The following is a 53,647-nucleotide window of genomic DNA, read 5'->3' as shown; positions in this document are numbered from 1 at the left end:
GGCCGGGGGCGGCGGCGCGTCCGGAGCCGGGGGCGGCGGCGCGTCCGGCGCCGCGGCGGGCGGCATGTTGGGGTCGATCCCCATCGGTTCCGCGGTGGCGGTGGCCGACGGGATGGTCACGAGGGTGCCCGTGACCGCGGCAAGAACGAGCGTCTTACGGACGTTCTTCAATATCTTTCCTTTCGCGGTGCGCGCGCGCCAAAGCAAGCCCACGGGGTGGGCTGACGATGTGTGGTTGATGTGGACAACCTGCTTCGGGACGTGCCGACCTGTCCTGGCACGACAGCGGTGGGCTCGAGTCGCCCAGCGGGTTGCTACCCGCCGGCCACGGACCGGCTTCGCCGTCCGCGGCCCCGCTCACACGCGGGGTCCGTGATTCTGTTTTCAGTTACTCTTCCGTAACCCGTTGCGGGCTAACAGGGACCGTACGAGACCCGGCGGCATTCGTCATCTTCGGAAAACGGATATCTCGTTTCGGTAACGGCGCGATCACGGCCCAATCCCATCGCGCTTTCGGCAGGTCAGCACCGCAATTCCGGCAAGTACCCAAGAATCGCAAACGCTTTCAAATCGTGAGCCGAATCACGCCCATTTTGTGAACTGGCCCACGTATTTGCGCTCCCGCATTTAGCACGTTGCGGCCATGGCGGACCCGGGTCCGGGGGGCGAAGCGGCGCAGACTACAACAAGTTACGCGATGCGGTCACCCAACACGCCCGGCCCATACACCCGAATCATGTTGTGCCGCTGGCCAACTTGCATCGTTCCAATAACGCACGCACGATCGGTGTCACGCCCGGCCAGGCCGGCACGCCGATCGCGAAAAACGTTTTCCCACAGTGACTTTCGCCGGCGCGCCACTGCGTCATCGCAATCCCGCCGACCCCATCGCAACGGCGAACCGTGCGACTCGCTCGGGCGCACCAATTTGCTGATCACGCATGGTATTTCGGCTGACGCGACGCGCACCGGTGCCACTGGCCCAGGCGTGCGACGGCAATTCGATCCCGAATCATCCGGTCGCTCAACAGATCACGATCGGTGGCCGATAGTGGGCATCCGGTCAGCGCCGCCGGCACCGAAACGCGCTACTTGACGGAAAGGAAACTCGACTTCTGTCGAATTCGCGTGCGGATTCCCGCGGCACGCGGATGGTTCTAGCGGGACTTATCCGGCACGGTTCTGCCCGGCGGGCTCGCCGGACGCGTCAGCCGCGCGCTTGCGCGAGGCCGCGCAGCTCGGCGTCGGTATTGACGTTGGTCAGCGGCCGCGAATCCGACGTCACGACGCGCTGGGCGTCCGACGCGTCCACCAAAGCGCGCATCTTGCGCTCCCCCGCGGCCACCAAGGCGTCGACCCGGTCGGCCAGGTCGGTCCGGTACACCGCCGCCAGATAGTGGTCCTGGCCGTCCCACGGCAGCACCACTTCCGCGCCGGTCTCCCGCGCGCGGCGCGCGAGGTCGTCGATGAGTTCGACGGCCAGGAACGGCATGTCGACGGCGCAGACGAAGGCGAGCCGGGCGCCCGCTTCGGCGGCCGCGCGCAACGCCCGTCCCGTCGCCGGCAGCGGTCCCAGCCCGCGCAGCTCGTCGCGCATGACCCGCGCCGGTAAATCGGGCAGCGGTTGGCCCTGGGCCGCCATGACAAGGACCGGGTCGCAACGCTGTCGGAGGACGCCGACCACATGCTCGACCATCGTGGCCGCACCGGATCCCCCGGCAGAACCGGGGACCGGGAGGCTCGCCTTGTCGCGGCCCATCCGCTGCGACGCGCCGCCGGCGAGCACTACGCCGGCCAGTGAACTCGTTTCGCCCACGTCAGTCGACGGTCCACGTGTCGCGCCCGCGCAGCAGCGCCTGCAGGGCGGCGTCGTCGAACGGCTTGGAGGCCCGGGCGGCCTGCACCTGCGAGCGCGCCGCGTCGTCGTAGGTCGGCCTGCTGACGTCACGGAAGATGCCCAGCACGGTGTGCTCGAGGTTCTGATCGGAGAGCCGGGACAGCGCGAAGGCGTAGGCCGAGTCGTCGGTATGCGCGTCGTGCACCATGATTTCGTCCACGGCCACGTCGGCGGTCTTGGCGAACTCGAGGCCGAAGCCCGACTTCACCACGCAGTACTCACCGTCGGCGCCGAAGGTGATCGGCTCGCCGTGGCGGATGTTGACCACCCGCTCCTCGGCGCCCTCCTTGCGCAGCACGTCGAAGGAGCCGTCGTTGAAAATCGGGCAGTCCTGCAGGATTTCGACCACGGCCGCACCGCGGTGCTCCGCGGCGGCGCGCAACACCTCGGTCAGCCCGTTGCGGTCGGAGTCGAGGGCGCGGCCGACGAACGTCGCCTCGGCGCCCAGCGCCAGTGACACCGGGTTGAACGGGTGGTCCAGGGAACCCATGGGCGTGGACTTGGTGACCTTGCCGACCTCCGACGTCGGCGAGTACTGGCCCTTGGTCAGCCCGTAGATCCGGTTGTTGAACAACAGGATCGTGATGTTGACGTTGCGGCGCAGCGCGTGGATCAGGTGGTTGCCGCCGATCGACAGGGCGTCGCCGTCGCCGGTGACCACCCACACCGAGAGGTCCTCGCGGGCCAGCGCCAGGCCGGTCGCGATCGCGGGCGCGCGGCCGTGGATGGAGTGGAAGCCGTAGGTCTCCAGGTAATACGGGAACCGGCTCGAGCAACCGATGCCACTGATGAACACGATGTTCTCGCGGCGCAACCCGAGCTCGGGCAGGAAGTTACGGATCGTGTTGAGGATGACGTAGTCACCGCACCCGGGACACCACCGGACCTCTTGGTCGCTGGTGAAGTCCTTGCCCTTTTGCGGCTGATCCGTGGTGGGCACGCCGTCGTTCTTCTTCAACCTCGGGGACAGCCCGAGGTCCGTGCCCGCCAGATTTCCCATCAGGTCGGTCATTCGCTAGCTCCCGCTCCAACCGTTGCTGCCGCCATTCTGGCGACCATCGTCTTGTCTTGCTCGATTTCGGCCAGCGTGCCACCCAACGCGGCGCGAATGACGCGGCCGATCTCGTCCGCCAGGAACGCGACACCCTGGACCTTGGCGACCGATTGCACGTCGACCAGGTATTTGCCGCGCAGCAGCAGCGACAGCTGGCCAAGATTCATCTCCGGGCAGACCACCATGGGATAACGCCGCAGCACGTCGCCCAGGTTGGCCGGGAAGGGGTTGAGGTGGCGCAGGTGGGCGTGCGCGACCTTGACGCCCTTGCGCCGCGCCCGCCGGCAGGCCTCGCCGATCGGCCCGTACGAGCTGCCCCAGCCGATGAGCAGCAGCTCGGCGTCGCCGGTCGGGTCGTCGACCTCGAGGTCGGGCACCGAGATGCCGTCAATCTTGGCCTGCCGCAACCGAACCATCAGGTCGTGGTTGACCGGCTCGTAGGAGATGGCGCCCGAACCGTTCGCGGCCTCCAGGCCACCGATGCGGTGCTCCAGGCCCGGGGTGCCCGGAACGGCGAATTGGCGGGCGAGCGTCTCGGGGTCGCGGTTGTACGGCTGGAAGGGCTCGTCCGGCTGGGCGAACGTGTGCGTAATCGGCTGCAGCGCGCCGACGTCCGGAATGCGCCACGGCTCAGAGCCGTTGGCGATCGCGCCGTCGGACAACACGATCACCGGGGTGTGATACGAGACCGCGATGCGCACCGCCTCGAGCGCCGTTTCGAAGCAGTCGGATGGCGAGCGCGGCGCCAGCACCGCCACCGGCGACTCGCCGTTGCGGCCGTACAACGCCTGCAGCAGGTCGGCCTGCTCGGTCTTGGTCGGCAGGCCGGTCGAGGGGCCGCCGCGCTGAACGTCGATGACCAGCAACGGCAATTCGGTCATCACCGCCAGGCCCAACGCTTCGGACTTCAGCGAGATCCCCGGGCCGGACGTGCTCGTGACGCCGAGCGCACCGCCGTACGAGGCGCCGATGGCGGCGCAGATGCCGCCGATCTCGTCCTCGGCCTGGAAGGTGATCACGTTGAAGTTCTTGTGCTTGGACAGCTCGTGCAGGATGTCCGACGCCGGCGTGATCGGGTAGCTACCGAGAACCACCTGGATACCGGCAAGCTGACCCGCCGCGACGATGCCGTAGGCCATCGCGGTGTTGCCGGAGATTTGGCGGTATTCGCCGGAGGGCAACGTGGCCCGGGACACCTCGTAGGTGGTGCCGAACGCCTCGGTCGTCTCGCCGTAGTTCCAGCCGGCCTTGAGGGCCAAGACGTTGGCCTCGGCGATGTCGGGCTTGCGGGCGAACTTCTCCCGGATGAACTTCTCGCTGGTCTCGATCGGGCGGCCGTACATCCACGACAGCAGGCCCAGCGCGAACATGTTCTTGGCGCGCTGGCCGTCCTTCTTCGACGCGCCGATCGCCTCCACGGCGCCCAGGGTCAGCGTGGTCATCGCGACGGAATGCACGACGTAGTCGGACAACTCGTCGGACTCCAGCGGGTTCGTGACGTAGCCCACCTTGGTCAGGTTCCGCTTGGTGAACTCGTCGGAGTTCGCGATCACCATGCCGCCGCGGGGCAGGTCGCCGAGGTTGGCCTTGAGCGCCGCCGGGTTCATCGCGACGAGCACGTCCGGGCGGTCACCGGCGGTGAGGATGTCGTAGTCGGCGATCTGGATCTGGAAGGACGACACGCCGGGCAGCGTCCCTGCGGGGGCCCGGATCTCGGCGGGATAGTTCGGCTGGGTGGCCAGGTCGTTGCCGAAAAGCGCTGCCTCAGACGTGAACCGGTCGCCGGTCAGCTGCATGCCGTCGCCGGAGTCCCCGGCGAAGCGAATGACGACTTGTTCCAGGCGCCGGCGCTCGGACCCGCCGCCGGAAGGGGACCCATTCGAGCCGTTGTGAGAATCAGACCCGGCTCCGCTGCCGTTCGGATCCACGTATCCGCCTTCCATTCGTTATCCGGATAGGCACTTCGCTGGAGTTTTAGGGTACGCGCCGTAGCAGCGGCTCCCGCGCCCTCGCGCTTGTGTGTCACTGGTAGTACCAATTATGGCACTTCTTTAAGGCGAGAATGGGCGTCTCTAAACCCTTACATGCAGCGGTTTTACGCCTAAAGCCGAAGTCAGCGCGGCGAGGGTGGTGCGGTCCGTGCAAAACTGTGGTATTGGTCACTTTCGCGCGGCGGCGCGCAATTCTCTCGGCGCCGTTTCCGGCATCGCGATCAGGTACAGGAAAAAGCCGGCGCCGGCGAGCGCCCCCAGGAAGGCGAAGGCGGCGTCGTAGCCGGCGGCCACCACGATCCAGCCCGCGACGAGATTCGACACCGACGCGCCGATCCCCGTCGCGGCCGTCACCGCGCCGAGGCTGACGTTGAACCGGCCGCTGCCGTGCGTGACGTCCTGGACCACGAGGGGAAACAGCGCCCCGAACACGCCGGCGCCGACGCCGTCCAGCAGCTGCACCCCGACCAGCCAGTAGGGGTTGCCGGACAGGGTGTAGAGGAATCCGCGCGCGGCCAGCACCCCGAAACCGAGCAGGAAGATCGGCTTCCGTCCCCACGAATCGGCCTTGGCCCCGGCCAGGTAGGCCACCGGCACCATCACCACCTGCGCGGCCACGATGCAGCCGGCCATCAGCGCGGTGCCGACGTCCCTGTTGCGCAGCGCCAACAGCTGACCGACCAGCGGCAGCATGGCGGCGTTGGCGAAGTGGAAGGCGACGACGGTCGCCGCGAAGATCATCAGCCTGCGATTGTGCAGCAGCGCCGCCAGCCGGGAGGGCGTCTCGTGCGGCCCGCCCGGCACGTGGTCCATGCCGCGGGCCACGTCGTGGTCGATCGCGTCGCCCGGAATCCCAAGCGTCGCAAGCACACTGGTGGCCGCCATGACCGCAAGCACCCAGAACACCACCACCGGCCCGAAGGAGTAGGCCAGCCCGCCGGTGATGGCGGCGGCCGACGCGTTGCCCGCGTGGTTGAACGACTCGTTGCGCCCGATCCGCCGGGAGAAGAACCGGGGTCCCACGACGCCCAGGGTGATCGCGGCCAGAGCCGGGGCGAAGACCGAGCCGGCGATGCCGGTCAGGGCCTGCAAGACCGAGATCGAATAGAGCCCGGGGAACATCGGCATGGCCAGCGACCCGGCCGTGACGGTCAGCGCGCCGCCGATGATCAGCGCCCGCTTGGCCGTGCTCCGGTCCACCAACGCGCCGGCGGGCGCCTGCGCGACGATCGCCCCGATCCCGCCGACCGCCATGACGAACCCGATCGACGCCTGGTCCCAGTGATGGGCCAACAACAGGTAGATCGACAGGTAGGGCCCGAGCCCGTCGCGGACGTCGGCGAGCAGGAAGTTCAGCAGGTCCAGCGCGTGGGTCAGCCGGCGCGGTACGGGACTGTCGATCTCGGTGGCGGCCGGCATGGGCATCTAATACCCGAATGGCCGGCCGGCCGAGCGGCTGTCAGGCGCTCTTGTCGCGGCGCTCGGAGCGCGAGGGCTTGCGCGGCACGATCGTCGGCAGCACGTTGTCCTGCACGGTCTCCTTGGTCACCACGACCTTGGCGACGTCGTCGCGGCTCGGGATGTCATACATCACCGGCAACAGGACCTCTTCCATGATGGCCCGCAGGCCACGGGCGCCCGTGCCGCGGTGGATGGCCTGATCGGCGATCGCCTCCAGCGCGTCGTCGGTGAACTCGAGCTCGACGCCGTCCATCTCGAATAGCCGGGTGTACTGCTTGACCAGAGCGTTCTTCGGCTCGGACAGGATCTTGACCAACGACTCCCGGTCCAGGTTGGTCACCGACGCGACCACCGGCAGCCGGCCGATGAACTCGGGGATCAACCCGAACTTGATCAGGTCCTCGGGCATGACCTCGGCGAAGTGGTCGGTGGTGTCGATCTCGGCCTTGGAGCGCACCTCGGCGCCGAAGCCCAGGCCGCGCTTGCCGACGCGCTCGTAGATGATCTTCTCCAGGCCGGCGAACGCACCCGCGACGATGAACAGCACGTTGGTGGTGTCGATCTGGATGAACTCTTGGTGCGGGTGCTTGCGGCCGCCCTGCGGGGGCACCGACGCCTGGGTGCCCTCCAGGATCTTCAGCAGGGCCTGCTGCACGCCCTCGCCGGAGACGTCGCGGGTGATCGACGGGTTCTCGCTCTTGCGGGCGATCTTGTCGACCTCGTCGATGTAGATGATGCCGGTCTCGGCGCGCTTGACGTCGTAGTCGGCGGCCTGAATGAGTTTGAGCAGAATGTTTTCGACGTCCTCGCCGACGTATCCGGCTTCGGTCAGCGCGGTGGCGTCGGCGATCGCGAACGGCACGTTGAGCATCTTGGCGAGCGTCTGGGCCAGGTACGTCTTGCCGCAGCCGGTGGGACCGAGCATCAGGATGTTGGACTTGGTCAGCTCGACCGGCTCGTGCCGCGAGTCACGACCCTTCTCGCCGGCCTGGATGCGCTTGTAGTGGTTGTAGACCGCGACGGCCAGCGTCCGCTTGGCCGTGTCCTGCCCGATGACGTAGCCCTCCAAGAACTCCCGGATTTCGACCGGCTTGGGGAGTTCGTCGAGTTTGACGTCGTCGGCGTCGGCGAGTTCCTCTTCGATGATCTCGTTGCACAGATCGATGCATTCATCGCAGATGTACACACCGGGGCCCGCAATGAGTTTCTTGACCTGCTTCTGGCTCTTCCCGCAGAACGAGCACTTCAGCAGGTCACCGCCGTCTCCGATGCGCGCCATGGTGCTGAGGGCCTACTTCCTTTTCGCCGTTCGTCGTGCTCTGCCGCATGTATGCCCCGACGCTACCCGCTAGATCGGGCCCGACGCGACCATTAAGGCCGAATCGCGCCCATGATATTCGGGGGAGTCATGCTGATCCCGTCTGGTTGAAACATATAGCCACACGGCGCCCGTCACTCGCGAAAGACGCGCTTTGCGTGTCTTTGGCGTGTCGCGGTCGTTACCCGACCGAGGCTGGTGCGGCGACCGCCCTACTTCCGCCGGGGGATGCCGGCCTGGGGCGGAGCCCGGGCAGATCCCCACGAAATCACCCTACAGTGGCCGGGTGGAATTGGCTCCGATCAGCGAGTCGGTCCTGATCAACGATGGCGGTCTGGCCACCGAGCTCGAGGCGCGCGGTCACGACCTGTCCGACCCGTTGTGGTCGGCCAGGCTCCTGGCGGACGACCCCCACGAGATCGTCGCCGTCCACGCCGCCTATTTCCGCGCCGGCGCGACGATCGCGGCCGCGCACGCTTTCCGCACCGCTCGCCGCGCGGTGGGTGGCCGCCGGGGCGCGCATCGGCGGCGGCTGCTGCCAGGTGCGCCCGGCCGACATTGCGGAGCTGCGCCGAGCGTGCACTGGCGGCGAAAAATCAGCGAAAAACTGGCCGTGAGTTCACGCTCGGCGAATGTCGCTAAGCGGTCTGCGCGGAAAGCTTCCGGTACTCCAGCACGGTGTCGATGATCCCGTACTCCTTGGCCTCGTCCGCGGTCAGGATCTTGTCCCGGTCGGTGTCCTTGCGGACCGTCGCGGCGTCCTTGCCGGTGTGGCGGGCCAACGTGGTCTCCATCAGCGTGCGCATCCGCTCGATCTCGGCGGCCTGGATCTCCAGATCCGAGAACTGGCCCTGGATCACACCCTGCAACGACGGCTGGTGGATCAGCACCCGGGCGTTGGGCAGCGCCATCCGCTTACCGGGAGTGCCCGCGGCCAGCAGCACCGCCGCCGCGGAGGCGGCCTGACCCAGGCACACTGTCTGGATGTCGGCGCGCACGTACTGCATGGTGTCGTAGATCGCCATCAGCGAGGTGAAACCGCCGCCGGGCGAGTTGATGTACATGGTGATGTCGCGGTCGGGGTCCAGCGACTCCAGCACCAGCAGCTGCGCCATGATGTCGTTCGCCGAAGCGTCGTCGACCTGGACGCCGAGGAAGATGATGCGCTCCTCGAACAGCTTGTTGTAGGGGTTGGACTCCTTGACGCCGAAGCTGGAGTGCTCGATGAACGACGGCAGGATGTAGCGCGCCTGCGGCTGGATGTTGGGGTGCTGGGTGCTCACTGGGCTTCTCCGTTGGTGATGTGGGCGGCGCGGGTGATGATGTGGTCGACGAACCCGTATTCGAGGGCCTCCTGGGCGGTGAACCAGCGGTCGCGGTCGGAATCCGCCTCGATGCGTTCGATCGACTGCCCGGTGAATTCGGCGTTGAGCCGGAACATCTCCTTCTTGATGACGTGGAACTGCTCGGCCTGGATGGCGATGTCGGCCGCGCTTCCGGTCACCCCGCCGAGCGGCTGGTGCATCAGGATGCGCGCGTGCGGCAGCGCGTAGCGCTTGCCCTTGGTGCCGGCCGCCAGCAGGAACTCCCCCATCGAGGCGGCCATGCCCATCGCATAGGTGGCGATGTCGCAGGGCGCCAGCACCATGGTGTCGTAGATCGCCATGCCGGCGCTGATCGATCCGCCTGGCGAGTTGATGTAGAGCGAGATGTCCTTGTCCGCGTCCTCGGCGGCGAGCAGCAGGATCTGCGCGCACAGCCGATTGGCGACCTCGTCGTTGACCTCCGAACCCAGGAAGATGATGCGCTCGGAGAGCAAGCGCTCATAGACCGAGTCCGTGAGGTTGAGACCCTGCGAGGGCGAACGCATGTCAGACACGACTGGGTTACCTGCTTTCTCGAGTTCTTCTATGCACCGACACTAACCAACCGAGCCCACCGTTTCGCGCCCACGCTCCCCCTCAATTGGGCGCTTTCGCTTACAGCGTCACTCGGCTTCGTCGTCGGGGGCCTCGGCGTCGTCGGCGTCGTCGGCGCCTTCCGGTGCGTCGGCCTCGGACCGCTTGCCGAAGAACTCACCGGTGTCGATGGTGTTCCCGGCGGTATCGGTGACCGTCGCCGCGCGCACCACCTCGGCGATCGCCAGACCGCGCCGCACGTCGGCGAACATGGCCGGCAGCTGGTTGTTCTCCTGCAGGTAGCCCAGCAGCTGCTGCGGCTCGATGCCGTATTGGCGAGACGTCATCACCAGCCGCTCGGTCAGGTCGTCCTGGCCGACCTGGACCTCCAGCTGGTCGGCGAGCGCATCCAGCAGCAGCTGCCGCTTGACGTCCGTCTCCGCGGCGGCGCGCGTCTCGGTCTCGAACTCATCGCGCGTCTTGCCCTGCCCGGCGAGCGCCTCGTCGAGCTTGGCGTCGTCGTGGTCGAGGCCGTGCAGCGCGTCGTGCATGGTGCTGTCGTACTGCGCCTGGACGATCGCCTCCGGCAGCGGCACGTCGACCTGTTCGAGGAGGGTGTCCAGGGCGGCGTTACGGATCCGGTCGGCCTGCTGCGCGCGCTTGACCTGGCCGACCTGGTCGCGCAGGTTGGACCGCAGCTCCTCGATGGTGTCGAACTCGCTGGCCAGTTGGGCGAATTCGTCGTCGGGCTCAGGGAGCTCGCGCTGTTTGATCGACCGGACCGTGACGGTCACCTGGGCGTCTTGCCCGGCGTGTTCGCCGGCCGCCAGCTGCGCGGTGAACTCCCTGGACTCGTCGACGGACAGGCCGACCAGCGCGTCGTCGAGGCCCGCGATCAGCCGGCCCGACCCGACCTCGTGGGACAGCCCCTCCGCGGCGGCCCCGGGCACCTCTTCGCCGTCGATGGTGGCCGACAGGTCGATCGAGACGAAGTCTCCGGTGGCCACGGGCCGGTCGACCCCGGTCAGCGTGCCGAACCGCGCGCGCAGCGACTCCAGCTCGGCGTCGACGTCTTCGTCGCTGACCTCGACGGGGTCCACCGAGATCTTCAGCGCGCCCAGATCCGGCAGCTCGATCTTGGGGCGGACGTCGACCTCGGCGGTGAACGCCAGCTCCTGGCCGTACTCCTTCTTCGTCACCTCGATGTCGGGCTGACCGAGGGGCTGCACTTCCGAATCCACGACCGCCTGCCCGTACCGCGCGGGCAACGCCTCGTTGACGACCTGGTCGAGCAGCGCCTCCCGGCCGAACCGCGCCTCCAGCAACTTCGCCGGCGCCTTACCGGGCCGGAACCCGGGCAGCCGCACCTGCTTGGCCAGCTCCCGGTAGGCGCGCTGGAAGTCGGGCTCGAGTTCGGCGAACGGCACCTCCACGTTGATGCGGACCCGGGTGGGGCTCAGCTGCTCGACGGTGCTCTTCACGGGGGTGCTCCTCGGTGGTCGTTCCTGGCGTTCGGTGGGCCGCAGGCGCGCGGCACGGGGTCGTGCTGGTCGGGGTGACAGGATTTGAACCTGCGGCCTTCCGCTCCCAAAGCGGATGCGCTACCAAGCTGCGCTACACCCCGCGCTGACCTCGATGATCCTAAGGCCCCGCGGGGCGGGGTTGACCACAGGCTTCGCGGCGGCCTCGCACGCCCTCACGGAGCGATCACAAGACCGCGTCGATTAGATTTGATCTTCGTCGACAGCTACAGTCACGCTCGACTAACACATGCGGGCGTAGCTCAATGGTAGAGCCCTAGTCTTCCAAACTAGCTACGCGGGTTCGATTCCCGTCGCCCGCTCGGGGTGAGGATCTGCTCCACAGAGAGGCGCCATGAGCGACGTCAAAATCCTCGGCTCATGCGCGTCGGACTTCGCCGGAGTGCGCGACGCGTTCGAGCGAAACTTCACGCTGGGCGACGAGGTCGGCGCGGCCGTCGCGGTGTGGGTGGACGGGACCCTGGTCGCCAATCTCTGGGGCGGCTGGGCCGATGCCGCCCACACCCGGCCCTGGCAACAAAACACCCTGACCACGGTGTTGTCCGGCACCAAGGGCCTGTCGGCCACCTGCGTCCACCACCTCGCCGACCGCGGCGAGCTGGACCTGCAGGCCCCGGTCGCCCGCTACTGGCCCGAGTTCGGACAGGCGGGCAAGCAGGACATCACGCTGGCGATGGTGATGAGTCACCGCTCCGGCGTGATCGGCCCCCGCCGCCGGATGCGCTGGGAAGACGTCGCCGACTGGGACTTCGTCTGCACGCAACTGGCCGCCGCCGAACCCTATTGGGAGCCGGGCACCGCCCAGGGCTACCACATGACCACCTTCGGATTCATCCTCGGCGAGGTGTTCCGCCGCGTCACGGGCCGGACGATCGGCCAGTACCTGCGCACCGAGATCGCCGAGCCGTTCGGCGCCGACGTCCACATCGGGCTGTCGCTGGCCGAACAAGACCGCTGCGCCGAGCGGGTCAACAAGCCGCACGCCCGCGACCTGCTGGCCGACGCGCAAGCCCCCGGCTACCCGACCAGCCTGGCCGAGCACCCCAAGGCCGGGCTGTCGATCTCGATGGGCTTCGCCCCGGACGACGAGCTGGGCTCGCACGACCTGCGGCTGTGGCGCCAGCTCGAGTTCCCCGGCACGAACGGCCAGGTGTCGGCCCTGGGGCTGGCCACCTTCTACAACGCGCTCGCCCAGGAGAAGGTGCTCAGTCGCGAACACATGGACCTGGTGCGGGAGTGCCAGGGCGGCTTGGAGACCGACCTGGTGCTCGGGCCACGGGTCGCCGACCACGGCTGGGGTCTGGGCTACATGCTCAACCAACGGTGCGTCAACGGGCCCAACCCGCGGATCTTCGGCCACGGCGGCCTGGGTGGCTCGTTCGGGTTCGTCGACCTGGAACACCGGATCGGCTACGCGTACGTGGCGAATCGGTTCGACGCCACCAAGGCCAACGCGGACCCGCGCAGCCTCGCCCTCAGCAACGAGGTCTACGCCGCGCTGGGCGTCATCTAGTACGCACCCAAGACGCGCCGCCGGGTGGCGGCGGCGTCTAAACAGCAGGCGCAGGCGTTTCTCGCGACGACTCCCCGGCCGGTGGGGACGGCATCATTTCTGGCAGCTAGGGCACCAGAACACGTTGCGGCCCTCCAGCACCGTCGTGCGGATCGCGTCCCCGCACACCCGGCAGGCCTCCCCCGCGCGCCGGTACACGTACGTCCGGGGCCGGTCGGGGCGGTACGGCGGCGCGCCGTGGTCGTGCTCGGGCCGGACCACGACGATCTGCCCGCGGCGCAGGCCCACCTTCATCAGCGCCACCAGATCCGTCCAGGCCGCATAGAACTCGTCCTCGCCGACGTCGCGGCCCGGCCGGAACGGGTCGATGCCGTGGCGGAACAGCAACTCGCTGCGGTAGACGTTGCCCACGCCGGCCATGACGGTCTGATCCATCAATAAGGCGCCAACGGGCCTGCGGGACTTGGCGATTCGTTTCCAGGCCCAGGACGGATCGGCGTCGTTGCGCAGCGGGTCGGGGCCGAGCTTGGCCAGCACGTCGGAGACCCGGCCCTCGTCGATGACCTCGCAGACCGTGGGGCCGCGCAGGTCAGCGCCGTATTCGGCGCCGACCATCCGCATCCGCACCTGCCCGACCGGCTCCGGAAGGACAGCGCCGGCGCGGGGCCATTCGGTGAAGGCGCCGTAGAGGCCCAGGTGCACGTGCACGATCGGGCCGCCCGCGTAGTGGTGGAACAGGTGCTTGCCCCAGACGCTGGTGCGGCGCAACACACGACCATCCACCACGGCCGAATCGGCGAAACGACCCTGCGGGCTCGACACCGCGACGGGCGCCCGGCCAAAGCGGCGCTGGTGCAGCCGGGCCAGCCGGTGCAGGGTATGCCCTTCGGGCATACCGCGTCAGCCCTGCGCGCCGGGAACCGGCGGCGCCTGGTGAGTGCGTTCGTATTCGGCGAGGATGTCGATACGTCGTTGGTGGCGTTCGGCTTTCGACCATTGCGCGGTCAGGAAGGCATCGACGATGGCCAGCGCCTCCTCGACGGTGTGCATGCGCCCACCGATCCCGATCAACTGGGCGTTGTTGTGTTCGCGGGCCAACGTCGCGGTCTCGACGCTCCACGCCAACGCGCAGCGGGCTCCCGGCACCTTGTTGGCCGCGATCTGCTCGCCGTTGCCCGACCCGCCGAGCACGATGCCCAGGCTGTCGGGGTCGGCCACCGTGCGCGCGGCGGCGGCGATGCAGAACGCCGGGTAGTCGTCCTCGGCGTCGTATGTGTAGGCGCCGCAGTCGACGGGCTCGTGCCCGGACGCTCTGAGGTGCTCGATGATCCGCTGCTTGAGCTCGAATCCGGCGTGGTCAGAGCCGAGGTAGACGCGCATGCCCGCCATCCTTACACGGGATGCCCGCTAATCGAATTCGGGCTTCTCGGTGCGGGTCCGCTTGAGCTCGAAGAAGTGCGGGTAGGACGCGAAGGTCACCGACGCGTCCCATAGCTTGCCGGCCTCCTCGCCGCGCGGAATCTTCGAGAGCACCGGCCCGAAGAACGCCACGCCGTTGACGTGGATGGTCGGCGTGCCGACGTCGTCACCGACCGCGTCCATGCCGGCGTGGTGGCTCTTGCGCAGGGCGTCGTCGTAGGCCTCGCTGTGCGCGGCGTCGGCGAGTTCCGCGGGCAGGCCGGCGTCAGCCAGCGACAGCTTGATGACCTCTTCGAGGTTCTTGTTGTCCTCGTTGTGAATCCGGGTGCCCATGGCGGTGTACAGCGGGTCGAGCACCCCGGCGCCGTGGGCTTGCTCGGCGGCGATCGCCACGCGCACCGGCCCCCACGCGTGCTTCATCATTTCGCGGTATCTGTCGTCCAGTCCTTCGCGGTTCTCGTTGAGGATCGCCAGGCTCATGACGTGGAAGTGCACCTCGATGTCGCGGACCTTCTCCACCTCGAGGATCCAGCGCGACGTGATCCAGCACCACGGGCACAGCGGGTCGAACCAGAAATCGGCTTGGCTTTTCTCGGGAGCCTTCTCGGGCATAGCGCAATCCTCTCGTCGGTCGGCACACCGTTCAGCACAACCGTAGGCGCCCCGCCCCTGTTCCCGCAGTGCCCGAGATCCGAGCGGGGCACGTAAGTTGGACGCGTGGCCCTTCCTAATCTCACCCGGGACCAAGCCGTCGAACGCGCCGCCCTGGTCACCGTCGACAGCTACCAGATCGACCTCGACGTCACCGACGGCAAGGGAGGCCCGGGCGATCGCACGTTCCGCTCCACCACGACGGTGGTGTTCGACGCGCTTCCCGGCGCCGATACCTACATCGACCTCGCCGCCGAGACGGTGCGCGGCGCCACCCTCAACGGCCGCGAACTGGATGTCTCCGGGTACGACGAATCGGCCGGCATCCCGCTGGCCGGCTTGCAGAAGCACAACGTCGTGGTCGTCGATGCGGACTGCCGCTACTCCAACACCGGCGAGGGGCTGCACCGCTTCGTCGACCCGGTCGACGACGAAACCTACCTGTACTCGCAATTCGAAACCGCCGACGCCAAGCGCATGTTCGCCTGCTTCGACCAACCGGACCTCAAGGCGACGTTCGACCTGCGCGTGACGGCGCCGCGGCACTGGAAGGTGATCTCCAACGGCGCCACCGTGTCGAACGAGGACGGGGTGCACACCTTCGCCACCACCCCTCGGATGAGCACCTATCTGGTGGCCCTCATCGCCGGCCCGTACGCCGAGTGGAAGGACTCTTACACCGACGAACACGGGGAGATCCCGCTGGGCATCTTCTGCCGCGGATCCCTGGCACGCCACATGGACGCCGAGCGGCTCTTCACCCAGACCAAACAGGGATTCGGCTTCTACCACAAGAACTTTGGGCTGCCCTACGCGTTCGGGAAATACGACCAACTCTTCGTCCCCGAATTCAACGCGGGCGCAATGGAAAACGCGGGCGCGGTGACCTTCCTGGAGGACTACGTCTTCCGCAGCAAGGTCACCCGGGCCTCCTACGAGCGGCGCGCCGAAACGGTGCTGCACGAGATGGCGCACATGTGGTTCGGGGACCTGGTCACCATGACCTGGTGGGACGACCTGTGGCTCAACGAGTCGTTCGCGACGTTCGCCTCGGTGCTGTGCCAGGCGGAGGCCACCGAATTCACCGAGGCCTGGACCACATTCGCGACGGTCGAGAAGTCGTGGGCGTACCGCCAGGACCAACTGCCCTCGACGCATCCGATCGCCGCGGACATCCCCGACCTGGCCGCCGTCGAGGTGAACTTCGACGGCATCACCTACGCCAAGGGCGCGTCGGTCCTCAAGCAACTCGTCGCCTACGTCGGGCTGGAGCACTTCCTCGCCGGGCTGCGCGACTACTTCCGCACCCACGCGTTCGGCAACGCGACGTTCGACGATCTGGTCGCCGCGCTGGAGCAGGCGTCGGGCCGGGACCTGTCCGACTGGGGGCAGCAGTGGTTGAAGACGACCGGATTGAACACGCTGCGGCCGGATTTCGACGTCGACGTCCCCGGCGCCGACGGCCGGTTCACCCGGTTCGCCGTGACACAGAGTGGCGCCGCTCCGGGAGCCGGCGAGACCCGCGTGCACCGGTTGGCGGTCGGGATCTACGACGATGACGGCGCGGGCAAGTTGGTGCGGGTACGGCGGGAAGAGCTCGACGTCGAGGGCCCTGTCACGGAAGTGCCTGCGCTGGTTGGCGTTCCGCGCGGCAAGCTAGTCCTGGTCAACGACGACGACCTGACCTACTGCTCGGTGCGGCTCGACGGCGAGTCGTTGCGGACGGCCCTGACGCAAATCGCCGACATCGCCGAGCCGCTGCCGCGCTCGCTGGTGTGGTCGGCGGCGTGGGAGATGACGCGCGAGGCCGAACTGCGCGCCCGCGACTTCGTGGCGTTGGTCTCGGGCGGGGTGCAGGCCGAAACCGAGGTCGGGGTGGCGCAGCGGCTGCTGATGCAGGCGCAGACGGCGCTCGCCAGCTACGCCGAGCCGGGCTGGGCGCACCAGCGGGGCTGGCCCCAGTTCGCCGACCGGCTGCTGGAGCTGGCGCGCGCCGCGGAGCCCGGGTCGGACCACCAGCTCGCCTTCGTCAACACCCTGTGCTCGTCGGTGCTGTCGACCCGGCACGTCGTGACGCTGGCCGACTTGCTCGACCGCGACCCGGCCGAGCTGGGCCTGGCCGGCCTCGAAATCGACACCGACCTGCGGTGGCGCATCGTAACCGCGCTCGCCAGCGCCGGGGAGATCGACGCCGACGGGCCCGCGACACCTTTCATCGACGCCGAGGTGCAGCGCGACCCGACCGCCGCCGGCAAGCGGCACGGCGCCCAGGCGGCGACGGCGCGCCCGCAGGCACCGGTCAAGGAGGCGGCGTGGACGACGGTGATCGAGGACGACACGCTGGCCAACATCACCGCGCGGTCCATCATCGCGGGCTTCGCCCCGGCGGGGCAGCATGCACTGCTGAAGCCCTTCACGGACCGCTATTTCGAAGCGATCCCGGGCGTGTGGGCGCGGCGTTCCAGCGAGGTCGCCCAAACGGTGGTGATCGGCCTGTACCCGCACTGGAACATCAGCGAGGCCGGCATCGCGGCGGCCGACAAGTTCCTGTCCGACCCGGAGGTGCCGCCGGCGCTGCGGCGGCTGGTGCTGGAGGGTCAGGCCGGCGTGCAGCGGGCCCTGCGGGCCCGCACCTTCGACGCGGCGGACTGACTAGGCCGACGGTGGCGACCCGCCACGCGCGGCTACGCCGCGCTTGCGATCGCCGCTAAGCGGAACTAGGCCGGGGAGATCCCGGCGCTGAGGACGCGGATCGCGCTGACCAGCCCGTCCACCAGGTCATTGCGCTCGAACGCCGACGACGCGGCGGCGACCCCCAGCGGTGCCGACGACTCGGCGCCGCGCCCGCGGACCTGGGAGCCGTAGACCACCTCGATGACCTTCTGGTCGGGCGACACCGCCAGGAGCACGGCGTTGTCCGGCGTGGGCACCGTGGCCAGGATCTCGCGGGCCCGGGCGGCGGTGTCGCTGCCCAGGTCGCCGAGGTAGATGGCGAACCGTGCCTTCGATGCCCGCGACCCGAACTTCAGCGCGTCGTCGATGGCGACCAGGTCCTTGATCGGGAACGGGAAATGAACCGACAACTCGCCGGGCTCGGTGACCCCGGAGATCCGTCCACTGCTGGTGATCACCCACCCGTCGGGCAGCTCGGCGGGCTCGATCGTCGCTACCTCACCACGTGCCACTGGCGCCACCTCCGACTGAGAATTCGTGTCCGCCGTGCCCGCCATGCTCGTGGCCGACGTCTTCGTCCGTGGCCGCCCACAGGATCGGCGGGTGCGTCCACTTGTCCGGCAACTTGTAGGTCGCCGGGTGCGGTCCCTTGTGGGACCAGATCAGCACCGCCAGCACCACTACCAGCAGCAGCGGGATCCCGATGAGGTACAGGTGAATCTGCAGAAGGCTCACGACGAAAACCGTATCCCACGCGGCGATCCGTCGGCACCCGGACACCGGATGTCGCGCGATCGAAGGCGCTACGCCGCGCCTTCGCCGAGGTAGCGCGCCCAGGCCGGGTCGAGCTCCTTGACCGTCGAGAGCAACCGCCAGTGCTGCCCCGTCGGCGGCAGCGGCGCCCGGCGCAGCACCCAGCCGAGCTCGGTGAGCAGCTTGTCGCCCTTGCGGTGGTTGCAGGTCGAGCAGCAGGCGACGCAGTTTTCCCAGGAATGGTCGCCGCCGCGGCTGCGCGGCACCACGTGGTCGACGGTGTCGGCCTTTGCCCCACAGTAGGCACAGGAAAACCGGTCCCGGTGCATCAGCGCGGCCCGGGTCATCGGTACCCGCGCCCGGTACGGGACACGCACGTAGGTCCGCAGCTGGATGACCGAGGGCACCATGATCGAGCTGGTGGCCGAGTGGATCACCGGCCCGGCCGGGTCGTGGTGGACCACGTCGGCCTTGCCGCAGATGACCATCACGATGGCCCGCCGCATCGGCAGCGCGGTCAGCGGCTCGTAGGTCGAATTCAGCAGCAGCACCCGCCTGCGACTCCACAGGGACGCGCCGTCCTGGCGGGTGGGGGGATGGGTATCGACGCTATGCAGGCATGACGCGGTCGGGGGCCCGGTTAACCCTGCCGCGGCACCGGAACTGCGGTGGCTGCGGCGTCTCTTGCCCTGCGCCATAGATCCTCCGCGGATAGTCCACCATGATTCGCCGCCAATCGCACCCCTATTGCAGGTGAACGGCATGTCGTCCGGGTGAACAGCGTGAGCGCCGTCGGCCCGGCTCGGCCGGACGCGGCCGCGATGGACCACAATGGAGGTGATGGATTCCGAGCCCCAGTCCTTCTATGACGCCGTCGGCGGTGCCGAGACCTTTCATGCGATCGTGTCCCGCTTCTATGCCCAGGTGGCCGAGGACGAGATCCTGCGCCAGCTCTACCCCGAAGACGACCTGGCGGGCGCCGAGGAACGCTTGCGCATGTTCCTCGAGCAGTACTGGGGCGGCCCGCGCACCTACTCCGACCGGCGCGGCCATCCCCGGTTGCGGATGCGGCACGTCCCGTTCCGGATCACCCCGATCGAGCGCGACGCCTGGCTGCGCTGCATGCACACCGCCGTCGCCTCGATCGACTCGGAGACCCTCGACGACGAGCACCGGCGCCAGCTACTCGATTACCTGGAGATGGCCGCCCACTCACTGGTCAATTCGCCCTTCTGATACCCAACCGAACGGAGCAGGATGAGCCCCGGAGCATGGTGGTCGAACGCGGTCTTCTATCAGGTCTATCCCCGGTCGTTCGCCGACAGCGACGGCGACGGCGTGGGCGACATCGATGGGGTGCTGGCCCATCTGGATCACCTCGAGCGACTCGGGGTGGACGCGATCTGGCTCAACCCGGTCACCGTCTCCCCGATGGCCGACCACGGCTACGACGTGGCGGATCCGCGCGACATCGATCCGCTGTTCGGCGGGATGGCGGCCATTGAGCGGCTGATCCCGGCGGCGCACGAGCGGGGCATCAAGATCACCATGGACGTGGTGCCCAACCACACCAGCTCGGCGCACCCGTGGTTTCAGGCCGCGCTGGCCGCCGGGCCGGGCACCGAGGCGCGGGAGCGCTACTACTTCCGCGACGGCCGGGGCCCGGACGGGGAGCTGCCGCCGAACAACTGGACGTCGGTATTCGGCGGGTCCGCCTGGACGCGGGTGGTCGAGCCGGACGGCAATCCGGGCCAGTACTACCTCCATCTGTTCGACACCGAGCAGCCGGACCTGAACTGGGAGCACCCGGACGTTTTCGACGATTTCGAGAAGACGCTGCGGTTCTGGCTGGAGCGCGGGGTGGACGGCTTCCGCATCGACGTGGCACACGGCATGGCCAAGCCGGCCGATTTGCCCGACGCCAAGGACGACGTCAAGGTGCTCAGCCACAGCGACGACGACCCGCGTTTCAACCATCCGAGCGTGCACGAGATCCATCGCGGGATCCGCAGGGTCGTCGACGACTATCCCGACGCGGTGACCATCGGCGAGGTCTGGGTGCTCGACAACCTTCTGTGGGCCGAGTATCTGCGGCCCGACGAACTGCACCTCGGTTTCAACTTCCGGCTGACCAAGATCGACTTCGACGCCGACCAGATCCAGCACGCGATCCAGAATTCGATGGAGGCGATCGCGATCGAAAACGCCATCCCCACTTGGACGCTGTCCAACCACGACGTGGGCCGTGAGGTCACCCGGTACGGGGGCGGCGAGGTCGGGCTGCGTCGGGCGAAGGCGATGGCGATGGTGATGCTCGCCCTGCCCGGTGCGGTGTTCGTCTACAACGGCGAGGAACTGGGGCTGCCGGACGTCGAGCTGCCCGACGAGGTGTTGCAGGACCCGACGTGGGAACGCTCCGGGCACACCGAACGCGGCCGCGACAAGTGCCGGGTCCCCATCCCGTGGTCGGGCGACGCTCCCCCGTTCGGCTTCTCCTCGTCGCCCGAAACGTGGCTGCCGATGCCGCCGGAATGGGCGACGCTGACCGTCGAGCGCCAGACCGCCGACCCCGAATCGACCTTCTCGTTCTTCCGGCACATCATCAAATTGCGCAAGGAGCGCGCGGAATTCGACGGCGACGGGATCGACTGGTTAGACGCGCCGCGCGGCGCCCTGATCTTCCGGCGCCGCGGCGGCGGGGCCGTGTGCGCGGTGAACGCCGGGCGCCGGCCGATCCCGCTGCCGCCGGGAGAGCTCCTCGTGTCCAGCGGCCCACTGGTCGACGGCGAGTTACCGCCGGACACCGCTGCCTGGCTGGCTTGAGCGCCCAAAGGCGCCACGGAGCAGGCGTTTCCGCGTGACGTATCGGGGTGTCGTCCGCCGGCGTCATACCCGGCGGGGGTACTGTTGTCGCCATGGCTCGACATGGAGCCGGCCGGAAGAGGACGGGTTGGTGGATAACACCTTGCGCTGGGTGGTGACGGCGCTGTTCGCCGTCAGCTTCGCCGCCTACGCGTATTTCCTGGTGGCCGAACGCCGCTGCTGGACGAACATGGTGAGCCAGGTGCTGCACCTGGCGATGTCGGCCGTGATGATCTCGATGGCCTGGGGCGTGGGAATGACAATGCCGACGGCCGGGGCCACGCTGGGCTTCCTGCTCGGCGGCGCCTGGTTCGTCGGCATCGCCGGCCGCGCGCCGTGGGCCGGCGACGGCCGGCTGACGAGCTATTACTACGCGGTGATGATGGCGGCGATGGCCTGGATGTACGTGGCGATGACCGACAGCCTGCCGGGCCGGTCCGAGCACCCGGGCGGCGATGCGATGGGCATGCCCGCCCACGGCGCCGCGCCGGCGTCGCCGCACGCGGCACAGCACATGTCCCCCGGCGCGCCGGGCTGGGTCAGCGCCGTGAACTGGACCGCGGCCGTGGGGTTCGCCGCGGTGGCGATCTACTGGGCGTACCGCTGGACCGCACGGCGCTGGACGCACCTGATGCCGCGCGCGGTTCCCCTGACCTACGCCCAAATCGCGGCGCAGACGGGCACCGCCGCCGGCACGGCGTTGATGTTCGCCGCCATCGTGTGAGCCCGGGCGGGGACCGCTCGCCCGGCCTTCCGCCTCGGCGCGTGGCTCGGCGCTCCTCTATACCTAGTACATGGCGACCTACGCGTGGACAGTGATCGGAGCCGGGCCCGCGGGAATCGCCGCGGTGGGAAAACTGCTCGATCGGGGCATACCGCCCGACAAGATCGCCTGGGTCGACCCGGCCTTCGCCGCGGGCGATTTGGGCGGCAAGTGGAGGTCGGTGTCCAGCAACACCATCGCCGGGACTTTCATGAGTTTCCTGAATAGCTCTGCGGCCTTTCGGTTGTCCGACGCCCCGCCATGGCCGCTGGCCGAAGTCGACCCGGAGGAAACCTGCGCACTGGCCCTGGTAGCCGACCCTTTGGTGTGGGTCACCGGCCAACTGCGCGAACGGGTGCCGGTGTTCGAAACGACGGCCACGACCTTGACCCTGCGGCGCCGGCAGTGGTACGTCGAGACGCGAGGCCCGGAACTGACTTCGGACAACGTGATCCTCGCGGTCGGCGCGGCACCCCGCAGGCTCGACTATCCTCTCGATGAGATTCCGGTCGAAGTCGCCCTGGACGCCGAGAAACTCGCCGAGGTGCCGCTCGAGGGCGCGACGGTCGCCGTCTTCGGCTCGTCGCACTCGTCGATGATCGCCTTGCCGCACCTGCTGCGGCACCCGCTCCGCAAAGTGATCAACTTCTACCGCAGCCCACTCAAATATGCTGTCTATCTTGACGATTGGATCCTGTTCGACGACACCGGCCTCAAAGGGCGAGCCGCCGTGTGGGCCCGCGAGAACATCGACGGGGTGTACCCGGATCGTTTGGAGCGCTGCCTGGTTTCCGACCCGCGATTTGACGAGAAGCTGGCCGAATGCGACCGCGTCGTCTACACGGTCGGTTTCGAGCAACGGAAGCTGCCCGAGACGCCGCAGTGGGGCCCGCTGCCGTACAACCGGATGAACGGCATCCTGGCCCCCGGGTTGTTCGGGCTGGGCATCGCGTTCCCGGAGTACGCCGTGGATCCTTACGGCTACGGCCAATACCGCGTTGGCCTGCAGAAGTTCGTGGATTACGTGGACGCGGTCCTTCCGCTCTGGATGGTCTACGGGACCTGAGAGGTATGCGTCAGCGCAACAGCAGCGGCGGGTCGCCGCGACGGCGATACACCGAGCCGAACCGGGCGTCGATGCGCAACCAGGTCGGCAGGATCCGGACCCGGATCATCTCGTCGGCGCCGACGGCGTCCGGTGACTGCGGCAGGAATCCCATCGCGGTCAGGGCGAACACACACCGCATGGGCAACCCGACGCTGGCGTCCGGGGAGCTGACCTGGATGACCTCCTGGTCGAGCAGCGACACCGGCGGGCCGTGAGAACTGCTGTGGTCCTTGGCAAGTCGCGCGCCACGCTGCGCCAGGTCGAGCATCACCCGGGCAGGGATGTCCTCGAGGTGGGTGAAGCCGGAGTCCGGCGGCAGCGCACCCCGCCACGCGGAGTCCATCGCGAAGCCGGGGTCGACGTAGCCGGTGTCGTCCATCGCGGCCAGGCCGTGCCCCAGCGCGTCGGCGCCCACCGACAGATCCTCGGGCCGCACCTCGCCACCGACCACCCGGCTGGCCAGCACGTCGAAACCCGTTGCCACCCAGGCCGTCAGCAGCCCGGGCGATCGAGTGCGCAGCCGAATGACCGCGGTGTCGTCGAGCCGCTGCGCGCGATCGACGAACGCGGCCAGGTCCTTGCGTTGGGCGACCGGGTCCTGTGGCCCCAGCCAGAGTCCGCGATCGGCTATCGCATCCACCGCTGCAAATACTCCCGATGGTGTGGGGAGAGCCGCACCAGCCGCTCCTCCTCGATGTGGACCGCCGCCAGTTGTGACTCGGCGATGACGGCGGGCTTGGATTCCGGATCCGCGGACACCGAGCGCACCTCGTAGCCCAGCGTGAAGTCGACCGCCCGCAGCCGTTTGGTCCACATCGTCACCTGCAGAGGCGAATCGACCAGCCGCAGCTGACCTTTGTAGGTCACCTTGACTTCGGCGATCAGCAACCCGATGGTCAAGATGTCGACCTCGAACGCTTCACGCAGGAACTGGACCCGCGCCTCCTCCAGGATCGTGACCATGGTGGCGTGGTTGACGTGCTGGTACATGTCGATGTCCGACCACCGCACCGGGACGGGCGCCACGAAGCCGACGCTCAACTCGACGACCCTCTTCCGCTGGTGCGGGTCATGCGCCGGATCTGACGCGCGGCCACCGACAACGTCGCAAGGTCCTTCTCCCCGCTCTCCTGGATTTCGATCAGGGTGCGGCGGGCCCGCTCGACCCGCGACGCCGACAGGTGCTCCCACTCGGCGATCTTCTCCTCGCCGCTTTCGTCCGGCTCGCCCACCGCGAGCACGTCGAAGCACAACGACCGCAGCGAGGCGTAGATGTCGTCGCGAATCGCCAACCGCGCCAAGGAATGCCAGCGGTCGTTGCGGGGCAGCTCGGAAACGGCCGTCAGCAAACCGTCGGTGCCCAGCCGGTCCATCAGGGCGAAGTAGGTGTCCGCGACCTCGGCGGCGTCGATGTCGTTGATGTCGCCGATGTCGATGATGTCGAGCAGGCTGAACCGGTACAGACCGGCGGCGATCATGTACGCCAGGTCCTCGGGCGCCCCCTCGGAGGCGAACTCGGCCGCCTCCTTTTCCACGATCGCTTTGTCGTCGCCCCGTAGCCACTCCGACATTCGCGGGGTGAGGTCCTTGACCTTCGCGGCAAACCGGTTGATCTCGGCGCCGACGGCCAGCGGCTGCGGGCGGTAGTTGAGCAGCCAGCGGCTGGCGCGGTCGATCAACCGCCGGGTGTCCAGGGTGAGCCGGTCCGACAGCGCGACCGGCAGATTCGCCGCGCGGATCCGCCGCCAGATGTCCCCCACGCCGAAGATGGCGTCGGTGGCCACGTAGGTCCGCACCGCGTCCACCGGCCCTACGCCGACGTCCTCGACGATCCGGAACGCGTAGCTGATGCCGGCGGTGTCGACCAGGTCGTTGATCAGCATGGTGGTGACGATCTCCCGGCGCAGCTGGTGACTGCGGATCTCCGGGGTGAACCGCTCCCGCAACGGCGTCGGAAAGTATTGGGGCAGGCGGGACGCGAACACGTCCTGCTCGGTCAGCTCGGTGTTCAGCATCTCCTCTTTGAGCCCGAGCTTGACGTGCGCCATCAGGGTGCACAGCTCGGGCGACGTGAGACCGATCCCGGCCTCGCACCGCCGGTCGATCTCCTTCTCCGAGGGCAGCGCTTCCAGTTCGCGGTTGAGCCCGCGCTCGTCGACCAGGTACTGAATCTGCCTGCCGTGCACCGGCAGCAGGCTGGCCGCGTTGGCGCGGCTGGTGCCGATCAGGTCGTTCTGATCCTCGTTGTCGGTGAGTACCAGCTGCGCGACCTCGTCGGTCATCGACTCCAGCAGGCCCTTGCGCTCGTCGGGGTCGACCTTGCCGGCGGTGACCAGCGAGTCGATCAGGATCTTGATGTTGACCTCGTGGTCCGAACAGTCCACGCCGGCGGAGTTGTCCATCGCGTCGGTGTTGATCCGACCGCCCGACAGGTCGAATTCGACCCGGCCCAGGGCGGTGACCCCCAGGTTCCCGCCTTCGCCGATCACCTTGGCGCGCACCTGACTTCCATTGACCCGCACCGGATCGTTGGCGCGGTCACCGACGTCGGCGTCGGACTCCGATTCGGCCTTGATGTAGGTGCCGATGCCGCCGTTGAACAGCAGATCCACCGGCGCCTGCAAGATCGCCTTGATCAGGTTGGGCGGGGTCATCTCGGTGATCTCGCCGTCGATGCCCAGGGCGTCGCGCACCTGCGGGCTGACCGGGATCGACTTGTGCTCGCGGCTGTACACCCCGCCACCCTCGCTGATCAACGACGTGTCGTAGTCCTCCCAGCTGGACCGTGGCAGGTCGAACATCCGCCGGCGTTCCTCCCAGGAGGCCGCCGGGTCGGGGTCGGGATCCAGGAACACGTGCCGGTGGTCGAAGGCGGCGATCAACCTGATGTGCCGGGACAGCAGCATGCCGTTGCCGAACACGTCGCCGCTCATGTCGCCGATGCCGACCACGGTGAAGTCCTCGGCCTGGGTGTCGACGCCCATCTCCCGGAAGTGGCGTTTGACGGCCTCCCATGCGCCCCTGGCGGTGATGCCCATGGCCTTGTGGTCGTAGCCCACCGATCCGCCGGACGCAAACGCGTCGCCCAGCCAGAACCCGTAGGACTTCGCGACGTCGTTGGCGATGTCGGAGAAAGTGGCGGTGCCCTTGTCCGCGGCCACCACTAGGTAGGCGTCGTCGCCGTCCCGCCGGATCACCTCGGGCGGCGGGCTGACCTTCCGCGTTTTGTGGTCGACGTTGTCGGTGACGTCGAGCAGTCCGGAGATGAACAGCTGATAGCAGGCGACGCCCTCGGCGCGGGTGGCCTCACGATCCTCCGCCTGGTCGCCCGTGGCCATCGGTGGGCGCTTGACGACGAAGCCGCCCTTGGCCCCGACCGGCACGATGACGGCGTTCTTCACCGCCTGCGCCTTGACGAGGCCGAGAATCTCGGTGCGGAAATCGTCGCGGCGGTCCGACCAGCGCAGCCCGCCGCGCGCCACCGGACCGAACCGCAGGTGCACGCCCTCGACGCGGGGCGAGTACACGAAGATCTCGTACTTGGGGCGCGGCAGCGGCAGCTCGTCGATGAGCTGGGCGTCGAGCTTGAGCGCCAACATGTTTCGCGCGCGGGCCGAACCCTCCCGGGTCACGAAGTAATTGGTGCGCAGCGTCGCCTGAACCAGCGACGCGAACGCCCGCAGGATGCGGTCGGTGTCCAGGCTCATCAGCGCGTCGATGTCTGCGGCGACGGCGGCCGCCGCGGCCTGGGCGTCGCGGTTCGCCGAGGGACCCGACGGCCGGGGATCGAAGAGCGCCTCGAAGAGGGCGACCAGGGATCGCGCGGTCGACGGGTGCTCGTTGAGCACCGACTCGATGTAGGACTGGCTGTAGGGAAAACCGGCCTGCCGCAGGTATTTCGCGTAGGCGCGCAGCAGCACGACCTGCTGCCAGGTCAGCCGGGCGCGCATGACCAGCTCGTTGAACCGGTCGACCTCGACGCGGCCTTGCCAGATCGCGGTGACCGCGTCGGCGAATCGCTGCGCGGTCGCTTCGCGCTCGGCCGCCGTGGTGGCCGGCGCGATGGTGGGATGCGTCGAAATCTTGAACTGGTAGATCCACACCGGCAGCCCGTCGGGGCGGGTCACCGTGAAGGGCCGTTCCTCGAGTACCACCACGCCCATGCTCTGCAGCATGGGCAGCAGCTGGCTCAGCGACGCGGTGCGCCCGCCCAGGAACCAGGTGAGCTGGGCGGCTCCGTCGTCGCCGAGTTGGGAGAACACCAGCTTGACCGAATCGTCTTGCAGCTCTTCGATGATGGCGATGTGATCGATGGCGTCGGCCGGGCTGACGGCCTGCTTGTAGACCTCGGGGAAGGCGTTCGCGTAGTGCTCGGCTTCGGCGTGGTCGACGGAGCCGTCCGCCGCGGCAGCCATCAGTCGGTCGGTCCAGGTCCGCGCGGCCTCGCTCAGCAACCCCTGGATGCGGATCCGGTTGTCCTCGGAGACGTCGGCCGGCGCGGCGGCATCCTCTTTTTGGGGCAGCCGCACCATGAAATGCATCAGGGCCCAAGGCGATTCGCTGACCCGGGCGGTGAATTCCAGTCGTGTGCCGCCGAACTCGCGGACCAGGATGTCCTCGATCTGCAGCCGGACCTGCGTGGTGTAGCGGTCGCGGGGCAGGTAGACCAGACACGAGACGAAGTATTGAAGCCGGTCGGCACGCAGGAACAACAACGCCCGCCGCTGGGATCCCAGATCCACCACCGCTTTGGCCATCGCCAACAGCTGTTCGGCACCCAACGTGAACAGCTCGGAGCGGGGAACGGTCTGGATGACGTCGAGCAGCAGCTGGCCGGGGTGGATCGGATCGCTGTCGGCCAGGGTGAGCGCGTCGCGCACCCGGGTGGAGATCATCGGGATCTCCAGGACGTCGGCGTTCATGGCGGCGACGGTGAAGAGCCCGACGAAGCGGTGCTCGACGATGCCGTCGTCGCCGTCGAGGTTTTCCCGGACCGCGATCGCGTACGGGTAGGCGCCGTAGCGCAGGTAGCTGCCGACGACCGACTGCGCCAGCACCAGCAGTTTGTCGTCGTCGGTCAACCGCGGCCGGGACCCGGTGCGGTTGCGCAGGACGCCCAGGCCGGGTGAGCCGTCGCCGGAAACCAGGCGCTCGTGGACGCGGCAACGCTGGTAGCCGAGCAGCAGGAAGTTGCCGTTGCCCAGCCAGCGCAACAGGGCCGCGACGTCGTCGCGGTCGGGGGCCGAGAAGTGGCCGTGCGCATTGGTTTCGACCTCCGCGGCCAGGTCGCCGAGCGTGGCGATCAGCGCGTCGGCGTCGCTGGCGACCTGCTGCACGTCGGAGAGGACCTTGGGCAGCAACCGTTCGACTTCGGAGAGGCCCTTGCCGTCGACGGACGGCAGCAGCTGCACGTGTATCCACGCTTCGCCGACGTATTGCGGGGCGCCCGGCGGCTTCGGTTCGACGCTGACCAGGTCACCGTTCGGGTCGCGGTTGACCTGGAACACCGGCGTCATGATGGCCGCGTAGGGCACACCGAGTCGGTGCAGCAGCACCGTGACCGAGTCCATCAGCATGCCGCCGTGGTCGGTGACGACCTGCAGGGCGGGGCCGAATCCGGCGGGGTCGTCCGCGGGGTAGACCGCGACCCGGCTTTGGCCGGCGGGCCGGTGCTGGCCCAGTCGATAGTGCGCGGCGAGCATGGCGGGCGTCAGGATGGCGGCCGGCACGGTCAGGTCGATCGGCTTGGGTTCCGTCACCCCGGGTTCGTCGCCGTGCGGACCGCGATAGCTCTCGATGTAGGCCTTCGCGATCCAGTCCGGAATGTCATGCTGCCGGCTGAAGGCGGTCCACGGTTTGACGGCCTGCTTGGCTCCGGGATCGATCGTCATGCCGATGGCTCCCAACTCGTGAGAATTGCCGCTGTGCTCAACCGTTCACTGTTCTCCCGCAGCGGGGTGCCCCCCGCAGCGGCCCTCGGGGCCACATCGTCGCGGGGCGGCGCAGCTGACACTAGTCGCGCGTGAGCTTCCGGTGGGTCACTCGGTGCGGCCGCGCCGCGTCGGCGCCGAGCCGTTCAACCTTGTTCTCTTCGTAGGCACCGAAGTTGCCCTCGAACCAGAACCACTTGGCCTCGTTGTCCTCGTCGCCCTCCCAGGCCAGGATGTGCGTGCACGTGCGGTCCAGGAACCAACGGTCGTGGGAAATCACCACCGCGCAGCCCGGGAACTTCTCCAGGGCGTTCTCCAGCGAACCCAGCGTCTCGACGTCCAGGTCGTTGGTCGGCTCGTCGAGCAGGATCAGGTTGCCGCCTTCTTTCAGCGTGAGCGCCAGGTTGAGCCGGTTGCGCTCGCCACCGGACAGCACGCCCGCCGGCTTCTGCTGGTCGGGACCCTTGAAGCCGAACGCCGAGACGTAGGCGCGCGACGGGATCTCGTTCTGGCCGACCTCGATGTAGTCGAGGCCATCGGAGACGACTTCCCACACGGTCTTCTTGGGGTCGATACCCGCGCGGGACTGGTCCACGTAGCTGAGCTTGACGGTTTCTCCGACCTTGACCGTGCCGCTGTCCGGCTGTTCGAGCCCGACGATGGTCTTGAACAGCGTCGTCTTGCCGACCCCGTTGGGCCCGATGACCCCGACGATGCCGTTGCGGGGCAGGGTGAAGGACAGGTCCTTGATCAGGGTGCGTCCGTCGTAGCCCTTGTCCAGGTGGTCGACCTCGACGACCACGTTGCCCAGTCGCGGCCCGACGGGGATCTGGATCTCCTCGAAGTCGAGCTTGCGCGTCTTCTCCGCTTCGGCGGCCATCTCCTCGTAGCGCTGCAGCCGGGCCTTGTTCTTCGCTTGCCGCGCTTTGGCCCCCTGCCGCACCCAGGCCAGCTCCTCGGTGAGGCGCTTCTGCAGCTTGGCGTCCTTGCGGCCCTGCACCGACAGGCGCTCGGCCTTCTTCTCCAGATACGTCGAGTAGTTGCCCTCGTAGGGGTACGCGCGGCCGCGGTCGAGCTCGAGGATCCACTGGGCGACGTTGTCCAGGAAGTACCGGTCGTGGGTCACCGCCAACACCGCGCCCGGGTAGGCGGCCAGGTGTTGCTCGAGCCACTGCACGCTCTCGGCGTCCAGATGGTTGGTCGGCTCGTCGAGCAGCAGCAGGTCGGGCTTGGACAGCAGTAACTTGCACAGCGCCACGCGGCGCCGCTCACCACCGGACAGGTTCGTCACCGGCTCGTCGGGCGGTGGGCAGCGCAGGGCGTCCATGGCCTGTTCCAGCTGCGAGTCGAGGTCCCAGGCGTCGGCGTGGTCGAGCTCCTCCTGCAGCCGGCCCATCTCCTCCATCAACTCGTCGGAGTAGTCGGTGGCCATCAATTCGGCGACCTCGTTGAAGCGGTCCAGCTTGACCTTGATCTCGCCGAGCCCCTCCTCGACGTTGCCGCGCACCGTCTTCTCTTCGTTCAGCGGCGGCTCCTGCTGCAGGATGCCGACGGTGGCCCCGGTGGCCAGAAAGGCCTCGCCGTTGTTCGGCTTGTCCAGCCCGGCCATGATCCGCAAGACGCTCGACTTACCGGCGCCGTTGGGGCCAACGACACCGATCTTGGCGCCTGGATAGAAGCTCAACGTGACGTCGTCCAGGATCACCTTGTCGCCGTGCGCCTTGCGGACCTTCTTCATCGTGTAGATGAACTCAGCCATGCCGCGGTTGTGCCTTTCTGGTCTTTGAGAGAGTTCTCGCGGACCATCCTATGCACCGCGCGGGAGGCCGGATCCCGCAGCTAAGCCGACAGCGGCAGCGGCCCCGTGTCGGCGGCCTCGGCGCTGTCGCGGGCGTCTGCGTCCTCACCAGCGGTGTCGGTCGGATCCGTCGCGGGCGCGGCGGCCTCGGTAGCCGGGCCGGTGTAGCCCGGCTTCTCGATGCGCACGATCGCGCGGGACACATCGGGACCGACGGATGTCGCGCGCATCTCCAGCGACGAACGGCGGTTGCCGTCACGGTCCTCGTACTCGCTGGTGTAGACGTGACCCACCACGATCACCGGCGCACCCTTGCGCAGTGCGGCACCCACGCCAGTGACCAACTTGCCCCAGCAATTGACGTTGATGAACAGCGAGTTGCCCGGCTCCCAGCCGCCGTCGGCCGTGCGGCGCCGGGAATTGCTGGCGACGCGAAACTTGATGACCTCCTGGGTGCCGACCTGTCGACGTTCGGGGTTGTTGACGATGTGCCCGACGACGGTAAGCGGGGTTTCGAACATTGGCCTGATCCCTTCTCGGTTTCACTTCTCTCTTGGCGCGGCGACCGCGTCACCGCTCTATCCGGCTTCATTTAGCTCGGCAGCACCGACGGGCTCCGCATTGAAAGGACGTCCCACCTGCTGCCCCTGTGGAGCAAACCGCGACTGTGGATCCGTTCGCCGCTGGTGCGGTCGCGCGTTCCGTGACAAGCGATGACAGCAGGATCGCCAGTGGCGAAGACGCGCAGATCCGCCACTATGGGCGTGTTACATATTTCGATCATCAGGGGCTGGATCTGCGATGATCAAAATATCGATCATGTCGAGTGTGTCGTCCTATGATCGAAATATTGTTCATTTGGCCGCGTGGCCCGTATGATCGAAATATGAATCATCCTGTGCCGCTCGTGTACGACACCGCGGAACTCGGCGAACACCTGCGGCGAGCACGCCGGGCTCGCGGCTTTCAGCAGGGTGAGCTCGCTGACCGCATCGGAGTCACTCGTATGACCATCTCGCGTCTTGAGCGGGGCGAATCTGTCAGCGTCGATATAGCGCTGCGCGCGCTATCGGAGTGCGGGACCGCGCTCGCACTCGTGCCGAAGTTTTCCCGAGTGATGGTGATCGATGGCACGTAAGGCACTCGACGTTTGGTTGTACGGCGTGCACATCGCGAGGCTGACGGAGCCACACCGATTTCGCCTGCGTTTGGAATTCACCGAGGAGGCGCTTGACACCTTCGGCGAGGGGAGTCGAGTCCTATCTTTGGCTTTGCCTATCTCACGACGGCCAATCCAAGACAGGGACGGCGTCTTGCAGGTGGCGGCGTTCATCGAAGGTCTTCTGCCGGAGGGCAACCTGCGCCGTCACATCGCCACAGAAGCCGGCGCACCAGTCAACGACACGATGACGCTGCTAGAACGGGTCGGCGCGGAATGTGCCGGCGCTGTCCAGATCCTGGCCGGTGAGGCAAAGCCCGGTGCCGGTCAAGTCCGCCGGTTGACGACGCAGGAGGTCGACGATCTTATCGCGGACCTGCCGACCTACCACCTGCCCGAGGGCACTACACCACAGGCATCGCTAGCCGGGATCCAAGACAAAGTGCTTTTGGTGGCTCTTCCCGACGGCGGATGGGGTTGGCCTGAAGCCGGCGCGGCCTCGACGCACATCATCAAGCCCGAGCCACTAGGCGGCGCCGTGAAGCATCTCATTCAGACGGAAGATTGGGCACTACGAGTGGCACGGAAAACAAACATAAATGCTGCGGAGTCACATTTAGAGCGGTTCGAAGAGCGCGAGGCCATCGTCGTCGTCCGCTATGACCGGGGCCCTCGAGGTGACCGGCTGCATCAGGAGGATTTCTGTCAAGCGCTAGGTCTCGATCCTCAGGCCAAGTACGAAAGCACCAGCGAAGCAGCCCGTTTGGGCTCGAGGCTACGACGCGTTGCGCGCGCGGCCGCGCCGAGGGCGCTTGACCCTGACGGGTTTCGGTTGGTGTTGCTGCAGGCTGTGACGTTTAACGCCGTGATTGGTAACGGTGACGCTCACTCCAAAAATTATTCGTTGATGATCAGCCGCAATGGAAGCGTGTCCCTCGCTCCGATCTACGATGCCGCCCCAGTGATGTACCTGGATCCCGCATTCAAGAGCACGGGCCATGTGATCAACGGCAAGACGAGCATCGACAACATCAGTGTCGATGACCTGGCCGCCGAAGCGGCATCTTGGGGCATGGGGGTGCGGCGAGCACGTGCGGCGGTTCGGTCATGCATGGAGCGTGTATACAGCTCAATCGAACACGTCCCGCTTCCATCGGGAGCCGAGTCGGTCAAGTCGAACCTCGATCGATTGTGGAGCCGATGCTCTTGGCCGACAGCGTCTTTGACATCCGAAGATTCCGACTCGTCCTTGGATGACACCGGCCCGTAAAAGCCGTCGCATTCCGGCACACCGTCCCCTCTTGCTGGGTCCCGGCTCGTTTATCTCGACCGAGGCAACCTGTATGGCTCAGATCGCCAGTTGGCCGCGGGTGCTGGTGACCGCGCGACCGGTCAGGTCAACCCGGCCATCGCGGAGTTGCAGATCGATCCGCCCACCGCGAGGCGACACTTGTAGGCCGGTCAAGGCGGTCTTCCCCAGTTTCTTTGACCAGTAGACCCCGAGAGTGCAATGCGCAGACGCAGTCACTGGATCCTCATTAATACCGGCGGCGGGTGCAAAGAAGCGGGATACGAAGTCGCTGGCATTCTCGCCACGCGCGGTGACGATGACGCCGGGCGTCGAGGGCGGCCAGCGCCGCCAGGTCGGGGGCCAACCCGCGCACCGATTGGGGGGAATCTACTTCCGCGAGCAGATCGAGGCGGCCGCGCGCCGCCGCGCGAGGCGTAACGCCAAGTGCTGCAACGAGTTTTGCGGACACGAGCACGGGATTAGGACTATCGGATGGGAAGTCGAGCGTGATTCGTTGATCGCATTCCTGGCGCGCGGCGAGGATGCCTCCACAAGTAGTGAATGCAAGAGTGTCGGCCCGCTCGCCGGTCTCCCACACGATGTGCGCAGCGGCGAGGGTGCCACTGCCGCACAGTGCCAGTTCGGTTTGCGGGCTGAACCACCGCAGCTCCGACTGTGGCTGAGCACGACGGACAAATGCGGTGACGGGCAGGTTTAACTCGGCCGCCAGCTGTTGGAGCCACTCGGTCTCAGGCCAACCTGAGTCCAGTACACAGACCGCGGCCGGGCCCCCGGCGAACGGTCTGGCGGTGAAGCAATCCACCGTGAAGATGCGCATCCATCAATCTTGGCCGTCACCGCCGGTATGCGGATGCTCTTCGACCACGCCGCGCTCGTCGTCGAACCGGTCATCGGCGCTCGGCATCGCCGCAATTCTCGAGACGGTGACCGCTTCGCGGGGCGACACGTGGTCACCATCGGATGCGGCAGCAACGTCGACGTAGACGCCTGTCGCGGTTGGATTGGTACCGGTCGCATCCGCAAAGCTTGACGACTGCTCACGGTCGCGGGCTGCCGCTACGCCCCGGCGTTTCCCGCCGCGCGAGTTCGGCGAGCATGGCGTTGTAGGCGGCGAGCTCCGCGTCGTCGTCGCGGTCGGCGGCGCGGTCCAACCGCCGCGCGGTGCGGTCGTCGCTGCGCGCCCACTGCACCAGCAGCGCCATCATCACGATCACCAAGGGCAGTTCCCCCGCCGCCCAGGCGATGCCGCCACCCAGTCGCTGGTCGCCCAGCAGGTCGGTGTGCCAGCTCAGACCGAGCGAACGGTAGTAGTCGGCGCCGAGCACCCTGCGGGTGCCCATCAGCACCACCCCGAAGAACGCGTGCAGCGGCAACGACGCGAACACCACGCCAACCTTGGCCAGCGGCGGGATCGGCCGCGGGGTGGGGTCGACGCCGATGACGATCCAGTAGAACAGGTAGCCGCTGAGCAGGAAGTGCACGTTCATCGCGAGATGGCCCGCGTGACTGCTCACAGCGGTGTCGAACAGGTCGGACAGGTACAGCCCGTAGAAGCCGGCGACGAAGAGCACGGTGGCGACGACGGGGTTGGTGAGGAACCGCGACAGCCGGCTGTGCAACGCGGCCAGCAGCCATTCCCGCATCCCGGGCGGGGCGTCGCGGCCCGCTGCGGGCAACGCCCGCAGGGCCAGGCTGACCGGGGCGCCGAGCACCAGCAGGATCGGCACCAGCATGGACAGGCCCATGTGGGCGATCATGTGGACGCTGAACATCGCCGGCATGTAGCGGCCGACCCCCGACGAGGTGACGAACAGCAAGGTCAGGCAGCCGAGCAGCCAGGCCACGGTCCGACCGGGCGGCCAAGCGTCGCCGCGGCGGCGCAGGCGGACCACGCCGGCCAGGTAGAGGGCGGCGAAGACGATCGCGGCGCTGCCGAAGATCAGGTCGAAGCGCCAGTCGAACAGGATGCGGGCCGGGGTCGGCGGCCCGCTGAAGTCGTAGCCGATCTCGGCTTCGGGAATCGAGGGCAGCCGGCTCGGCGGCGGGGGCGGCGGAGTGCGGCCCAGCCCGACGGCGACACCGAAGGTCAGGCCGAAGACGGCGGCCTCGGTGAGCGACAGCCGGAGCAAGGCGCGCCGCGCCGCGGGTGCGGCCGGTTCCGCCTGCAAGCGCGCGACCGACGAGCGCCGCTGGCGCCATCCGATGACACCCAGCACGCACAGGGCGACGAACTTGGCGATGACCAAGCGCCCGTATTCGGTGGTCAACAGGTCGCCCGGCGCCACCCGGACCACGGCGTTCATCACACCGCTCAGCGCCATCGCGACCCAGCACCACAGCGCGATCGCCGAGAACCGCCGCGCCGCCAGGGCGAGGTGCCCGCCCCCGCGCAGCCCGTACGCCGCCAACGCCAGCAGCCCCCCGGCCCACAGGGCGGCGGCCATGAGGTGGATCAGCAGGCTGTTGGTCGCCAGGTCGTGCGAGCCACCGGCCGACGAATGGCCGGTCAGCGCCAGCGGGATGAGCGTCAGCACCGAGCCGGCGAACAGCAGCGGCGTCCACGACCAGCGCAGCACCGCCAGGCTGGCCAGCATCACCAGCGCGGCCAGCGCCGCGGTCCAGCGCCACGCCGAGGCGGTGGTGACCAGGCCGGCGACCGACCAGATCCGCACCGGGTTCAAAAGCGCGAGCAACGGCCGGCCCGACACGTCGGAGATGGTCAGCGGCACCAGCAGCGCCGCGCAGACGGCCCACACGCCCGATGCCACCGTGCCCAGGCGAAGCGCCCGGTAGCCGTCGGCGTCCAGGACGCCGCTGCGTTGCGGCGGCACGAAGAACGCCGCGAACAGGAACGAGCCGGCGGCCAGCACCGCGGCGATCTCCCCCGCCGCCCGGACGAACGGCAGCCCCAGCGTGGTCGCCGGTCCGGGGTCGGGCAGACCCGTGGCGGTCAGCGCGTCGGCCAGCGAGAGCGCGCCGATACCGGCCGCCGTGCAGCCCGCCAACACCCCGACGCCAATCAGCAGCGGCCACGCGAGCGCGCGGGGGGTGGTCACAGACCGGTCGACCGTCATACAGCCAGGGTATGGGGCGCCGGGCGCGGGCTACTGAGCCAGGCGCTCCTGACGGGCCTTGGCCTCGCGGGCGACGAACTGGTTGCGCGCCATCCGCCCGGCGTAATCGGAATCCCGCAGGATGTCGCGCAGCTCCCGCCGAAACGCGATCCGCCTTTCGGCGAGGTCGGGGGCGCCCGCTATCAGGTCCTGATCGACCGCGACCTGATAGGCGGTGGCGAACAACAGCGTCGACACCGATTCGCTGCTGCGGACCCGCGTCTGCGCCACGTATTGGCGGCCCACCCCGAGCGCCGATTCCGTCAGTTCCTTCTGCCCGACGCCGGCCGGCGCGTCCCGCAACACGTCGGCGACGATCTCGTACGCCTCGAAGAACACCCGCAGCATCGCGTCCGCCATCAGCGGCCGCTTGGCGAACAGCAGGGCGTCGATCTCCTCGCCGCCGGCGGTCACGTGGGCTTCCCAGTCGTCGTGCCAGGCCATCTCTTCGGCGATGTTGGCCCGGAACGCGGCCGAGTCCGCGAAATAGAAGTCGAACTTCAGCAGGTCGCGCAGCCGCATCGCCTGATCCCAGAAGGCCTGCATGCGATCCCCGTCGACGTGGCGGGCGTGCGCCAACGCGAGTTCGACGATCGAGGTCTCCAGGAAGGCGTGGATCAGTGAGTTGCGGTAGAACGCGGCCGCATGCTGTTCGTCGGGGCCGATGCGCCAGACCGGTTCCCGCCCACCGTCGACCCTGGTGATGGGGTGTCCGTTGGACAACGCGTCGACCGCCGCCCGCACCCCGTCGCGGGAGCGCAGCCGCAACGCGCTCGTCGACATCGGGGTGCGCTTGCGCTCCAGATAGTCGAGCGAATCCTGCAGGGTGTGGTGCAGCTGATCGAGCGTCAACGCCGCGCCGCGCGTGGTGAGCAGCAACGCGCACACCAGACCTGTCGCCGTCACCGGCGTCGCCTGCAGTATGCGCCACGCGACCTCGAACGACATCTTCTGCAGCGCAAGCCGTTTGGCGTCCTGGTCGTGGGTCAGCGCGCCGTGCGCCGGCCCCAGGTACTGGCGCATCGACACGGCCTCCGGGAAACGGACGTAGATCTTGCCGTAGTTGCGTTCTCCCTGCGCCCTGATGAAGTTGTACAGCCAGCCAACGCCTTCGGGTGTCTTCTCGCCGCCGCGGGCGTAGGCCGCGTATTCGGCGGTCTCGTGCAACTGGTCGAAGCTGATGGAAACCGGCTGCAGCAGAATGTCTTCGCTGCGGCCGTCCAGGTACGCGTCCGCGACGTAGGCCAGCAGGCCGAGTTTCGGGGGCAGCATCTTGCCGGTGCGCGAGCGCGTGCCCTCGATGGACCAGCTCAGGTTGAACCGCTTTTCGACGATGTAGCCGACGTATTCGCGCAGCACGTATTTGTAGAGCGGGTTCGCGCCGATGTTGCGGCGGATGAAGATGACGCCGGCGCGGCGCAACAACGGGCCCATCGCGCCGAACGACAGGTTGATGCCGGCGAACACGTGCACGGGCGGGAGCCGGTTCTCCTGCATCGCCACCGGCACCACCGCGCCGTCGATGTAGGACCGGTGCGAGAACAGCAGCACCGCCGGGTGGGCCTCCAGCGCGGTGCGCATCGCCGCCACCTGATACCCGTCGTAGTCGATCTCCGGATCGAAGCCGCGGCTGATCGCCCTGCCGAGGACGGAAACCAGGTCGACGGACACCCGGCTCCAGCCGGTGGAAAGTTCGTCGAGCATCTCGCCGGCTTCGTCGACGGTCGCGCCGGGGATCTTCTGCAGCCCGGCACGAAACCGGGTGGACTCCAAGATCTCCGGCTTCACCAGCCGTGGAGATTTGTACTGCGGTCCCAGGATGCGGTATTCGACGCGTTCGAGCGCCAGCAGCGCGCGGCGGATGACGAATCGGGCGAAGTCGCTTTCGTTCTCGCCGACGGTGATGTCGCGCCACTGCTGGCGCAACTCCGAGACTTTCGCCGCTTCCCCGGCCACCACCCGCGCCCGCCGCGGGGCGCTGCGCACGATGTGCAGTTGCTGACGTTCGTTGGGGTGGTAGGGATCCCGGCCCGGGAGCAGCCCCGCCAACTTTGCGATCCTGCCGCGATCCGGCGGCGGCAACCAAAACACCCGCACCGGCACGACGGACCGGTCGTCGGTGGGCTCTGCGCCGGCCTCGAGCTGCTCGATGAGCGCGGTCAGCGCGTCCGGCGGCGCATGGGGCGGCGGCAATTCCAGGACGTCGAACCTCGCCTCGGGCCTGTCGGCGCGCTGTTGCGCCATCCACGCCGACACCAGTTCCCTCTCGACCGGCGAGGCCATGGACGCCAGCACCAGCGAGTCGTGGCCGGTGAGGACCGCGGTGGTGTCCGCGGCCGGTTCGGTCACGGCCGCCCTTCGGGCGGGGATTCCGGCGGCTCGGCGCGGACCGCCGCATCGGCGGGCCGTTGTGCCTCACCGTCTTTGAGAGCGGCCCGGGACTCGTGCGGATCCGCCTCCGCCGCCGGAGGTTTCGATGCGGCCTTCTTCGCGGCCGCCTTCTTTGCCGGTGCCCGCTTTGCCGGTGCCTTCGAAACGGCTTTGGCCGCCGTCTTTTTCGCTGGCGCCTTGGCCTTGGCGGCCGCCTTCTTCTCCGCGTACAGGTCGACCTTGGGCAACTCCCCCACGGGCCAGTTGGCCAGCGTGTCCAGGTACAGCTGCCGGACCTCGGCGATGCGTTCCGGCAGGTTCTCGACGGTCCAGTCCTGCACCGAGATCGGCGGGAACACCGCGACATCGACCGTGCCGGGATTGACGACGGTGGAGTTCCTGGCGGCGACGAGCTCCGCATTGCGGATCACGATCGGGACGATCGGGATGCCGGCCGCCATGGCGAGGCGGAACGGCCCCTTCTTGAACGGGCCCACTTCGGTGGTGTCGACACGGGTGCCCTCCGGGGCGATGACGATCGACAGGCCCTTCCTGGCGCGGTCTTCGACCTCGTGCATCGTCTCGACCGCGGCGGCGGGGTCGTCCCGGTCGATGAACACGCCGTCGAGCAGCCTGCCGAGCGCGCCCATGACCGGGTCTTTCTGCAACTCCTTCTTGCCCACGCCGATCCAGTTGTCGCGCACCAGCGCGCCGGCGATCACGGGGTCGACCTGGTTGCGGTGATTGAAGATGAAGACCGCCGGACGCTGCGCGGTCAGGTTCTCCGTGCCGATCACGTTGAGCTGCACGCCGGTGATCGCCAGCGACAGCTGGGAGAACGTGGAGGTGAAGAAGTTGACCCCGCGCCGCCGGTTGCGGGTCAGCACGCCGATGCCCACGGCGCCGGCGGCGACCGGGAACATCGAGCCGAAGCCGGCGAGCGTGCGCAGCTGGCGCCGCAGGCCGACCGGGCCCCGGCTGTTGAAGCGCAGGATCGGCCAGCCGCGGCGTTTGGCCACGGCGGCCATCTTGCCCTCGGGATTGGTCGGCCGCGGGTTGCCGACCAGATACATCAGGGCGACGTCCTCGTCCCCGTCGGCGTAGAAGTAGCTGTCCTTGAGGTCGATGCCGTTCTCGGCCGCAAACCGTTGCACCGCAGCCGCTTTGCCCGGCCCCCACAGGATCGGCTTCTGTACGCCGCCGGTGAGTATCCCGTCCTCGGTGGTCTCGAACTTGTTGGTGAGCATGTTCGAGATGCCCAGGAACCGCGCCACCGGATTGACCTGGATGGTCAACGCCGAGGAGCTGAGCACCACGGTGTGCCCGCGCGCCACGTGGGCCCGCACCAGCTCCCGCATCTCCGGGTAGATCCGCGACTCGATCCGCTGCACGAACAGCCGCTCGCCGATCTCCTCCAGGTCGTCGAGCAGGCGGCCGGCCAACGCGGCGGCGGCCTTGCCGATGAGGTCCTCGAACTCGATGCGTCCGAGCGTGTGGCTCAGGCCGGCCTGGACCATGCCGAGCAGCTCGCCCACCCCCATGTCGCGGCGCAACAGCCGCTCCTGGGTGAGGATCACCGCCGTGAAGCCGGCCACCAGGGTGCCGTCCAGGTCGAAGAACGCGCCGATCTTGGGACCCGGTGCGCTGGCCATGATTTCGGCGACCGAGCCCGGCAACCGCATGTCCCCGCTCGTGCCGCCGTCGGCTCCCTGATCCTTGGCGGCGCTCATGAGCCCGACCCCGTTCTAGCCGAGGTCGCCGGTTCGGTGAACGAGGCGGGCACCGCGCGGGGTGCTCCCGCACCGGCCAGCGCCAGGATTTCGTCGAAGCCCTCCAACAGGCATTGGGCGAACAGGGGCTCGTTGCGCACCGATGCCCGGTCGTAGCGCACGGTGATGGTGCACCACCCGCCGCGCGAGATCAGCACCACCATCATCGCCACCCCAGGAAGCGGGCCGATACCGTACTGGCGCAACACTTTTGCACCGGCGATGTAGGTGTCTCCCGGGTACACCGGCACGTTGCTGGCCTGCACGTCGGAGCCGATCACCGAGCCCGTGATGCCCTCGAGCACCGCCGTGGGCAGGACACTGAGCAGGGGCGCGACGGAGCCGATGATGTTCATCGCGGGCTCGTCGCGGCGTTGGGTCATCTGGGCCCGGATCTTCTTCATCCGCGAGACCGGATCGACGGTACCCACCGGCGCGGCCAGGTTGACCCCGGTGAACCGGTTGCCCCCGGCCGTGTCGGCCTCGGCCCGCAGGTTCACCGGCACCGCCATGGGCAGCGTGCTGATCGGCACGCCGAGCGCCTCGTGGTAGCGCCGCAGGGCGCCGCACAGGCCGGCGAGGTAGGCGTCGTTGATCGATCCCCCGCCCGCCTTGGCGGCCCGGTGCAGGTCGGAGAGCGGGATGTCGATCGCCTCGGTGCGGGTGGCCAGGCTGCGCCGCCGCAGCAGGGGCGACGGCTCGGCCGCCCGGTTCAGCACCCGCATCCCCGACATGGCGTAGCCCACGATCCCGGACACGGTGGACGTCGGTTCCAGGACCGCGCGTCCGGCCGCCGACACGGCGCCGGACACCGCGCTCAGAACGCCGCCAACCACCGCGGTGGGCAGGTGGTTGATGCCTTGCCGCATCAAGTCATTGGCCGTGAGGTCCTGCGGGATCGGCAGCGGGGGTGTCGGCTTGGGCGGCGGATTGCGCTCGAGGTCATAGATTTCCGCGAACATCTGCACGCCGCCGACGCCGTCGGTGACCGCGTGGCTGACGTGCAGCAGCGTCGCGGCCCTGCCGTCGGCCAGGCCCTCGACCAGGGTGGCCGTCCACAGCGGCCGCGAGATGTCCATGGGCGACTGCAGGATCACCTCGGCGAGGTTGAAGACGTCGCGCAGCGTGCCGGGCTCGGCCACCCGCATCCTGCGTACATGGAATTCGAGGTTGAAGTCCGGGTCCACCACCCAGCGCGGTGACGCCGTCGGCAGGGTCGGCACGACGACCTTCTGCCGCAGCCGCAAGACCCGTCGGGAAGCGTTTTCGAATCGGGTCAGGAACTTGTCCCAGTCCGGCGTGGTGTCGAGGAGTTCCAGCGCCATGATCCCCGAACGAGTCCGGGGATTCGCCTCACCCCGATGCATCAGATAGTCGACCGGTCCAAGCTGGTCGGACAATTTCACGACCCCATCGGACTCAGTCATGGCCCTCCGCCCGACGCGCCAACCCTGTCACCGAAGATCAAGCCTCCTGCCTCGGACCCATCGCCAACACAACGCTAGTCGGGTTGCCGCGCTGGTGAAAGGAGCGGTCGGGGCCGGACGCCGGTTAGCGAGGCCCGGATCAGCTGGCCGACGTGGCCGCCAGCGGGACGAAGTCCAGCAACGGGCTGACGCGCCGGCCGTAGACGACGCCCAGGAAATCGGCGACGGCGTTGGCGGCCAGCCGCGACCGCACCGTCGAGAGGATGTCGAACGCGTGGTGCGCGTTGGCGAGCTCGGCGTGCGCCACCGTCGACGCGCCGGCCGCGCGCAGCGCCGCGCAGAAGGATCGGGCCTGACCGCTGGGAACCAATTCGTCCTTCTCGCCGTGCAGCACGAAGAAGGGCGGCGCGTCGCCGTGCACGTGGGAGACCGGCGACGCCGCCGCGAACCGTTCGGGCTCGTCGGCATAGCGGGCCTTGACCACGAACTGCTCCAGGAACGGCAGCATCAGGCCATGCATGTTCTCGAAGTCGGTGAAGTCGTAGACGCCGTAATAGGGCACCACGGCCTGGACGGTCGTGTCGGCGCCCTCGAATCCGGGCTGGAAGGCCGGGTCGTTCGGGGTGAGCGCGGCCAGGGAGGCCAGGTGACCACCCGCGGACCCGCCGGTGATGGCGATGAAGTCGGGGTCGCCGCCGTAGTCGGCGATGTTCTGGCGGACCCACGCGATGGCCCGCTTCACGTCGATGAGGTGCGCGGGAAATGTGGAACGCGGGCTCTTGCAGTAGTTGATCGAGACACAGATCCAGCCGAGTTCGGCCATGCGGCTCATCAGGGTGTAGGCCTGCACGCGTTTGTCGCCGACGGTCCACGCGCCGCCGGGGACCTGGATCAGCACCGGCGCACGCCGCCCGGGTGCCAGGTCATGGCGCCGCCAGACGTCCAGCAGGTTGTCCCGTCCCCCCGGGCCGTAGGGGATGTCGGAGGTCTGCGCGGCGTAGCGGCGGTGCGGCCCGGGCCTGCCCAGCAGGCCGCCGCGCGCGGCGCAGACGGGCTTGATGCCGGCCGGGTGGCACACCTGCTCGCGGAAGTCGGACCCCAGGGACTCCTCGAGCGCCGTGGTGAGCGCCTGATCCGCCCGTTGAGCCGCCCAGGTGGTGCCGACGCGGCCGATGGACGGGTGCGAAACCCGCGACAGCGCGTGCCCGGTCAGGACGTGCGGCGGGAACTCCGTGGAAAGCCAGCCGGCCAGGCAGCCCAGCGCGAACGGCGAGCCGCGCAGCAACAGCGTGCCCGCCCGATAGGCATCCATCGCATCGGCCGCCAGGCGTGCTGCCTGGGTCGAAGCCCACGAGCACCGTGAAGCCAGGTGCATGGTCACGCTCATAGCAACGCCACCCCTCGACGGTATGCACACGCCTCGTTGCGGTAAACGGCCGATTACCGGCCGGTGTTCTACGTGTGTCGAGGTTCCCAACCATAGCCGATACTTACGGCGCGGGAACGCTTTTCGCGCGCGCCGCCGCGGCGAGTCGTGTCGCGACACGCCGTTGGAATAGACTGACCTGCGCATTGCCTCCGTAGCTCAGGTGGATAGAGCAAGGGCCTTCTAATCCCTAGGTCGCACGTTCGAGTCGTGCCGGGGGCACCACCGGCAGTACCGGCGCGTGTGACGCCGGGGTGACGCCGGACAGTTGCTTCGGCTGACCCTTGACAGCGGTTTCGGTTGATCGGTGACACTCCCCGGACGAGGGAGTCGAGCGTGGCCGAGCAGCGGTACCGGGCCGTTACGGCATCGCCTCGGCCCAGTCGCTATGCCCCTCGAAGCCAAGCGTTTTCGCCATGTCTCGGTAACGATCCCGATATTCGCGATACCCGGCCTCGTCACGGCGTGCGCGCGCCAGAGCGGCGCGGACGCGCACCAGCCAGATTTCGCGGGTCACCGACCCCTGCTCGGCCGACGCGGCCGCCAACCGCTCGAACGCCGACTCGGCTTCCGCCAGGTCCGCCTCTTGGTCGCCGTCGGCCCCGCGGTCGAGCAGGGTCTCCACCAGCACACCGGTCGCCGCGCTGCCGAGCGCCTGCAGCCGTCCGCCACGGAGCAATTCGTCGGCCGCCGCGCGCAGCAGCGGGATCGCCTCGTCGCGATCCCCGCGCCGAACCATCTCACGCGCCCGGCACACGTTGATGGCCGGTAACAGGCCCACGTTCTGTCCCCGGCGGTTGTACATCTCGCTGACCTTGTCCAGCAGCTTCTGTCCGCGTTCGCGGTCGGTGGCCACGGGGCGGTTCAGCAGCGCGACGCTGAACGTCATGCACGCGAAGGCCAGCGCCACGTCGTCACCGGACCGCTCGGCGATCCGCACGGCATCCTCGATCTCGCGCATCGCGGAGTCGTCGGGCCTGAGCATGCCGCTCATGATTCCCGGGAAGTAGACGTAGGCGATGACGCCGGTGTAGGACAGGGAGTCGGCGTGACGGGACATCTCCACGGCCTGCCGCTGATCGTCGCGCCAGCCGGGAAGACCCAGCGAATAACGGGCGATACCCCGCACCGCGAGGGCGTTCGCCAGCGGACATCCGATGATGAAGTTGCCGTAGGACGGGTCACCGCCGGCCAGGTCGATGACCCGCTGGGTCCACCGCAGCAACACCGACCATTCGGAGGTGGCCGTCTTGCCGCGGATCGGCAGGGGCGAGAGGCCCACCGTCACGACCGGATTGTCGAGCGCCTCGAGGAGGGCCCAGGCCTCGGATGCCAGCCGCGAGGCCTCGGTGATCCGGCCCTGATAGAGACAATCGTGTCCCAGCCCCGCGGTGGCGATGGCCAGTGACGCCTTGTCTCCCGCGGCTTCGCACAACTCCCGCATTTCCTCGAAGCGAGCACCGGCGACCTGTTCGTGCACCCGCCAGGCGATCGCGCACAGCATCGTGCGCGGGGCGATGCGCATGGCCGCCCTTTTCGGGTCACCGGCAGGCAGAGCGTCGGCGATCATCCGGGCGCGGTCCCAACTCAGGCGCGCAGCGGCGATGTCACGGTTGGTCAACCACTTCGCGGCACGCATGTGCCAGCCGTAGGCGTCGTGCAGGTCACCGGCGGCTTGGAGATGTTCGGCGATCAGCGCCGCGTTCTGGTCTGCCGCTTGCGGCTCGCGGGCTTCGATCGCGGCAGCCAGCCGCCGATGCGACTCGGCGCGATCGGATTTCAGTTGGGCTTCGTAGGCCACGGTCCGGGTCAACGGATGGTGGAACTCGAATTCCGCCCGCGGCGCGAACCGCACCTGCTCGATCAGCTGGGCGGCCAGCAGCTCCTCCACACTGGCGTCGATGCCCAGGCTGGCCAACAGATCGCAGTCGAAGCGCGACCCGATGACCGCCGCGGCGGCAAGGGTGCGCTTGGCCGCCACGGGTAGCCGGTCGATGCGGGCGGCGACGGCGGCCTGCAGCGTGGCCGGTACCCGCACGTCGGCCACATCGGCGTGGCAGCAGTAGCTGGTGCGCTCGCCGACGAGCACGCCCCGTTCGGCGAGCTCGCGGGTGATCTCCTGGGCGAAGAACGGGTTGCCGGCCGCCCGTGCGGTGATGATCGGCCGGATGGCGGCCACCGAGGGGTCGGAGCCCAGCAGCTCGCCGACCAGCGTGGCGGTCTCCGCATCACTCAGGGGCGTGAGGGCGATGGATTCCGCACCGGCCACCCGGCGCAACGTGCCGCGGTATTCGGGGCGATAGCTGACCAGCACCAGCGAGCGCGTCCGCGGGATCACCTTGAGGAAGTCGGCCAGCATCGACTCGCTGACCGCATCGATCCAGTGGACGTCTTCGATGATGTAGAGCGCGGGCGCGCGGCGCGCCAGCGATGCGTTGTTGACCATGGCGGTCAACCGTCGCCGCCGCGCGTCGGCGTCGATCTTGGGCAAGAAAAACTCGGGATCGGCGATGCCCAGCAGGTCGTCGAAAAGCGCCAGGTCCTCGGGGTCGGCGTCGCGAACCTGGGCATGAACCTGTGCGCGGGCCGCCTCCGCCTCAACGCCCTCGACGCCGGTGGCCGCGCGCAACAGGCGGGCCACGACCCGGAATGGAACGTCCGTGGCGTGCGATTCGCAGAAGGAGGTGAACACCTCCACGTCGCGGCGGCGTGCGATCGCGGCGACCTCCTGCACCAGGCGGCTTTTCCCGATGCCGGGCTCCCCCATGACGGTCACCAGACCGCCGTGACCGCCGGCCGCGCGGTCCAGGAAACGCTCGACGGTGGACAACTCGCGGCGTCGACCGACCAGGCTGGACTCACCCCGCCCGACGGCGCGATGCCCGTCCACCATGCCCAACAGCCGATAGGCCGGGATGGGCTCCAGTGCACCCTTGATCCGGACCAGTTCGGCTTCGCCCAGAGTGGCGGCGCCCTCGACGAGTCGCCGTGTCGACGCGGTGAGCATCACCCCGCCCGGTGGGGCCACGGATTCCATCCGTTGGGCCATGCCGACTTGCTCGCCCACAGCGGTGTAACCGGCTGTGCCAGAACCGATCTCACCGGCGATCACCTGACCGGAGTTCAGCCCCACCCGCAGGCGGAAGCCCACGCCGTCGCGCTCTTGGATGTCTACGGCCAGCCGCTTGGCCGCCTCCTGCACGCCCAAGGCCGCGAGGCTGGCACGGATCGCGTGGTCCTCCAGCGCCGCCGGTGCGCCGAACACCGCCATGATGCCGTCACCCGTGAACTTGTCGACCGTCCCGCCGTACCGCTTGACCACCGCCGAGCAGCGGTCGACGAGGTCGGTCATGATCTCGCGAAGCCGTTCCGGCCCTACCGCCGCCGCGATCTCCATGGAGTGCACCACGTCGGCGAACAAGACGGTTACCTGCTTGTACTCGGCATGGATGCCGTCGTGTGTGATGGGCGCACCGCAGCCGTCACAGAACCGTGCCCCAGTGCGCGGCACGCGCCCACACGTGCAACACGCGGTCGCTGCGGTCATCTGACGCTCCGCCGCTTCCGGCCCCCGACGTCCCCGGTTAATCAGCATAGGCGCTCGACGACTTCCAGCAAATGGTGATCTGCCGCCCGCGGTCGCCGTCACCGGCACCCAGCGTCGACCGGTCGGCACCGTGCGGACGACCGAATCCTCTTCGGCCGATGCCCCACAGGGTCCCTTTGCGGCCTCGCGCTAACCGACGATTCCCGCCAGCTCGTGCGCCACCGCATCGAATGCCCGCAACGTGTCCAGCATGTGCGGCTCGTGGGAATGCGGCTGCGCGGACACCTTGGCGGCGACCATCTGCGCGGCGCGGTTCACGTAGATCATCTGGCCGCACATGCCCAGGCACAACACCACGTTGCTGCCGGGATGGGGAAACCACATCTGGTTGCGGTACATCCCGCCGGGCAGGTCGGTGTCGTGGTCGGGGCTGGCGGCGAACGCCTGCCGCGAGTCCGGGCCGCCGGCAAGGGTGTCGGCGACCCACGCCGGTGGCAGCACCTGCCGGCCGGTCAGCGAGACGCCGTCGCGCAGGAAAAGCGAGCCGAACCGGACCAGGTCGGTGAGGCAGGCGTTGACGCCGCCGTCGAAAAACCCGGTGCCGGCGGCGTCGACACCGATGGTGGCGTCGTATCGGGCGCCGATGCGGCTCCACAGCAGTTCCGACATCAGTTCCGGCATCCGCTGGCCGCCGGCGACCTCGCAGACCAGGCCGAGCACGTCCGTTTCACACGAGCGATATTCGAACGGGCCGCCGTGGTCCGACTTCTTTCGCAGGGTCAGCAGGAAGTCACGCAGCGTGGCGGGGGCGTCCGGACTCCTCTTGGGCGCCCAGCCCATCGCCTGGTCCAGATCGTGTATCTCGGCGGCCGGGTCGTCGTAATTCTCCGAGAACTTGATGCCGGACCTCATGTCCAGCAGGTGGCGCACCGTCGCGCCGGCGTACCCGCAGTTCGACAGGGCCGGAACGTATTTAGTGACCGGCGCGTCCAGCTCGATCGCGCCGGCCCCGTGCAGCGCGCCGACAACGGTGCCCACCAGCGACTTGCTCACCGAGAACAGCAGGTGCCGGCGGTCAGCGCTGAGGTGGTCGAGGTACTCCTCGGCCACCAGCGACCCGCGATGCGCGACGGCCCAGCCGTCGGTGACGGTGGCGGCCATCACCGCGCCAACCGTGGTGGGCGCCCCGTCGGTGTTGGTCAACCGGATCTCGGCCACCGGCGCGGGGCCCGCGGGCAGCGCCGCGACCGGCCCGCTCCCCCGGGGGATCAGCGCCGTCGGCACCATGTCTTCGACGTGCTGGAACGACCACCGCGAATACGGCGCCGCCAGCCAGTTATCCACGGAAATGCCGGCCGGGACGCTCACGCGCGCGCGACGAGCCGAGAGACGATCGGCGCGGCGGGAGTCAGGGGGGTGGAGACGAACTTCGCCTTCATGCCCTTGACCCAGCGCTGGCAGCGCTCGCTCAGCTGATAGTCGTCGGTCTGCAGGTGTGCGCGAGTGACGAGCACGCCGAGTTGGGCGCCCTCGGAACGCAAGTCGCCGGGCGCCGCGACCCGCATGTAAAAGGCCTCGGAGCCGTCGAGCAGCGTGGCCCAGTCGTTGGCGGTCCGCGAAAAGGAGACCCGGCCGTCGTCGTCGAGGCGCCACACCCCAGTGCGTGGCGTCGCGGTGAAGATCTCGATATCCGGCGAGGTCTCGGTGAGTATCACCTGGCCCCAGACCTCGTCCTCGCCATAGCCGCGCTCCCAGCGCGAGTTGATCTCGTCGATGTCGAGTTCGTACTCCACGTCCATGTACTCGAGGAGGTGAAAAAGAAACAGCGGCATGTCGGCGTAGGCCTCGGTGGTCAGGTTCGTCATCGGACTCGCGCCGCTCAGGCGCGGATTCACCTCGCCGAGGTAGAGCTTGTCGGAGTCCAGGTCATGCAGCAGGTCCACCTCGAAGTAACCGAGGTAACCCTCGCGGCGCATGACGTCGCCCAGCTTTGTCACCATTTCTCGCGCGGCGTGGGTCTGCGCGGGCGGCAGCACCTCGTGCCAGATGTCGTTGCCACACCAGCTACCCCGGCTCGGCGTCAACTCCGAGTAGCCGACGAGACTGGTCATCGCGGGGCCGACCACGGTCCCGTGGCGGGTCACGGCACCCTCGAGGCACACCTCGACATTGCGGATCCGCTTCATGACCTTGAGGTCCTGCCCGACCAGGTCACCGGCGTGCTTGTCCCAGTCACTCTGACCGTGGACGAAAAACGTCCCGCTGCCGGCGTTGCCGTAAGCGATCGAGATGACGAGGTCATCACCCAAGCCGGCGTCTTGTGCGAGCGCCACGAGTTCGTCGTAGGAGCCGGCCCGCCCGATCGTGTTAGGCACGCTGGGCACCCCCGCCTCGTCGGCCAGGCGCGTCATGACGATCTTGGAGCCCAGCCGCTCGCGCAGCTCGATCGGCGGGTGCATGACCTCGAGGCCCGCCTGTCGCGCGAGGGCCTGAATTTCTGCGTTCATCATCACAAAGCAGCACTTGCCGCCGGGACCTTTACCGGCGATGAACTCGAGCGTCTCGGGGTCGGACAGGAGGTGGCTGCACACCTCGTCCATGGAGTCGAAATCACGGCGGTCGCGCCGCCGGGGCACGAACACGCGCGAGTGGGTGCCCTCGAATGAGTCGAAGTAGGTGAGGTAGAAGAAGTTTCGTATCCAGCGATCGACGCCCAGCAGGTTGAACGGGGTCGGCGAGATGAAGTACAGCGGCACTTTGTTGGTATGGAAGAACGCGCGGATGTCCGAGAGGCCGTTCAGCACGCGGCGCGCCGGCGCGGGCCCGCCGGCGGGCGCGATCACGCCGTCCGCGCTGACGTCGACGCCGCGATCGGCGTGCCTGCGGTCAATTCACATACGTTCATTCCCCAAGTGTGGACCCGCGATGGCCACGCGGTGATGCGTTAACCGAGTTCCGTCATGAACTCTTTCGCCAGCGGCCCGGCGGAGGCGGGGTTCTGGCCGGTGAAGAGGTTGCGGTCTTTCACCGTGTAGGGCCGCCACATCTCGCCGCGGGAGAAGTCGACGCCCATCTTCACGAGCTCGTCCTCGGCGGTCCACCGGGCCCTCTCCCGCAGGCCGACGGCGTCCTCTTCGTCGTTGGTGAACGCCGTGACCCGGTAGCCGGCGAAGGGCGACGCCCCGTTGTGCCGCGTCGCCATCATGGCGACGGGCGCGTGGCAGACGATGGCCAGCGGCTTGCCGGACGCGAGCGCCGCGGCCAGCAGCCGGCCCGAGTCCGCGTCTTGCCACAGGTCCTCCATCGGGCCGTGCCCGCCCGGGTAGTAGACGGCGTCGTAGTCCTCGAGACGGGCGTTGGCCAACTCGATCGGGCGGCGCAATTCCTCGGCGGAGCGCAGGATTTCCTCCAGCTCCCGGGCGACCTCCTCACCACCGGCCATCGACGGGCGTAGGCTCATCACATCCACATGCGGGACAACGCCTTTCGGCGTGGCCACCACGATTTGATGACCGGCGGTGGTGAGCTCGCGGTACGGGGCCGCGAACTCCTCGGCCCAGTAGCCGGTCGGGTGTCTCGTGCCGTCCTTGAGCGTCCAGTAACTTGCGCCGGTCACCACGAACAGAACCTTCGCCATCGCGCTCCCCCTCGTCCGTCCACACCGAATCGACCCGCCCAGCGTCACCCATCCCGTGGCCGGTTTGCAACACCGTGGGCCGGGATGCGAAATCGCCAAAACGACACCGATGCGAGCCGCCACACCAGGCCATGCGCGCAACGAAGACCCGCGGCGCAAATGGCTCTTAACAGGCGCTGCGATGGCGGCCGTCGCCCGGAGTTTGCCAATTAGATGGGTAGGGAACAACAATTGGCGTGTCGTGCGAGCAGATGACGCCAGCAGGGGGATCATGACTTAGGGCGTCTCTATTCGAGGGGTGGTCGATGATGACGTCGGACGACTGGCAGCCGGTAGTGCGAGTTGGCGAACCAAAGTTCGTCGCCGGCTTAGGAAATAGGATCAAAGTTGAGGTCAAGACTCGGGGCTGGCTAAGCCGGGACTGGCGGGGCTACTTCGGTCTGCAGGTATCGCAGCAACGGCTGGATGCCAGGTACTCCTCCTATCCCTGTTGGGACGAGGTCCAGCGCATCGAGGGCACGTGCGCCCTCGATGAGGCGGAGCGCTACATCGAAATGATCGACGCCGCAATCCACTACGCGAACACCCGGTTGCGCTGCGAAACGTTGCCCAGCACCCTGATCCAGGGGACGCAGCGGGACCAGCGGGCGTGCGCGGTAAAGCGTCGCCAGGCCGCGCTCGATCAACTGGCGAAGAAATTGGCAAAACCCGAGGTCGGGTAAAACAGCTGGGCCGAGGCCGCGGATTTACGCGGGACGATTCCCTTGCACGGTGCGGACCGAAGCGATGCGGCGCCACCGCAATGAATACATTCGCGTAATTCGCCCGGACCCAGCACGGGTTGTCGCCCGGAGCACCCGAGCGCAAACGTATTCGCGTTTGCACAGCCATTCTTTGGAAATGCCGGCGTGACCCCAATGGCGTTCGCATCTGCGGCCCAAGCAAATCCCCGATCCGGACCGCCGCAATATGAAGGCAATTCGTACGCGGCACCGGGGCGAGTGTCGCGGGGCCCGCCCGGCAACGCGCCGCGCTGTTTTTCGACGCCGCCCCGCGCGATGTTTTCGTGCCGGGCAGGGCTTGCTGGTGCCGACTGGGCGAAATTCGCGTCGTCCGGCTCACACCGGCCACCGTCGGCGAGCGTGCCGAGCAGTACCCTTACCGTGCCCCGGAGTCCCGGGCCACGGCCCATCCATCGTGCGTCGCCCGGACCCCAAACCCCAAGCCGCGGAGGTGCCCGATGGCCCGATCCGACCCCGTCCTCTTCACCGTCGACAACCGCATCGCCCTCATCACCGTCAACGACCCCGACCGGCGCAACGCGGTGACCGCCGACATGTCGGCGCGCCTGCGGGCCGCCGTCGAACGGGCCGAGGCCGATCCCGACGTCCACGCCGTGGTGATCACCGGCGCGGGCAGGGCGTTTTGCGCGGGCGCGGACCTCAGCGCGCTCGGCGCCGCGGGCGGCGACAAAGCCGAGACGGGCCTGCAGCAGCTCTACGACGGCTTCATGGCGGTCGGCGCTTGCCGCCTACCCACCATCGCCGCGGTCAACGGCGCGGCCGTCGGCGCGGGCCTGAACCTCGCCCTGGCGGCCGACGTGCGCATCGCCGGGCCGGCAGCGTTGTTCGACGCCCGGTTCCAGAAGCTGGGGCTGCATCCCGGTGGGGGTGCGACATGGATGCTGCAGCGGGCGGTGGGGCCGCAGGTCGCCCGCGCGGCCCTGCTGTTCGGTATGCGTTTCGACGCCGACTCCGCCGTGCGCCACGGCGTGGTGCTCTCGGTCGCCGACGACCCGGTTGCCGCGGCGATGGAGCTGGCCGCCGGGCCCGCGGCCGCGCCCCGCGAGGTCGTGCTGGCGACCAAAGCCACCATGCGCGCCACCGCCAGCCCGGGGTCGCTGGATCACGAGCAACACGCCTTCGCCATGCGCACCGAGCTGGGGCCGCAGGCGTATTCCATCCAGTCACCGGAGTTTGCTCAGCGACTGGCTGCGGCGCAACGCCGGTAGTGCCATCATGGGCTAGCAGGTTGGGATCGGTAGCCGAGCGAACGTTGTCTGCTTGCTGCGAAGACGCCAGCCGACCTGGCGCATGAACAAAGGACATACCGCGTGCCGATCACCCACACCCTTACCCGCGTCGTCGCCGGCGCTCTCCTCTCCGGCGGCCTCGCCACGGCCGGATTCGCTGTGGTCGCGGGCACCGCCCACGCCCAGCCCGGACCCGCGCCCCAGGTGCATTGGTGCCCGAACCAGCCGTGGAACCCGGCCTGGGGAGAGAACAAGTACTGGAATCAGTGCTGGGATACCGACAACCCGCCTCCGTACCCGCCGCCGCCTCCGTTTCACCAGCCCAATTTCAACTGCGGCCTGTTCTGGTGCCCCGTACCGCCGCACAGCTGAGCCCGTTAGAGGTCGAGCACCGCGTTCACGGGCGACTCGACCAAGTCCCTCAGTTCGGTGACGAACCCGGCAGCCTGGGCACCGTCGGCGACGCGGTGGTCGAACACGCACGTCAGCGTCATCGTCGGGCGGACCACGACCTGATCGCCGACGGCCATCGGGCGCGGCTTGATGGCCCCCATCCCCAGGATGGCCGCTTCGGGATGGTTGATGACCGGTACGCCGTCGTCGGCGCCCAGCGCCCCGAAGTTGGACACGGTGAACGTGGATCCGCGCAACTCCCCCGGCGTCAGCGTTCCCCCGCGCGCGCCGGCGATCAATTCCGCCGTGCGACTTGCCAGTTCGCGGGTGGTCTTCAGGTGCGCGTCGGTGATCACCGGGACCAGCAGCCCCCGGGTGGTGGCCACTCCGAACCCCAGATGCACCCGATGCTCGACCCGAACCCGCGGCCCGTCGGGCGAGTCGGCCCATGTCGAGTTCAGAATCTCGTTGTGGCGCAGGGCGATCAGCATCAGCCGCATGGTCAGGACGAACGGCGTGATCCTCGGTTCCGTCGACGCGCGGTCGGCCAGCCGCAGCAGTTCGGTGCACTCGACCGCGACGCTCACTGTGGCTGCCGGGATCTCGCGGTGCGACAGAGTCATCTTCTCGGCCATCCGCGCCTGCACGCCACGGACCGGTCGAACGTCGGCCCCGTTCCGGTCCGCCGCCGCCAGCACGTCCGCGCGGGTGATGATGCCGTCGGGATCGCGCTGGACCGAGCGCAAGTCGACCATCAGCTCCTTGGCCAGTTTCCGCACCGGAGGGGCGGCACGTGGCCGCCCGGACCGCCGGCTGGCATCGATGCCCGCGT

The 53,647-nt window shown here is 68.2% G+C and carries 44 protein-coding genes, 3 tRNA genes and 1 pseudogene (1 of these 48 cut by a window edge); 15 read left to right on the top strand and 33 right to left on the bottom strand.

What is annotated here, in order from left to right:
* Positions 1 to 1,207: 1,207 nt before the first annotated feature.
* From mobA to clpX, 5 genes are all read right to left on the bottom strand, one after another.
* Positions 1,208 to 1,816: a molybdenum cofactor guanylyltransferase gene (gene mobA, locus HMPREF0591_RS15305; protein WP_007169495.1), complete on the bottom strand. Its 609-nt coding sequence runs from the start codon at positions 1,814 to 1,816 to the stop codon at positions 1,208 to 1,210.
* Between the two features lies 1 nt (position 1,817).
* Entirely contained in the window at positions 1,818 to 2,909 is a 1,092-nt protein-coding gene (locus HMPREF0591_RS15300) for a 2-oxoacid:ferredoxin oxidoreductase subunit beta (protein WP_007169494.1), read from the bottom strand.
* Positions 2,906 to 4,879 carry a 2-oxoacid:acceptor oxidoreductase subunit alpha gene (locus HMPREF0591_RS15295; protein ID WP_007169493.1) on the bottom strand — a complete coding sequence of 658 codons (1,974 nt, stop codon included), beginning with the start codon at positions 4,877 to 4,879 and terminating at the stop codon, positions 2,906 to 2,908. The genes HMPREF0591_RS15300 and HMPREF0591_RS15295 overlap by 4 nt, the downstream gene beginning before the upstream one ends.
* Positions 4,880 to 5,110: 231 nt before the next feature.
* Positions 5,111 to 6,361 (bottom strand): MFS transporter, encoded by a 1,251-nt coding sequence (locus HMPREF0591_RS15290; protein ID WP_040622591.1) that lies wholly within the window; start codon positions 6,359 to 6,361, stop codon positions 5,111 to 5,113.
* Positions 6,362 to 6,401: 40 nt separating this feature from the next.
* Positions 6,402 to 7,682, bottom strand: a complete 1,281-nt coding sequence (clpX, locus tag HMPREF0591_RS15285; RefSeq protein ID WP_007169491.1) for an ATP-dependent Clp protease ATP-binding subunit ClpX — start codon at positions 7,680 to 7,682, stop codon at positions 6,402 to 6,404.
* Positions 7,683 to 8,013: 331 nt separating this feature from the next.
* On the opposite strand from clpX, the pseudogene HMPREF0591_RS31950 reads away from it, so the two are divergent.
* Both HMPREF0591_RS31950 and HMPREF0591_RS34680 read left to right on the top strand, forming a co-directional pair.
* Positions 8,014 to 8,244: pseudogene (locus HMPREF0591_RS31950) on the top strand (homocysteine S-methyltransferase family protein); the annotation flags it as partial.
* Positions 8,225 to 8,338, top strand: a complete 114-nt coding sequence (locus HMPREF0591_RS34680; RefSeq protein WP_425270195.1) for a hypothetical protein — start codon at positions 8,225 to 8,227, stop codon at positions 8,336 to 8,338. The pseudogene HMPREF0591_RS31950 and the gene HMPREF0591_RS34680, both read left to right, overlap by 20 nt.
* Positions 8,339 to 8,359: 21 nt before the next feature.
* Here HMPREF0591_RS34680 and clpP2 read toward each other — a convergent pair whose 3' ends face one another.
* The 4 genes from clpP2 to HMPREF0591_RS15260 all read right to left on the bottom strand — a co-directional run bounded on the left by clpP2 (position 8,360) and on the right by HMPREF0591_RS15260 (position 11,243).
* Positions 8,360 to 9,004 (bottom strand): ATP-dependent CLP protease proteolytic subunit ClpP2, encoded by a 645-nt coding sequence (gene clpP2 / locus HMPREF0591_RS15275; protein WP_007169489.1) that lies wholly within the window; start codon positions 9,002 to 9,004, stop codon positions 8,360 to 8,362.
* On the bottom strand, positions 9,001 to 9,591 hold the full coding sequence (gene clpP1 / locus HMPREF0591_RS15270) for an ATP-dependent CLP protease proteolytic subunit ClpP1 (protein ID WP_040622585.1): 591 nt from the start codon (positions 9,589 to 9,591) through the stop codon (positions 9,001 to 9,003). The genes clpP2 and clpP1 overlap by 4 nt, the downstream gene beginning before the upstream one ends.
* A 117-nt stretch (positions 9,592 to 9,708) precedes the next feature.
* Complete coding sequence (tig, locus tag HMPREF0591_RS15265; protein ID WP_007169487.1) at positions 9,709 to 11,100, bottom strand: trigger factor; 1,392 nt, start codon at positions 11,098 to 11,100, stop codon at positions 9,709 to 9,711.
* A 66-nt stretch (positions 11,101 to 11,166) separates the two neighbouring features.
* Positions 11,167 to 11,243: transfer RNA gene (locus HMPREF0591_RS15260), tRNA-Pro, on the bottom strand.
* A gap of 148 nt (positions 11,244 to 11,391) precedes the next feature.
* On the opposite strand from HMPREF0591_RS15260, the gene HMPREF0591_RS15255 reads away from it, so the two are divergent.
* Both HMPREF0591_RS15255 and HMPREF0591_RS15250 read left to right on the top strand, forming a co-directional pair.
* Positions 11,392 to 11,462 (top strand) — tRNA-Gly (locus tag HMPREF0591_RS15255).
* 32 nt (positions 11,463 to 11,494) lie between these two features.
* Positions 11,495 to 12,673 (top strand): serine hydrolase domain-containing protein, encoded by a 1,179-nt coding sequence (locus HMPREF0591_RS15250; RefSeq protein WP_007169486.1) that lies wholly within the window; start codon positions 11,495 to 11,497, stop codon positions 12,671 to 12,673.
* A gap of 93 nt (positions 12,674 to 12,766) precedes the next feature.
* Here HMPREF0591_RS15250 and HMPREF0591_RS15245 read toward each other — a convergent pair whose 3' ends face one another.
* Genes HMPREF0591_RS15245 through HMPREF0591_RS15235 form a run of 3 tightly spaced genes read right to left on the bottom strand, consistent with a single transcriptional unit; the run spans position 12,767 to position 14,704 of the window.
* On the bottom strand, positions 12,767 to 13,567 hold the full coding sequence (locus HMPREF0591_RS15245; RefSeq protein ID WP_007169485.1) for an Fpg/Nei family DNA glycosylase: 801 nt from the start codon (positions 13,565 to 13,567) through the stop codon (positions 12,767 to 12,769).
* Positions 13,568 to 13,573: 6 nt separating this feature from the next.
* Positions 13,574 to 14,053: a ribose-5-phosphate isomerase gene (locus HMPREF0591_RS15240; protein ID WP_040622895.1), complete on the bottom strand. Its 480-nt coding sequence runs from the start codon at positions 14,051 to 14,053 to the stop codon at positions 13,574 to 13,576.
* Positions 14,054 to 14,080: 27 nt separating this feature from the next.
* Positions 14,081 to 14,704, bottom strand: a complete 624-nt coding sequence (locus tag HMPREF0591_RS15235) for an Rv2466c family mycothiol-dependent reductase (RefSeq protein WP_007169483.1) — start codon at positions 14,702 to 14,704, stop codon at positions 14,081 to 14,083.
* Positions 14,705 to 14,809: 105 nt separating this feature from the next.
* Between HMPREF0591_RS15235 and pepN the strand changes: the two genes are divergently transcribed.
* Complete coding sequence (gene pepN, locus HMPREF0591_RS15230; protein ID WP_007169482.1) at positions 14,810 to 17,395, top strand: aminopeptidase N; 2,586 nt, start codon at positions 14,810 to 14,812, stop codon at positions 17,393 to 17,395.
* Between the two features lie 65 nt (positions 17,396 to 17,460).
* On the opposite strand, the gene HMPREF0591_RS15225 is transcribed toward pepN, so the two are convergent.
* The 3 genes from HMPREF0591_RS15225 to HMPREF0591_RS15215 all read right to left on the bottom strand — a co-directional run bounded on the left by HMPREF0591_RS15225 (position 17,461) and on the right by HMPREF0591_RS15215 (position 18,867).
* Positions 17,461 to 17,928 (bottom strand): DUF5130 domain-containing protein, encoded by a 468-nt coding sequence (locus HMPREF0591_RS15225; protein ID WP_007169481.1) that lies wholly within the window; start codon positions 17,926 to 17,928, stop codon positions 17,461 to 17,463.
* Positions 17,915 to 18,142: an aa3-type cytochrome oxidase subunit CtaJ gene (gene ctaJ / locus HMPREF0591_RS15220; RefSeq protein ID WP_040622894.1), complete on the bottom strand. Its 228-nt coding sequence runs from the start codon at positions 18,140 to 18,142 to the stop codon at positions 17,915 to 17,917. Before ctaJ ends, HMPREF0591_RS15225 begins: the two co-directional genes overlap by 14 nt.
* Positions 18,143 to 18,219: 77 nt before the next feature.
* On the bottom strand, positions 18,220 to 18,867 hold the full coding sequence (locus HMPREF0591_RS15215; protein WP_040622582.1) for an HNH endonuclease: 648 nt from the start codon (positions 18,865 to 18,867) through the stop codon (positions 18,220 to 18,222).
* Between the two features lie 142 nt (positions 18,868 to 19,009).
* On the opposite strand from HMPREF0591_RS15215, the gene HMPREF0591_RS15210 reads away from it, so the two are divergent.
* From HMPREF0591_RS15210 to HMPREF0591_RS15195, 4 genes are all read left to right on the top strand, one after another.
* Positions 19,010 to 19,405 carry a globin gene (locus tag HMPREF0591_RS15210; RefSeq protein WP_040622891.1) on the top strand — a complete coding sequence of 132 codons (396 nt, stop codon included), beginning with the start codon at positions 19,010 to 19,012 and terminating at the stop codon, positions 19,403 to 19,405.
* 21 nt (positions 19,406 to 19,426) lie between these two features.
* Positions 19,427 to 20,992, top strand: coding sequence for a glycoside hydrolase family 13 protein (locus tag HMPREF0591_RS15205; protein ID WP_007169477.1), 1,566 nt, complete (start codon positions 19,427 to 19,429; stop codon positions 20,990 to 20,992).
* 130 nt (positions 20,993 to 21,122) lie between these two features.
* Positions 21,123 to 21,755, top strand: a complete 633-nt coding sequence (locus tag HMPREF0591_RS15200; RefSeq protein ID WP_050790042.1) for a DUF5134 domain-containing protein — start codon at positions 21,123 to 21,125, stop codon at positions 21,753 to 21,755.
* A gap of 91 nt (positions 21,756 to 21,846) precedes the next feature.
* The gene (locus tag HMPREF0591_RS15195; RefSeq protein WP_050790064.1) at positions 21,847 to 22,860 is read left to right on the top strand and encodes an NAD(P)/FAD-dependent oxidoreductase; all 1,014 of its coding nucleotides are present in this window, start codon (positions 21,847 to 21,849) and stop codon (positions 22,858 to 22,860) included.
* A 10-nt stretch (positions 22,861 to 22,870) separates the two neighbouring features.
* Here the strand turns inward: HMPREF0591_RS15195 and HMPREF0591_RS15190 are convergent, their stop codons facing one another.
* The 5 genes from HMPREF0591_RS15190 to HMPREF0591_RS15170 form a co-directional block, all read right to left on the bottom strand.
* Positions 22,871 to 23,533, bottom strand: a complete 663-nt coding sequence (locus tag HMPREF0591_RS15190; RefSeq protein WP_085981644.1) for a DUF8185 domain-containing protein — start codon at positions 23,531 to 23,533, stop codon at positions 22,871 to 22,873.
* Positions 23,530 to 23,943, bottom strand: coding sequence for an acyl-CoA thioesterase (locus HMPREF0591_RS15185; protein WP_007169473.1), 414 nt, complete (start codon positions 23,941 to 23,943; stop codon positions 23,530 to 23,532). Before HMPREF0591_RS15185 ends, HMPREF0591_RS15190 begins: the two co-directional genes overlap by 4 nt.
* Positions 23,940 to 28,793: an NAD-glutamate dehydrogenase gene (locus tag HMPREF0591_RS15180; protein ID WP_040622578.1), complete on the bottom strand. Its 4,854-nt coding sequence runs from the start codon at positions 28,791 to 28,793 to the stop codon at positions 23,940 to 23,942. The genes HMPREF0591_RS15185 and HMPREF0591_RS15180 overlap by 4 nt, the downstream gene beginning before the upstream one ends.
* Positions 28,794 to 28,914: 121 nt before the next feature.
* Positions 28,915 to 30,591, bottom strand: coding sequence for an energy-dependent translational throttle protein EttA (ettA, locus tag HMPREF0591_RS15175; RefSeq protein ID WP_007169471.1), 1,677 nt, complete (start codon positions 30,589 to 30,591; stop codon positions 28,915 to 28,917).
* 80 nt (positions 30,592 to 30,671) lie between these two features.
* Positions 30,672 to 31,151, bottom strand: a complete 480-nt coding sequence (locus HMPREF0591_RS15170) for a single-stranded DNA-binding protein (RefSeq protein ID WP_007169470.1) — start codon at positions 31,149 to 31,151, stop codon at positions 30,672 to 30,674.
* Positions 31,152 to 31,516: 365 nt separating this feature from the next.
* Between HMPREF0591_RS15170 and HMPREF0591_RS15165 the strand changes: the two genes are divergently transcribed.
* Together HMPREF0591_RS15165 and HMPREF0591_RS15160 are read left to right on the top strand one after the other, a co-directional pair.
* Entirely contained in the window at positions 31,517 to 31,768 is a 252-nt protein-coding gene (locus tag HMPREF0591_RS15165) for a helix-turn-helix transcriptional regulator (RefSeq protein ID WP_007169468.1), read from the top strand.
* Positions 31,758 to 33,059, top strand: a complete 1,302-nt coding sequence (locus HMPREF0591_RS15160; protein ID WP_007169467.1) for a type II toxin-antitoxin system HipA family toxin — start codon at positions 31,758 to 31,760, stop codon at positions 33,057 to 33,059. The genes HMPREF0591_RS15165 and HMPREF0591_RS15160 overlap by 11 nt, the downstream gene beginning before the upstream one ends.
* A 78-nt stretch (positions 33,060 to 33,137) precedes the next feature.
* Here the strand turns inward: HMPREF0591_RS15160 and HMPREF0591_RS34675 are convergent, their stop codons facing one another.
* From HMPREF0591_RS34675 to lipQ, 8 genes are all read right to left on the bottom strand, one after another.
* The gene (locus HMPREF0591_RS34675; protein ID WP_425270194.1) at positions 33,138 to 33,332 is read right to left on the bottom strand and encodes a PhzF family phenazine biosynthesis protein; all 195 of its coding nucleotides are present in this window, start codon (positions 33,330 to 33,332) and stop codon (positions 33,138 to 33,140) included.
* Positions 33,328 to 33,918 (bottom strand): PhzF family phenazine biosynthesis protein, encoded by a 591-nt coding sequence (locus tag HMPREF0591_RS31010; RefSeq protein WP_007169466.1) that lies wholly within the window; start codon positions 33,916 to 33,918, stop codon positions 33,328 to 33,330. The genes HMPREF0591_RS34675 and HMPREF0591_RS31010 overlap by 5 nt, the downstream gene beginning before the upstream one ends.
* 3 nt (positions 33,919 to 33,921) lie before the next feature.
* Positions 33,922 to 34,047 carry a hypothetical protein gene (locus tag HMPREF0591_RS34415; protein WP_007169465.1) on the bottom strand — a complete coding sequence of 42 codons (126 nt, stop codon included), beginning with the start codon at positions 34,045 to 34,047 and terminating at the stop codon, positions 33,922 to 33,924.
* A 91-nt stretch (positions 34,048 to 34,138) separates the two neighbouring features.
* The gene (locus tag HMPREF0591_RS15150; protein WP_007169464.1) at positions 34,139 to 36,175 is read right to left on the bottom strand and encodes a bifunctional copper resistance protein CopD/cytochrome c oxidase assembly protein; all 2,037 of its coding nucleotides are present in this window, start codon (positions 36,173 to 36,175) and stop codon (positions 34,139 to 34,141) included.
* 30 nt (positions 36,176 to 36,205) lie between these two features.
* Positions 36,206 to 38,563, bottom strand: a complete 2,358-nt coding sequence (locus HMPREF0591_RS15145) for a glycerol-3-phosphate 1-O-acyltransferase (RefSeq protein WP_007169463.1) — start codon at positions 38,561 to 38,563, stop codon at positions 36,206 to 36,208.
* Positions 38,560 to 40,314, bottom strand: coding sequence for an HAD-IB family hydrolase/lysophospholipid acyltransferase family protein (locus tag HMPREF0591_RS15140; RefSeq protein WP_007169462.1), 1,755 nt, complete (start codon positions 40,312 to 40,314; stop codon positions 38,560 to 38,562). The genes HMPREF0591_RS15145 and HMPREF0591_RS15140 overlap by 4 nt, the downstream gene beginning before the upstream one ends.
* Complete coding sequence (locus HMPREF0591_RS15135; RefSeq protein ID WP_007169461.1) at positions 40,311 to 41,780, bottom strand: WS/DGAT/MGAT family O-acyltransferase; 1,470 nt, start codon at positions 41,778 to 41,780, stop codon at positions 40,311 to 40,313. The genes HMPREF0591_RS15140 and HMPREF0591_RS15135 overlap by 4 nt, the downstream gene beginning before the upstream one ends.
* Positions 41,781 to 41,919: 139 nt before the next feature.
* Entirely contained in the window at positions 41,920 to 43,167 is a 1,248-nt protein-coding gene (gene lipQ / locus HMPREF0591_RS15130; protein WP_007169460.1) for an esterase LipQ, read from the bottom strand.
* A gap of 187 nt (positions 43,168 to 43,354) precedes the next feature.
* Here lipQ and HMPREF0591_RS15125 point away from each other — a divergent pair.
* Positions 43,355 to 43,431, top strand: a tRNA-Arg gene (locus tag HMPREF0591_RS15125).
* Positions 43,432 to 43,567: 136 nt separating this feature from the next.
* On the opposite strand, the gene HMPREF0591_RS15120 is transcribed toward HMPREF0591_RS15125, so the two are convergent.
* The 4 genes from HMPREF0591_RS15120 to HMPREF0591_RS15105 all read right to left on the bottom strand — a co-directional run bounded on the left by HMPREF0591_RS15120 (position 43,568) and on the right by HMPREF0591_RS15105 (position 50,390).
* On the bottom strand, positions 43,568 to 46,753 hold the full coding sequence (locus HMPREF0591_RS15120; RefSeq protein ID WP_007169459.1) for an adenylate/guanylate cyclase domain-containing protein: 3,186 nt from the start codon (positions 46,751 to 46,753) through the stop codon (positions 43,568 to 43,570).
* A gap of 189 nt (positions 46,754 to 46,942) precedes the next feature.
* Complete coding sequence (locus HMPREF0591_RS15115) at positions 46,943 to 48,121, bottom strand: serine hydrolase domain-containing protein (protein ID WP_007169458.1); 1,179 nt, start codon at positions 48,119 to 48,121, stop codon at positions 46,943 to 46,945.
* Complete coding sequence (locus HMPREF0591_RS15110; RefSeq protein WP_007169457.1) at positions 48,118 to 49,596, bottom strand: biotin carboxylase; 1,479 nt, start codon at positions 49,594 to 49,596, stop codon at positions 48,118 to 48,120. Before HMPREF0591_RS15110 ends, HMPREF0591_RS15115 begins: the two co-directional genes overlap by 4 nt.
* Before the next feature lie 101 nt (positions 49,597 to 49,697).
* Complete coding sequence (locus HMPREF0591_RS15105) at positions 49,698 to 50,390, bottom strand: type 1 glutamine amidotransferase domain-containing protein (protein ID WP_007169456.1); 693 nt, start codon at positions 50,388 to 50,390, stop codon at positions 49,698 to 49,700.
* 308 nt (positions 50,391 to 50,698) lie between these two features.
* Here HMPREF0591_RS15105 and HMPREF0591_RS15100 point away from each other — a divergent pair, with 308 nt between their 5' ends.
* The 3 genes from HMPREF0591_RS15100 (at position 50,699) to HMPREF0591_RS32370 (ending at position 52,794) form a co-directional block, all read left to right on the top strand.
* Positions 50,699 to 51,112, top strand: coding sequence for a hypothetical protein (locus HMPREF0591_RS15100; RefSeq protein ID WP_040622888.1), 414 nt, complete (start codon positions 50,699 to 50,701; stop codon positions 51,110 to 51,112).
* Between the two features lie 518 nt (positions 51,113 to 51,630).
* A complete protein-coding gene (locus tag HMPREF0591_RS15095; protein WP_007169454.1) occupies positions 51,631 to 52,401 on the top strand; it encodes an enoyl-CoA hydratase in 771 nt (256 codons plus the stop codon).
* Between the two features lie 102 nt (positions 52,402 to 52,503).
* Entirely contained in the window at positions 52,504 to 52,794 is a 291-nt protein-coding gene (locus HMPREF0591_RS32370) for an Mtp family mycobacterial-type pilin (protein WP_139093813.1), read from the top strand.
* A 5-nt stretch (positions 52,795 to 52,799) separates the two neighbouring features.
* Here HMPREF0591_RS32370 and HMPREF0591_RS15090 read toward each other — a convergent pair whose 3' ends face one another.
* Positions 52,800 to 53,647 carry the 3' portion of a dihydrolipoamide acetyltransferase family protein gene (locus HMPREF0591_RS15090; protein WP_007169452.1) on the bottom strand. It continues 316 nt past the right edge of the window, so the window shows 848 of its 1,164 coding nt (coding positions 317–1,164); its start codon lies beyond the right edge, outside the window — the gene reads right to left on this strand; it ends in the stop codon at positions 52,800 to 52,802.

The organism is Mycobacterium parascrofulaceum ATCC BAA-614, assembly GCF_000164135.1.
Lineage (GTDB): Bacteria > Actinomycetota > Actinomycetes > Mycobacteriales > Mycobacteriaceae > Mycobacterium > Mycobacterium parascrofulaceum.
The sequence above is the reverse complement of the archived record's forward strand: the minus strand, read 5'-3'. Positions and strand labels throughout refer to the sequence as shown.

What these genes read in the sequence shown, in the direction of transcription:
- HMPREF0591_RS15240 (WP_040622895.1), bottom strand. Translation starts at nt 14,053, where the DNA reads ATGCGCGTCTACCTCGGCTCTGACCACGCCGGATTCGAGCTCAAGCAG.
- clpP1 (WP_040622585.1), bottom strand. Translation starts at nt 9,591, where the DNA reads ATGCGTTCGCCCTCGCAGGGTCTCAACCTCACGGACTCGGTCTATGAG.
- HMPREF0591_RS15095 (WP_007169454.1), top strand. Translation starts at nt 51,631, where the DNA reads ATGGCCCGATCCGACCCCGTCCTCTTCACCGTCGACAACCGCATCGCC.
- HMPREF0591_RS15210 (WP_040622891.1), top strand. Translation starts at nt 19,010, where the DNA reads ATGGATTCCGAGCCCCAGTCCTTCTATGACGCCGTCGGCGGTGCCGAG.
- clpX (WP_007169491.1), bottom strand. Translation starts at nt 7,682, where the DNA reads ATGGCGCGCATCGGAGACGGCGGTGACCTGCTGAAGTGCTCGTTCTGC.
- HMPREF0591_RS15120 (WP_007169459.1), bottom strand. Translation starts at nt 46,753, where the DNA reads ATGACCGCAGCGACCGCGTGTTGCACGTGTGGGCGCGTGCCGCGCACT.
- HMPREF0591_RS15215 (WP_040622582.1), bottom strand. Translation starts at nt 18,867, where the DNA reads ATGGCGCAGGGCAAGAGACGCCGCAGCCACCGCAGTTCCGGTGCCGCG.
- HMPREF0591_RS15290 (WP_040622591.1), bottom strand. Translation starts at nt 6,361, where the DNA reads ATGCCGGCCGCCACCGAGATCGACAGTCCCGTACCGCGCCGGCTGACC.
- HMPREF0591_RS15300 (WP_007169494.1), bottom strand. Translation starts at nt 2,909, where the DNA reads ATGACCGACCTGATGGGAAATCTGGCGGGCACGGACCTCGGGCTGTCC.
- ettA (WP_007169471.1), bottom strand. Translation starts at nt 30,591, where the DNA reads ATGGCTGAGTTCATCTACACGATGAAGAAGGTCCGCAAGGCGCACGGC.
- HMPREF0591_RS15245 (WP_007169485.1), bottom strand. Translation starts at nt 13,567, where the DNA reads ATGCCCGAAGGGCATACCCTGCACCGGCTGGCCCGGCTGCACCAGCGC.
- HMPREF0591_RS15160 (WP_007169467.1), top strand. Translation starts at nt 31,758, where the DNA reads ATGGCACGTAAGGCACTCGACGTTTGGTTGTACGGCGTGCACATCGCG.
- HMPREF0591_RS31010 (WP_007169466.1), bottom strand. Translation starts at nt 33,918, where the DNA reads ATGCGCATCTTCACGGTGGATTGCTTCACCGCCAGACCGTTCGCCGGG.
- HMPREF0591_RS15140 (WP_007169462.1), bottom strand. Translation starts at nt 40,314, where the DNA reads ATGAGCGCCGCCAAGGATCAGGGAGCCGACGGCGGCACGAGCGGGGAC.
- HMPREF0591_RS15150 (WP_007169464.1), bottom strand. Translation starts at nt 36,175, where the DNA reads ATGACGGTCGACCGGTCTGTGACCACCCCCCGCGCGCTCGCGTGGCCG.
- HMPREF0591_RS15165 (WP_007169468.1), top strand. Translation starts at nt 31,517, where the DNA reads ATGAATCATCCTGTGCCGCTCGTGTACGACACCGCGGAACTCGGCGAA.
- HMPREF0591_RS15250 (WP_007169486.1), top strand. Translation starts at nt 11,495, where the DNA reads ATGAGCGACGTCAAAATCCTCGGCTCATGCGCGTCGGACTTCGCCGGA.
- HMPREF0591_RS15235 (WP_007169483.1), bottom strand. Translation starts at nt 14,704, where the DNA reads ATGCCCGAGAAGGCTCCCGAGAAAAGCCAAGCCGATTTCTGGTTCGAC.
- HMPREF0591_RS15180 (WP_040622578.1), bottom strand. Translation starts at nt 28,793, where the DNA reads ATGACGATCGATCCCGGAGCCAAGCAGGCCGTCAAACCGTGGACCGCC.
- HMPREF0591_RS15205 (WP_007169477.1), top strand. Translation starts at nt 19,427, where the DNA reads ATGAGCCCCGGAGCATGGTGGTCGAACGCGGTCTTCTATCAGGTCTAT.
- HMPREF0591_RS15170 (WP_007169470.1), bottom strand. Translation starts at nt 31,151, where the DNA reads ATGTTCGAAACCCCGCTTACCGTCGTCGGGCACATCGTCAACAACCCC.
- lipQ (WP_007169460.1), bottom strand. Translation starts at nt 43,167, where the DNA reads ATGAGCGTGACCATGCACCTGGCTTCACGGTGCTCGTGGGCTTCGACC.
- HMPREF0591_RS15105 (WP_007169456.1), bottom strand. Translation starts at nt 50,390, where the DNA reads ATGGCGAAGGTTCTGTTCGTGGTGACCGGCGCAAGTTACTGGACGCTC.
- HMPREF0591_RS15135 (WP_007169461.1), bottom strand. Translation starts at nt 41,780, where the DNA reads ATGACTGAGTCCGATGGGGTCGTGAAATTGTCCGACCAGCTTGGACCG.
- HMPREF0591_RS15100 (WP_040622888.1), top strand. Translation starts at nt 50,699, where the DNA reads ATGACGTCGGACGACTGGCAGCCGGTAGTGCGAGTTGGCGAACCAAAG.